Genomic DNA, 43,432 nt, shown 5'->3' on the forward strand with positions numbered 1-43,432 from the left:
AGCGCTTTTTCGTATCTTTTTTCGCTTTGGAAAAAAGGTACTCGCCGAAAGTGCCTGCGAAGCAGGCCGGGCGAAACCGCAGTTGACGTGTCGAGGCCCCCACAGCGCCCGGTGTCACCAACCTCACCCCAGCCCAGACACCCAAAGCCCCCCAAAACAACATCAAGCGTTCTTCGCAATCACCTTCAACGGCAGGATCTTCATCACCCACCCGATGGGCCGCCAGGGCCAGGGTGGTACGCAGGCGGTGGCCGGGGCGCGTTGGATGGCGCGGACCATGGCGCGGCTGCCAGTGGCCTCGTCGACCTCGAAGGGCATCTTGCCGGCGTCTTCGTTGAGTTCGGTGCGGATGAAACCCGGCAGCAGGGTGGTGACCTTGATCGGGGTGTTGATCAACTCGGCGCGGATGCCCTCGGCCAGGTGCGCCAGGCCGGCCTTGCTGGCGGCATAGGTGGTCATGTGGCCGGGCAGGCCGCGCACGGCGCTCATCGACGAGACCAGGACGAGGTGGCCGTGCTCCTGCTCGCGGAAGATCTCGACGGCGGCCTCGCACTGGGCCAGACCGGCGACCAGGTTGGTTTCGATGACCTTGCGGTTGTGCTCGAAGCGGCCGGTGCCGATGCGCCGGCCGTCGCCCACGCCGGCGTTGACGATGACGCGGTCGAGGCGGCCGAGGGTCTGGGCAAAGTCCTTGAAGACCTCGAAGACGCGGTCGTGGTCGTTGACGTCGAGGGCGCGCAGTTCGACGCGGATATCGTGTTTGCCGGTCAGCTCCTCGCGCAGTGCCTCGAGACGATCGCTGCGGCGCGCGCAAAGCGCCAGGTTGCAGCCGGCGGCGGCGAACTCGCGCGCCATGCCGCGTCCCAGCCCGGAGCTGGCGCCGGTAATCAGGATGTTGTCGCTCATGAAGTCATTATGAACCAGACTCGCGGGACAGGATCAGTTCGCCTCGTAGAGCACCCGGTCGCGGCCCGAGCGCTTGGCCCGCAACAGCATGGCGTCGGCCCGGTCGAAGGCGTGGGTAATCGACTCCCCGGGCTCGATCTCGACGATGCTGAAGGTGCCCGAAAGCCTCGCATCCAGCGCTGGAAGCCGGATGGCGTGCAGCGCCAGGCGCAGCGCTTCGGCGCGCTCGGCCGCGCGCTCGCCGGTGCACTCGCGCATCAGCACCATGAATTCATCGCCACCAAAACGGCCGAACAGGTCTTCGCGGCGCAATTGCCCACCGACCCGCTCGGCCACCCGTCGCAGGGCCTCGTCGCCGGCGAGGTGACCATGTTGATCGTTGATCTGCTTGAAGCGGTCGATGTCGAAGATCACCAGGGCGGCCGGGGCACCGCGACTGCGCAGGGTCTCGAGTTCCTCGCGTGAGCGCTCGAAGAAGTGGCGGCGGCTGGTCACGCCGGTCAGCTCATCGGCCTCGGTGATTTCACGCAGACGGCGATTCTGTTCGACCAGCGTGGGCACCGCCAGGCCGAACCAGGTGCTGGCGGCGATCACCGTGATGGCGAACTGGTAGACCATCGCCTGTCCATCGAGCCCCAGCAGGCCCACGCTCAAGGCAATCGCGGTGCTGAACAGGGCCAGGGAGACGGCCACGCGATAAGCCGACTCGGTGTAGGTGATCCACATCTGCGGGATGATCAGGAAGAACACGGCAAAAGCCAGCAGTTCATCGCGGCCGAACAGCGCGGTGAAGACCATGATCAGCGCGAGCAGGGAAAGCAGGGTTACCAGCTTGAGCAGCCACGGCCCGAGGGCGGACCGGGCCACCGGCAGGACAATGACCGGAAACCGACGCTGGCCGGCTTCGCGTCCGGCGCCCAGCACTCCGGCGAATAGTGGCGTGAGCGCGACGGCCGCCGCCATGTCGCCGATCCACCAAGGCAGCCAAAGGCCGATGCTGTCGGAACGCTCGAGCGAACCGCCCAGGATCAGGGCCTCGACCCCGAGCCCGGCCGCCAGGAGCGCCGCGGCCGACGCCACAAGGAGGAAAGCGATCACGAAAGCCGGCAGGGAAGGGCCCGGTCGGCGGCGTCCCAGCCATCTCAGAACAAGCGCACCTGCGCCGAAGGCAGCACCATGCGCGAGCCCGAACAGCAGGCCGCCGAGCAGGATCTCCGACGCGCCCTGGTTCAAGTCGTAAAGCGAGGCGGCCCAGAACGTCACGATCACGGCGGCGGGCAGCACGGCGAAGGCCGCGGGCAGGCCGAGCACCAGGAAGGCAGCCAGGGTCAGGCCGGCCGGGGGAAACCAGATGCTGGCGTGCGGGGCATACTCCATGACGGCCGAAACACGCCACAACAGGATCCACGCCAAGGTCAGGGCAAGCATTCGGGCGAATGAGATCAGCAGGGACTTTCCCGCCCGAGGCTGCTGCCGAAACATGGAACCCCCTTTTTCCCGTTTTCGGGCGATGGCCACCGCGCCCGACGAACTGACTGATCGTCCATGGCTAAGTCATGTTAACCCGGCTGATGACGCCTTGGCGGAATTGATTGCAACAGGGCGGGGGCTTTTCTATGCTGCCCCTACACGAAAGGAGGCTGCATGGAGATCGAAACGTACCTGCGAACGATGGTCAAGCACAACGCGTCGGACCTGTTCTTCAGTGCCGGAACGCCCGCGGGCATCAAGATCCAGGGCGAGACGCGCCGCCTGGGCCAGGAGAAACTGTCTTCCCAGGACGTTCGGAAGCTGGCCTATTCATTGCTCAACGACAAGCAGATCGCCACCTTCGAAGCCGAAATGGAGCTCAACCTGGCGATCGCGCTCGACTCGCTGGGCCGATTCCGGGTCAATCTCTTTCGCCAGCGCGGGTCGGTGGCGATGGTGATCCGCTACATCAAGAGCGAGATTCCATCCATCGAGGAGCTGAACCTGCCGCCGATTCTCAAGGACCTGATCATGGAGCCGCGCGGGCTGATCCTGGTCGTGGGCGCGACCGGATCGGGCAAGTCGACCACGCTGGCCTCGATGATCGATCATCGCAACGAGCACAAGGCCGGCCATATCCTCACCATCGAAGAACCGATCGAGTTCCTGCACCAGCACAAAAAGTCGATCGTCGACCAGCGCGAACTGGGCCTGGACACGCTCAGCTACACCAATGCGCTCAAGAACGCCATGCGCGAGGCGCCCGACGTGATCCTGATCGGCGAGATCCGCGACCGCGAGACGATGAAGCACGCCATCAGCTACGCCGAAACCGGGCATCTTTGCCTGTCGACCCTGCACGCCAATAACGCCAACCAGACCCTGGACCGCATCATCAACTTCTTTCCGGAATCGGCCCACCACCAGTTGTTCATCGACCTGTCAGAGCACCTGCGCGCGATCATCAGCCAGCGCCTCGTGCCCACGACCGACGGCGCACGGGTTCCGGCGGTGGAGGTGCTCATCCGCACACCCTACGTGGCCGACCTGATTCTCAAGAACGACATCGACAGCATCAAGGAAGCGATGAAGGAGGGCGGGCAAGCCGGCATGCAGACCTTCGACCAGGCACTCCTGCGGCTCTACAAGGACGGCCGGATCACGGAGGAACAAGCGCTCGAGCATGCCGACTCGCGCAACGATCTCGGGCTGGCCATTCGCACCTCGCGCAGCCGCAGCGCAGACGATGCGCCGGAAGGGCTGAGCATTGACCGATTCGACTGATCGAAACGGCGCGCCGGACAAGACGGAGCAGGTCGGCAGCGCGCGACTGATCGACGCCCATGCCGGCACCCGGCGAGCGCGCCGCAAGTTCCTGCGCTACGCGGAGTTCCGCTACCGCCAGTTCATCAACGACCCGCAGCAGAATCCGCACGGAGTGGCCTGCATCTATTTCAACAACTGGCGCGAGTGTCGCGACCATTTCGGCTTCGGCGGGCTGGAGACGGTCAACGGCCTGATCGAGAAACGCGCGCTGGAGACGCTGGCCGACCACGATATCTTCCTGCGCCTGGCCGACAGCAGCCTGGTCGGCGTCCTCTGGCCCGGCGAAGGCGAGCGCGACATCGAGCGCTGGGCCGCCGACATGCTCGAAAAGCTCAACGAATCGGAGTATCCCGTCGGGTCGCGCTGGCTCACCGCCTCGTTCAGTATCGGGATGTGCTGGTTCGACCGGCGCGTGCGCGGCGCCGAGGAGGCTCTGCTCGACGCCATGCACCTGGCCGAGCAGCTGGCCGAGCAGGGCAAGAACCAGTTCCGGCTGTTCCGGCCCGTGCAAGCGCCGCGCGAGGAACTGGGCAGCGAAGAACAGCTGGCCCGGCAGCTCGGGCGCTCGCTGCATTCCAACCGCCTGCGCATGGTATTCCAGCCGCTGCTGGCGGCCTCGCCGGAGGGCGGTCGCTACTACCAGGCCTGGGCACGCCTGATCAGCGATTCCGGCAAGCTGATTCCCGCCCGGCATTTCCTGGCGGTGGCCCGCCGCCACGAACTGATCGGCGCGCTGCAACGCTGGACCCTCAGGCGCAGCGTGCACTACCTGGCCACGACCCACGGCAACCCCTCGGCGGTGCGCCTGTTCGTCAACGTCTCGCCGGAGGCCTTCTCGGAACAGCTACTCGAGTGGCTGGTTCGGATCCGGCAACGCCATCCCGAAGTCGGGCCGCGCCTGATCGCCGAGTTCGAACTGTTCGACCTGGAGCACCGCTCCGGCGAAACGCACCAGTCGATGCGGCACCTGCGCAAGCTGGGCTTTCGCATCGGCATCAGCGGCATCGGGGAGAAACACCTGGGCCACCGGATTCTCGACGAGGCGCCGATCGACTACCTGCGCATGGCCCCGGACTTCGCCGACGGCCTGCACGAGCGCGCCGGACTGGCCGGCGAGTTCATGGCCTTCATCAGCCAGGCGCACCACAACGAACGCGCCGTGATCATGCCCGAGGTCGCGCGCGAGGACCAGGTCATCGAGTTCTGGCAGGCCGGCGTCGACTTCATCCAGGGCGACTACATCGAGCAGCCGCAGACGTCGCCCGAAGCTGCCGGGTGAAGGCGTGGATGACAAATACGGGGTAAAGTGGTGGAGCCGAGGGGAATCGAACCCCTGACCTCAGCAATGCGAATGCTGCGCTCTCCCAACTGAGCTACGGCCCCACGGAATCAAGCTGGGCGCGTATTTTACCCAACTTCGCGGCGAAAAGTCACGAAGCAACCAAATGGGCGACCGCGAGTCCAATTTGATGAAGCCCCAGCAACGGAATCATGACTTGACGCCCACGCCTTACCTGCACGCCTCGGACCTGCACGGCCTTGCCCGGCTGGCCATCGACGGCGTGGCCGGAACCAGCGAGCTGGTCGAGCAGCTGCACGGAACGATCGCCCGGGTCGCCATGCCCCTGGGGCCGCCGGTGGTCGCCGGCACGCGCGGCATCACCGGCCTGGTCTATCGTTCGCTGCGCGCGGTCAACGGCGCCGTCGGCACCTCGATCAACGCGGTGGCCGGCCCGCTCGTGGCGCGAATGCCGCCGCCGTCGATCTCCCCGGGGCGCGAACACTGGCTGGCGATCGTCAACGGGGTGCTCGGGGATCACCTCGCCGACACCGAGAATCCGCTGGCCATCCCCATGACGTTTCGATACGGCGGCGACGCGCTGGTCCTGGAACCGACGGCCCTGGCGGATCGTATCGCCTCACCCTCGGGCAAGCTGCTGATCGCCGCCCACGGCCTGTGCATGAACGATCTGCACTGGGGCGGGGCAGAAGGCATTCCCGAGCGGCTCGGCCGGGCGCTGGGCTATACACCGCTCTACCTGCACTACAACTCCGGGCGGGCCATCGCGGACAACGGCCTGGAACTGGCGCAGCGCATCGAAACCCTGGTCGAGCAGTGGCCGGTGCCGGTCACCGACATCGTGATCATCGGCCACAGCATGGGCGGGCTGGTGGCTCGCTGCGCGCTTGACACGGGCATTTCGACCCAGCAGGCGTGGGCGGCGTCGGTGTCGCGCATCGCCTACCTCGGTACGCCGCATCACGGCGCGCCGATGGAACGGGTGGGCCATCGCTTCGAATCCCTGCTGGGCATGAGCCCCTACAGCGCGCCGTTCACGCGCCTGGGCGGGATGCGCAGCGCGGGCATTATCGACCTGCGCCACGGCCGCCTGCCCGCGTCGGAGGCCGAGGTGGATGAATTCGCCATTGCCGCGACCGCGCGAACCCGGGCCGGCCGCCTGCTCGGCGGGATGCTCGGCGACGAACTGGTGCCGGTCGACAGCGCCCTGGGCCGGCATCCCGACCCGCAGCGCGCGCTGCCCTTTCCCGACGAGCGCTGCCTGGTCGTGGCCGACGCCGGACACCTCGGCCTGCTCCATCACCCAGAAGTCTATCGCTGCCTGCGACGCTGGTTACGCTGAGTCAGTTCCCGACCCGACGCCGGATCGGCGGCCGGGTCCTTTCCCGAGCGCGCCCAAGCGGCGCATCAGGTCCCGCAGAAGGTTTCGAGCACTCGCTCGCCGGGTTCCGGCGGCCGGGCGTATTCGGCGTTTTCGGGCTGGTCGTCGAACGGTCGCGACAGCACGTCCAATAGCTTGTGCATCGGCTCGAAATCGAGGCGTTCGACGGCCGCGTCGGCCGCGCGCTGGGCCAGGTGATTGCGCAGGATGAAAGCCGGGTTGATGCGCTGCATTGCGGCGCGGCGTTCGGCGTCTTCGCACCCCTGCGCGCGCAGTCGCTCGCGCCAGGTCACCGCCCAGGCGTCGAAGCGCTCGGGCGCGTCGAACAACGCGCGTACCGGTCCATCCTCGCGGTCGTGATCCACCGGCAGGTCGCCGAGGCGGCGAAAGGTCAGGGTCATGTCGGCCGAGGCGTCCTGCATCCGACCGAGCAGGTCGAAGGCCAGGTCGACGTCGCCCTCGCGCGCGTCCTCGATGCCGATCTTGGCGCAGAGATTGCGGTGAAAGCGCGACTCGAAGCGGTCCGGGAAGCGCTCGAGGGCGGCGTTGAGCTTTTGCAGTGCGGCCTCGGAACTTGCGTCGATCAGCGGCAGCAGGCATTCGCCCAGCCGCGCGAGGTTCCAGTGCGCGACCGCCGGCTGCTGATTCCAGGCGTAGCGGCCGCCGCGATCGATCGAGCTGTAGACGGTTTGCGCGTGAAAGGCGTCGATGAAGCCGAAGGGCCCGTAGTCGATGGTCTCGCCGACGATCGAGGTGTTGTCGGTGTTCATCACGCCGTGGATGAAGCCGACCGGCATCCAGTCGGCGACCAGGTCGGCCGTGCGATCGATGACGCGTTCGAACAGGGCCAGGTAGGGCGCGTCGTGTTCGGCCAGGTCGGGGTCGTGTCGTTCGATCACGTAGTCGGCCAGGATGCGCACGGCATCGGGGTCGCCGTTGCGCGCGAAATACTCGAAGGTGCCCACGCGGACATGGCTTTCGGCCACGCGGCAGAGAATCCCCCCGGGTTCGGGCCCACCCTGACGCAGCACCCGCTCGCCGGTGGCCACGGCCGCGAGCGCGCGGGTCGTGCGGATGCCGAGGGCGGCCATCGCCTCGCTTGCGAGATACTCTCGAACCACCGGACCGATCGAGGCGCGCCCGTCACCGCCGCGCGAAAAGCGGGTCGGACCCGAGCCCTTCAGCTGCAGGTCGCGACGCCGGCCGCGGCGGTCGATGATTTCTCCGAGCAGCAGCGCCCGGCCGTCGCCGAGCCGCGGCACCCAGTTGCCGAACTGATGCCCGGCGTAGGCCATGGCCACCGGCTCGGAACCGGGCGCGAGCCGGTTGCCGGCCAGCATCTCGACGCCGGCCGGCGAGGCCAGGGCGGCGGCATCCAGGCCGAGTTCCCCGGCCAGGGCTTCGTTGACGAGGATCAGCCCCGGATCTTCCACCGGGCGGGGCTCGATGCGCTCGCCGAAAGCCTCGGGCAGGCGGGCGTAGCTGTTGTCGAATTCGAGGCCCGCGAAGGGTGCGGCCGGCGACATCAGCGCACCGTGTGCCACTCGGTCTGCCGGCCGGCCAGGTAGATCACCCGCTCGCCGTCGAACACGGCGGTCTGCTCGAGCTTGATGTTGACGGGCTGGTCGTCCCACTCCGGCACCGGGGTCTTGATGCTGCCCTCGATGGCGTAGGCGGTGTTGGCGTGCAGCGGCCAGTCGCCCGTGTGCTCGACCTCGGCGGGCAGATCCCACATGCCGATGGTCGGCCCCGGCCCGTGGCCGAAGAAGCCGATCGGGTGGGTGTAGATATTGAACGACCAGGCTTCGTCGGCCATGGCGTCCTGGGCGGCGGCGAGAATCTCGTTGCCGCTGCGGCCGGTGACGAATTCGTCCGTCAGGCGATCCTGCCAGCGATTACCCTCGGCCAGGGCGTCGACCAGTCCCGCGGGCACGTCCGTCTCGCCGGCGCGCAGCACGTAGCCCATCTCCTGGGTGTCGGTGCAGAGCTTGAGGTAGCAGATGCCGACGTCGGTGTGCAGCACATCACCCGGCTGAATGGTGCCGGCCGTCCCGCAGAAGGGCGTGTCCTCGCCGCATTCCCCGCCGGGGCGCTGGATATTGACGTAGGGCATGAACCAGGGATCGAGCCCCAGGCTTTCGAATCGCTGCCGGATGAACCAGGCGACATCGTCGGTCGAGGTCACCCCGGGCGTGATGACCCGGCCGGAGAAGGCCTCGGCGATCACGCCGCGGGCGATCGACACCGCGTGCGCGTAGGCGGCCAGCTCGCGCTCGCTGCGCGTTTCCAGCCAGCGCACGACCAGTTCCTCGGCCGGCTCGAGCCGCTGCTCGAATTCCTCGGGCAGGGCGGCGGTCAACTTGCCATGCAGGCCGTGGGTCAGGCCGTCGGCTTCCGGCCAGGTGTCGGAAACGTTGATGCCGATGCGCTCGGGATCACGCTCGACGATCAGCTCGGCCAGCGCCGCCCACTGCGCGTCGAGCGAGCCGCCTTCCCAGGCGGATTCGTAGGGCTCGCCCAGCGGGTAGCGATTGACGGTGAGTCGATCCACGCTGCCGTCGTCCTGGCGATGGAAGACCAGCATGGTGGTGCGCCGCGCGGCAAAGCTGGGCTGCGGCACCAGGGTGAAATAGACCGGGTCCTCGGCGTATTCGCGGTTGAGCACCAGCCACATGTCGAGACCGGACTCTTCCATCAAGCGCGGCAGCAGGTTCTCGAGACGGTCGGTGAGCATGGCGTTTTCCGGCTCGATCCGCTCGCGCTCGGACAGCACCGCCCGGTCCGCGGACTCGATCACGCGGCCCTGTTCGGCCGCCGACGCCTCGGTGACGAGCAGCAGGTTCACGAGCAGAACGGCCGGCACCAGGGCCCGCAGGAGTATCGTCATACCTGTCATTGTTCCTCCTCTTCTTCGGTCGGGATGCCGGCCCGGCTCAGTCGTCCTTGCCGACCCAGTCGCCATCGTTGTTCTTTTCGTAAGACGCCTTGACCGCAGACCAGGCCACGCGGTGAGCCGTGGCTTCGCGATCGGGCTCGTCGCCGTACTCCGCCCAGGCCGAGTTGAAGGCCTTGCGATAGATTGTCTGCGCGGCCGCGGGAAGCGTTTCGGTGACCTGTGACGGCAGATCGGCGTTTCGGTCGTAGGGCACGCTTACTTGAAGTGCGACTTGAAGTAATTGAACGAGTTCTGCAGCGCATCCCAGGTGTGCTCGGCTTCGCGCTTGAGCTTGCTCCACTGCAGTTCGCTGGCGGCCCGGGCCTCGTCGAGCTTGTTGGCCAGGTCCTTGCGCCTGCCTTTCATTTCCGCCAGGCGCTCGCGATATTCCTCGCGTGCCTTGGAACCGACTTCCTCGGCGCGGTCGTCGAGTTCGTCGATCTTTGCGTCCAGCTCGTCCAGTCGGGACTTGAGTCGCTCGATGAATGCCTTTCTGTCTTCGCTGCTCATGATGAACCTCCTTTGATGCCGACCGAGTGGCCAGAGCCAGAGTGTACGCCAGGTGTCCGGGGCTTGGAACAATCGCCGGACCGGCGTCGGTCAGGCCAGCCAGGCAAACAGGCCCAGCAGTCCCCAGACGGCAATCAGGGCAAGCATTCGACGCGTGGTCAGGCGGGATTCGTTGTCGTGAATCAGCATGGTGGAAACCTCTTGCTCAATGTCGGGAATATAAGTTGCTTTTCGCAACTGAAAATAGCCTAGCGCTATTGGTTGCAAATTGCAACTCAAAACGGCAAACTGGATCCATGAGCAAAACCAACCCCTGCCACGGCAACTGCCCGATCGCCCGCGTGACCGCCCTGCTGGGTGACGGCTGGAGCCTGATGATCATCCGCGAGGCCTTTCTCGGCAGCCGCAAGTTCAACGAGTTCGAGCGCCGGCTGGGCATCGCGCGCAATATCCTCTCCGACCGCCTGCGCAAGCTGGTCGAGGCCGGGCTGCTGGCGCGAAAGGCCTCGCAGACCGACCGGCGCGTGGTCGAGTACCGGCTGACGAGCTCCGGGCGCGCGCTGTTTCCGGTGCTGATCGCGCTGACGCAGTGGTCCGAGCAGCACCTCGGCGATTGCGCCCACTCGGTCCGCTACGTCGAGCGCGCCACCGGCGAGGAAATCCAGTCGATCCGGGTGCTCAGCGCCGACGGGCGTGAACTCGACGCCAACGAACTGGCCATGCTGCCGGGTCCGGACGCCGATGCGGCCCTGAAAGCCCGGCTGGTCGCCGCCATCGAGCAGGCCGGAAGCGATGCGGCCCAAGCGGCGTCGTGAAACGCGTCGGCGTCGACCCGGACGGGCGGGCTGAGCTTGGCCTCGTCGCCCCGAAGGCGGGCCCGATGGCGTTGGGCAATCGCCCTGCTTTCCATCTCGGTCTTGCTGCTGGTGTTCTGGCCCCGGCTTCCTGAGCACCGCCACGCGGAGCCGTCGCGGGCCCTGCCCGCCGAGGCCGCGCGCGAGACGCGGCTGGGCCGTTCGCTGGCCGAGCAGATCGGCGACCATCCCAACGAAAGCGGCATCCACCCCCTGTACGACCCGCTCGACGCCTTTGCCGCACGCTACCTGCTCACGCAGGCGGCCGAGCGTGCACTGGACGTGCAGTACTACATCTGGGGCGACGACCTGACCGGCACCCTGATGCTGAACGCCCTGCTCGAGGCCGCCGATCGCGGCGTGCGGGTGCGACTGCTGCTCGACGACAACGGCATCGAAGGCCTGGACCAACGGCTCGTGGCCCTGGCCCGGCACACGCGCATCGACATCCGCCTGTTCAATCCCTTCGCGCAGCGCCGGCCGCGCTGGATCAACTACCTCACCGACTTCCGGCGCATCAACCGGCGCATGCACAACAAGTCCCTCACCGCCGACAACCGGGCCACCATCGTGGGCGGGCGCAACATCGCCGACGAGTACTTCGCGGCCGGCGACGGGCTGCTGTTCGCTGATGTCGACGTCCTCGCCGTCGGCCAGGTGGTGGGTGAAGTCTCGGAGGATTTCGACCGCTACTGGAACAGCGAATCGGCCTGGCCGATCGAAGCCCTGGTCGAGCCGAGCACCGGCGATGCGGTCGACGGGCTGCGCCGCGAAGCCGCGCGCGTCGAGGACGACGAGCGGGCGGTTGCCTACCTCGACAACTTCGAGCACTCGCGCTTTGTCGACCGATTTCTCGACGGCCGGCTCGGGATGATCTGGGGCCATGCGGAACTGCTCAGCGACGACCCGCACAAGATCCTCGACAAGCCCGGCCCGAAGGGCCTGCTCAGCGAACAGCTGCGCGAGACGATCGGCCTGCCCAAAGTACGCATGTACGTGGTCTCGCCCTACTTCGTGCCCACGCGCACCGGCGCAAAGCTGTTCACGGAACTGGCCGAAAGCGGTGTCGAAGTCGTGGTGCTGACCAACTCGCTGGAGGCCACCGACGTCGCCGCGGTGCATTCCGGCTATACCCGCTATCGAAAACGCCTGCTGAAAGCGGGCGTGAAACTGTACGAAATGCAGCGTTTCTCCGGCCAGGAAAGAATGCGCGGCAAGGGGCCCCTGGGCAGCTCGGGTTCGAGCCTGCACGCAAAGACCTTCGCCGTCGACGGCGAGCGGGTGTTCGTCGGTTCGTTCAATTTCGACCCGCGCTCGGCGCGGCTCAATACCGAGATGGGCCTGGTGATCGACAGCCCGGAACTGGCCGCCGAGCTGGAGGAAACCTTCGCCGTGGACGTGCCCGAGCGCGCCTACTCGGTGCACCTGGACGACCGCGGCGGGCTTTACTGGATCGAGCGCAGCGAGTCGGGCACGGTTCGCCACGAACACGAACCGCACACCAGCGTGTGGAAACGCGCGTGGGTGGCGATACTGGCCAGGCTGCCGATCACCTGGCTCCTCTGAGCGTTTTCCGGTTCTAGCCTTTTCTATGTAACTGGTAGGCGCCGAGGGTGAGGTCGGATTCACGGATGCCCAGGCGTTCGAGTCTTTCGGTGCTCAGAACCGGCGCCGACACGGGCGGCAGGTAGAGCGTCGAGACCTGGTTCAAGCGCGCTTCGTGCAGGCGCTCGAGCGGCACCCGCGCCATGCGGGGCTCGTCGAGCGGAAACACCGCCGCTTCGTAGATCGTGACCGGATGGTCGGCCGGGTAGTCGTCCGCCAGCACTTCGGCCAGCACCCGCAGCCAGTTCGGATCATGCTCGAAGGCGTCGCGGCCGAGGTCGCCGAGGGTGATCGGCTGCCAAAGGATCAGTGCGGCGGTGGGATCGAAGCGGCGGGCGTGGAGCAGGAAATCGGTGGCCTCGAAGCTCTGACAGCCGTGCAGCGCCGGGTCGAGCCCCAGGTCGGCAAACAGGCAGTCCTCGGCCGAGATGCCGGGGTACATGACGGCGCGGTGCCCGGCGGCGCGTGCGCGCCGGATCGCCTCGTGCGCGGGCCAGACGAAAACGCCGGGGTGGCCGTAGAAGGCGGCGCAGACATGCCGGCCGTCCTCGAGCGGCGCGAGGATACGCTGCACCATTTCGGCATAACTGTCGTCGCGCTGCCGGCCGACGGCGTAGCTGTCCTGCAAGGACTCGACGGACGAACTGATTTCGCGCAGGCGCTCGAGCGTCAAGCTATCGACGACCGTAAAAACACGGTCGGCGGCGGCGATGACGTGCTGCGTTTCGCGGGTGAGATGGCCGCCCGGGCGGATGCCGGTGCCGACAACGCTCAGGCGGCCGCCCCTGTTCGTCAAAGGATCACGAATTGCAGGGTGTTGTCGTCCACGCCGGTTTCCTCGGCGATCTTCTTCTTGTCGCCGCTGAGGATCAGTTCCTGGTGCGCCGCCGGGACGGCGAACTCATCCATGACGCCCTTCGGGTCGCTCTTGAACCGCTCTCTCGTTTCGGGGTTCTCGGCGAGCGTGGAAAGCAACTTGCGTGTGCTGTCGGACATGGTTTCATTCCCTGTGGTTGAAAAAACGAAATGGACCGGCGAGCAGGTCAGCTCGCCGGGTCTAGCCAATCGGGCGCGGCAAGACTGAAACAGCGCTGCAGCATGTCCTCGGCGGACTGCAACGCGCCTTCGCTCCAACCCTGCGCGGTGCTGTAGCTTTCGCCGCAGATGTGCAGGGAAACGCCGGGCACCGGTGCGCACATCGCGGCGGCCTGTTCCCAGCTCTTCCAGCCGGGCAGCCAGGCATGCCAGCCGCCGCCGTAGGGCCACGGGCTCCAGTCAATGAACCGTCCGCTCGTCGGCCTGGGCACGTCGACTCCGTGCATTTCCGAAAGCTCGCGGCGGATCTCGGTCAGTGCGACGTCGCCGAGATCGCTCTCGAGCTGGAAGCCCCGGCCGCTGTCGGGGGCCAGCGCGCGCCAGAAGCTGACCGCATCGGTATCGGCGTAGCTGGCCAGCATCAGCGCCTGGCCCGATCCCTTGTCGACGCCTATGTAATAGCACTGGCGCATGGGCAGGTCGGTGTGGGAGACGCCATAGGTCCCGTCGGCAATCTTTCCGGGCCCATCGGGCACGTCGCGCCACCAGGGCTTGTCGAAGGTCAGGAAAATCTTGCACGCCGGCACGCCCTCGACGGCCCTGGCCTGCAAAGCCAGCTCACCCCCGCGCAGCGCGGGACTGGCTTCGATCACCCGGGTGAGCGGCAGCCTGGGGATCGCCAGGATGACCCGACCGGACTCGAATTCCCGGTCGCGGCCGTCGGCATGCACGACCAGACGCAGCCGGTCGCCCGCGGTCTCGATACGGCGAAGCACATGGCGTCGATGGATCGCGGCACCGCTTTTCTCAACGGCTTCGGCCAGGGCTTCGGGCAGGCCCTGGTAGCCGTGGGTGAGCCGATACCACTTGCCGCTTTGCTCGACCACGATCGAGACCATGGCATCGAAGGCATTCCAGTTCGACAGCATTTCGTAGGTGCTGATCATGCCGCGCAGGGCCAGCCAGGCCTCGTGGCTGATCACCCGCGAGAGCAGGTTCCAGAAGCCCCAGCGCCACAGCGGCCGGCCGTCGAACTCATGCCGCTTGAGGTAGCCGAGCGTCTCCTCCCGCGAGCCGTCCGGGTTCTGCGGCCAGAGATTCTTGATCTCCGGCGCGATCCGGGTGCAGGCCAGGTCCAGCAGCTGGTAGTAGCTCAGGCCCTGCTCGTCGGGCGCCAGGTTGAAGGGCTGGATCTTCGGGTCGGCAAACTGCGCAACCTTGAATCGCGTAGCGCGCAGCCAGGCGAAATCGGGCCGGGGCTCGACGGTTTCCTTCGGCAGGTCCAGGACCCGGCTGCACAGGCCGTAGACCAAGGGCTGCTGGTCGTTGAAGAACATGCCGCCCAGCTCGGCTGGCAGCGTGCTGTCGGGCTGCATCTTCAGCGACCACAGTCGCCCGCCGATGCGGTCGGTGGCCTCGAGCACGGTCAGGCTGGCCGGATCGTGACCGGCCTCGATCAGCCGCCAGGCCGAATACAGACCGGAAATACCGGCGCCGATGATGGTGATTTTTTCGTTGGTCATGCCTCGTGCCTGAGCGGGGCGCGGGAGGGGCCGTGCCGAAACGGCGTGGCCTTGTCGGGATCGAAGGGCACGGCGCGATTGCGCCCGGCCTGCTTGGCCTGGTAGAGCGCCTGGTCGGCCATGCGCAGGATGTCACTGACCGCGCATTTGGGCGAAATGCTCGAGACCACGCCGATGCTGGTGGTCACGTGCATGTCCGCGCCTTCGAACAGGAAGGGACGTTCGGACACCGTCTCGATGATCCGGCGAGCGACCTGCAGGCCGGACCGCTCATTCTGATCGGAAAGCACGATGACGAACTCGTCGCCGCCGAGACGGCAGATCACGTCGCCCTCGCGCAGGACGAGCTGGCAACGCCGCACCAGTTCGCGCAGCACCATGTCGCCGGCGGCGTGACCGTACTCGTCGTTGGTTTCCTTGAAGTTGTCGAGATCCAGAATCAGAACCGCCCGGTCGAAGGAATCGCCCGAAGCGCCCGGCATCACGTTGTCGAGATAGGTCTGCAGGAAGCGTCGATTGTAGGCGTCGGTGAGCGGATCGAGGTTGGCCAGCCTGGCGGCCTTGTGTTGCTCCTCGATCGCACGGGCGTGACGTCGGTAGAGCTGGCGAACGCGCCAGGTCAGGCCCAGCGCCAGGATACTGCCTTCGACCACTGCGCCGAAGTAGATCAGGTACTCGAGAACGTCGGTCCTGGGCACGACATCCAGTGACATGAAAACGCGCGAGAAGCCGCTGATGATAAAAACAGCCCAGGCGGCGAGGAAGATATAGCCCTCGGTCGCGCCGCGACGGCCGGCGACGAAGGCGCCCCACAGCAGCAGGATCTGGGTGAGCAGTTGAAGCGGCTGCAGCGCGGTAAGGCCGGCCAGGAGATAGGGTTCCGGAACCAGCGTCAGCGCAAGGAACACCGCACAGAGCAGGCCCAGCACGACCTGGATCACCCGCGTCAGACGCGGCGCGTGGCGCTGCGGGTTGACGAAAGCCAGGAAGAACAGGCCGATCGTGATCAGGGTCGCGGTCGAAAACAGGATGTGCAGGCGCGTGACGTGCTGCAGCAGGGCATCGGGCAACAGGTAGGTCTGGATCAGTCCGGAATCGATACCCAGCAGCAGCAGCAGGCTGATCATCGCCATTACGTAGAACAGGTGGCCGCGCTGGCGCAGGTTCAGGTAGAGGACGAAGTTGTGGAATACCAGGGCGATCAAAGCGCCGAAGAGCAGGCCGAAGACAAGGAAGTTCGTCTGTTTCGAGACGACGAAGGATCCGCGGTCCTCGATCCATAGCTCCAGGGGCTGGAGACTGCCCTGGAAGGTTTCAACGCGCACAAGCAGCGTCTGGGTCTGTCCCGGCGGCACCTGAAAGTCGACAGCGAACTGGCGGCCAACGGTTTGCGCCGTCACCGCCCGGTCGAAGGCCGCCGCGTGCTGCGCCAGTTCACCGCCGTGGCCGGGCACGAAGACATCGAGGTCCTCGAAGAATCTTCGGGCGATGCGAAACACGAACTGCCCCTCGGAATCACGGGGGGCAGCCACGCGCAGCTTGAGCCACAGCGGCGGCGCGTTGCGCTCGAGTTCGTCCGAATAGGGTTCGAAGCCGGCGTCGCTGCGAATCAGCGCCTCCGGATCCAGGGTCCGCTCGGGGTCGGGGCGCACGCTGGCCGAGGACTTGATGTCGGCAACCATCCCCTCAACCGGCAACTGGATCAGCTCGGCACGATGCTGCGCGAACAACGGCCCGGAGGCGATGAGCAACAGCAGTGCCCACGCGAGACAGCGGCGACCAACGTGATTGGTCACTGGCAATGCTCCGGGAGATGGCGGCAGGCGCCAAAGATCATGACGGATATTTCCCTCGAACCCTTTGGCGCAAAGAGTAAACGCGACGGCCCGACAAGTCCACTTGATCACAGGATGCGGCGGCAAGCATGAAGTCTATCGGCGGCCTCATTCGCCGAGGCGGTCAATACGCAATCGCTCACGATGGTCGAACAGGCGCCGGCTGCCGAGCGAGACCGCCACCATGGTGCCGAAGCCGGTGCCGGCGGCGATGGTGAACATGATCAGGATCTGGTACTTGACCGCCAGCGCGGGCGGGCTGCCGGCCAGGATCTGGCCGGTCATCATGCCCGGCAGGCTGACGATGCCGGCCGCGGCCATGGCGTTGATGATGGGGATCATGCCCGAGCGCATGGCGTTGCGGCGGATCTCGGAAATCGCCTCGACCCAAGTCTGGCCCATCAACAGACGATGCTCGATCAGCGCGCGCTCGCGCCAGGCCGACTCGGTCAGGCGGTCCAGGCTCAGGGCCACGCCGGTCATGGTATTGCCCAGCAGCATGCCCAGAAGCGGGATGGCGTACTGCGGCGAGTACCAGGGTTCCGGGCCGATCACCAGCACCAGGGTGAGCACCGTGACGCTGAAGGCCGACACGAACATCGACACGGTGCCGATGCCGAAGGCCCAGCCGCCGGTGAAGCGGTACTTCTGCCGCGCCATCACCTCGCGCCCGGCCAGCAGCAGCATGGCCAGGGCCATCAGCGCGATCCAGCCCAGGGCGCCGACGGCGAACAGCGCCTCGAGCACCAGGCCGACCAGCGCCAGCTGCACCACGGTCCGTCCCGCGGCGACCAGCAGCGAACCGCCCAGGCCCAGGCGGGTAAACCACATGCTCGCGGCCAGGGCCAGCACCAGCACCGCCGCCAGGGCCAGCTGCCACCAGCTCAGGTCGATCACGCCGCTCACGCCGCCACCTCGAGCTTCGAGCCGTCGATGCGCAGATGCCGATCGGCGACGCGTTCGATCTGGGCCATGCTGTGCGCCACCCACAAGGTCGGCATGCCGCGCTCGCGAATCAGCCGCGTCAGCCAGGCCTCGACCTGTTCGGCATTCTCATCGTCGAGATTGGCGGTGGGCTCGTCGAGCAGCAGGGCACGCGGCCGGGTCGAGAGCGCGCGCACCAGCGCCAGGCGCTGCTTCTCGCCCGAGGACAATCGCATCACCGGCCAGTCCTCGACGCCGGCTTCGAATCCCAGCTCGGCCAGTGTTTCCGGCATGGGCCGGGCAAAGTGTTCGCCGACGCGCTCGTGCCACCACTGGCTTTCGGCCGGCACCAGCATGACCGCACGGCGCCATTCATGGGCCGGTATCTCGGCCTGCCCGGTATCGCCCAGCCGAATGCGGCCTTCGTGAGTCTCGAGGTCGGCGACCGCACGCAGCAGGCGCGTCTTGCCCGAGCCCGACGGCCCGGACAGGCACACGATCTCTCCCCGCGCGACGACGAGGTCCACTTCGGCCAGGGCGCCAACGGCCACCGATTCGAGTTGCAGCGCACCCGTCTCCATCGAACGATGCTCGTGCAAAGCCAATCAGCAGTCTAAGCCAAGTCTTCAGGCTGAATCACCGGCTGGCACCGCCGTTCAGCAACACGAGGCTGCGACGATCTCGGCCCAGATCTGCAATGCGGTGACATCCGCACCGGTGCCCGCCCCCTGGCGCCGACGACGACTTGGTCGCCATCGACGCCTCCGGCCTGTTCCCACGCCTGACCACCTGGATCGGCTTCGACGACGACCTGCCCCTCAAACCGTCGCACCGTGCCTTCATTCAGCTACTGGCGCCGCATCTGAGTGACCGACAAATTGATGGCCGAACCAGCCCGGCAGCAGGCGACCTTGATAGCCCGGACTTGCCGCTGCGTGGTGGACCTGTGGCGCCACTGGAAATGCGAGGGTGCTAGCGCCCGGCTCACGCGCCGGTTTGGAGCCGCGAAGCGGCAGAAATCAGGTCGCGGTGCAGCCGATTGTTAGATTTCATTCGCGAGGCTCTACCGGAACAAACAGAAAGCTCAAACCTGTCTCGACAGTTCGCCATGTGAAATCATAGCTACCTTTCAATGAAATGGGCGGCCCGTATGGATTCTGAGTCCGATAGACTAGTTCCGTACCAGCGTAGTATCTTCGGCCCTCCCGGAAATCAAAATCCTTAGTGTCCGGTGAAAATTCGTGGTGATTAATGTAGTGAGGGTGGTCGGTGGCCACCAATAGGAAACCAGCATCTACAAAGTCGCCATAGCGCTCGAGATTATTGAGATCCTTGAAGACATCATATCGATTGTTTGGCTCACGATGATTCTCTTTCTTGAAATACTTGAGCTCGATCGCGCAAGAATGTTTCTCCCCGCTTCTAACATTCTCCAAAGAGAACCATATATCGATCTTCGCTTTCTCAGTCTTACTCTTGACAAATATTCCGCCACTCAGCGTGACATTTTTCTCAAGTTCGATACTGAATCTCTCATCTGGCGTTTCCTCGTAGAGCTCGCCAAGTGTTTTCAAGATCGCCGCAAGCTGCAACTGCAAGGAAGCTTCGTTAGTGACTTCAATACGCTGCCCTGTGATTTTTCCACACAGGCGATCGTAGGCTATTTCGACGATCTGCTTGATTCTCGTCTCATGATTCATGCGATTTGGTTTCGGTGAAATCTAACGCCTGAGTTCAGGGGCGTTTGCGAAGCAGGCAAAGCCTGCGTTGCAAAGACCCCACTCCACGAAGTGTTGGGCCTCGACCGCTTCACTCCGTGCGCTCCTGGCCTTTGGATGCGCCATTTGCCCAGCGCGCGAATTCGATTTCGCAATCCGATAGCAGCATGTCACCTAACTGCCTGGGATGACTTTGAAGATATTCGTAGGCTTTAGCTGCACTTCTATTTAGATGCTTGGCCGGGATGAACGGCGCACCATGAAATAGTTTATCTCGGATTCGACCAGCGACTTCAACACGGTCGTATTCCAGAGTGTCGTCGCCGGAACCAATTCTAACTGAGACCCCATTACCAAGGCCCAAAAGCTTTCGCACGCGACTCCGGGAGCCCTTTCCGTCATTGATTCGATACGCGAGGGCCTCAAGGCAGGAAAACATTCTTGCTGCCTTGAATTCTGGATTTGTCTCGCGTAGTGCATCTCGAAACATGGAGAGCGCGAATTCGAATCGTTCGTCCGTTTCTGCCAATTTAAGGATTCGGAAAAGCTGGTCACTTATGTCAGCGCCAACGTTCCCAAAACCGAGCCGCTGACGCCTACGACTCTGGTAGGGAAGGAGCCGGAAATACGTTTTCTCTTTAGTAGCGGTTATCATAGCAAACGGCTCGGGTAATTCGCCCGACAGCCAAGACAGAAGCGTACGAATTCGTTCAAGGTGGGGTTGAGCAGTACGCTCCAAGTCTTCCGCAGAGGCATTGATCCGATGCCGGTGGATGATGGCGACAACTGGAATCGACTCCCTTCCTTGCTTTTTCAGAGACTCGAATCCGTTGCTATGGACCTCGGCGCCTAGAATTTCATGTGCGTATCGGGCTGCGAATACCGCCTGAGAATCTACGCTCAGTGATTTCAAGGGAGCAACGCTCACGTGTTCACCGATTCGAAGCGTTGTCTGGATAAACGCACCGGCACACAACTGATGAACGGACGGCCTAGTCTGAAGCTCGCGAGGAATACTCATTGGTTTACAAAGTGGCCGAACGCCCGCGTAATAGGTGCGAGCTTGCGCGCGTCCCAATTAACGCGGTTGTTATCTGATACACAGGCCAATTCCATCCACATCGATATATGTTAGGAAATCATCGCCGTCATAGTTAGAGAGAAATTCATTTAGCTCATCCCATAGACCTTCCACTATCGATTTATGTAGTAATAGATACAACGAGCCCTGCGGAGGAAGAATGGGTATGCGGTAGGCGACAAAGTCTTGCGGTAGGCTATCAATCTGATTTGATGGCTGCATACCCAGCTGTTCAACAGAGTCTAGAATTGAACGATAGTAAATCGCTATTAACTTTCTATTGATATCCTCAGAGTATTCAATGTCCCCACCTACCGGATCGTGAAATTTAACAGCTGGGGACTCATACAAGTTGTAGGCAACGCTTGCCACTGAAAAATGGACTGGTATCGGCCCTTGTCTTGACTGCGATTTATGATCAAGCATCTTGTTGGCTGATACCGATGAAACTTTATAGCCCTTGACTTCAATGGAAAATTGTCTTGACCGCGTGTCACAGTATAGATCTGGCCTTTTACCCTTAATGGGGTGCCCATGTTGAACCATGGCATCCTCATAATTGTGAGTATACTTAGCCCCGCAGATTCTTTTTGCTAAAACATCTGCCAGCCCTTTGCCGATCCTATTGGATATCTGGCCAAGTTCAGTTGGGTCATGAAAAATGACGTCCGGCACTGAAAAATAATCAGCGTCATACCTCCAGTACTGGACGAACTCAAGCATAAACCCTGAGAACCTAAATAAATTGTATAGAGATCGATTAACCCCCATACCTGCAAAGGCTAAGTGCTTCGTAAACTGAAGATATGACAAGTCAAATTCTAGATCTCTGAAGTTTCCTTTGTCATCTAGATGCTCAACCTTTAGCTTCACTAAACTCCTTTTAGATAACGCGTGAGCTAAGCGGCGCAGTTTTGCTGTGTCCGGTGGAGGGCCGGTAGGCCCGTAACGTACTTGAGCGACTTGTTATGCATTATTCGGCTCAGCAGATGCTCCGGCTTCTGTCAGAGCGGCTACGCGTTGCCCTGTAAGCGTGGCACAGAGAGTCACAATTCCAAACCTCAACCGTTCAGGCGTATGCCTCCGGAAAGGCAATTCTTTCACATCGCTATCTTCAATACTTTCTAGGAACCGGATCACTTTCTTTTCAATCTTCTCTGAACTCAGGTTGTGGGCGAGCTCATTCCTTAACGAATTGAGCTTTTCCGTCGCATCGAGCTTAAGAGAGGAAACCCGGCTCGGCGGAACCAATGCTCTTACGAGCGCTATGCGCTGAGCAAAGGTAAGACGAGCTCTTTCCAAGGGCTTTTCATCTATGACGTTGTCACCGATGAGGCCGTTGATTTGCTCCTCTACGAGCAGGTGCCCCTTGAGTACGATCAGAGTCAAATCATCACCCCTAGGGAGATGGCGCTTTATCTGTACTAGAGCGTCCGCAATGATTTTCGAGTCATCAATCATTTGTTGCGCCTAAAGCTGGAAATGCATAACGAACAACTATCTGGCGAAAGCGCTGGTCATTCAGCAGAGAACCAAGGTTCCCACATATCACGAAATGAGTTCCGCACGACGGCAGAACCGGCTGATCTCGTGCTTGCCTTTGACCACCCTGCCTGTGGACTATGCTGCTGTTTGGCTACATAGTGCGCCGCCTTCACCGTGCTTTAGCTCCGATATTGCCTGTTCAGGCGGGCCGGATCAAGCGCCCCGTAGGGCAGTGCCGCGCGTAGTGGCACCGAGCGGCGAGTTTCAAGAGACTAGCCGGACAGGTCGTGCAGCCCACATTCCCGCATCAATCTGAAGAAGCGGGCCTCGTCTTCGCTGCCCACCTCCTTGAGCGAGCGGGTAGTGTGCCAGTCACCGATGCTGACGTAGCCTTGTTCGCGTAGCGGGTGGTAGGGGAGATCGTGGGCCTGGAGATAGGCGTGGACGTCGCGTTCGGTCCAGTCGGCGATGGGGTGGACCTTGAGTTGGCCTACTGGATAGTCGCGCTCGGGCGAACCGGACGTCTTCGGCAACCTGCGCGTGCTGCCGCTGTATTAATAGGACCGGGTCATCCTGGTCCCCCGCGACCACGAACTGGCCGGCCTGGTCAAGCGACCCGCCCTAGAAGCACTGGCCGAATAGCCGCTGGTGACCTGCCTGTTCAGCGATCGCCCGGAATCGTCCCTGATGAGTGCCTTCACCGCCCGCGACCTGACCCCACGCATCGCCTTCACCGCCCGCGACGCCGACGTCATCAAAACCTACGTCCGCATGGGCCTGGGTGTCGGGGTACTGCCAGCATGGCCGTGGAAGCCGGCGCCGACGATGACCTGATTGCCATCGACGCCTCCGGCTTGTTCCCCCGCCTGACCACCTGGATCGGCTTCGACGACGACCTCCCCCTCAAGCCGTCGCACCGTGCCTTCATCCAGCTACTGGCGCCGCATTTGAGCGACCAACAGATCGATTGACGGCCCCATTCGACCAAAGTCGATCCTGGTGGCGAGGACTTGCCACTGCGCTGTGGGCCCGTGGCACCGCTCGAAATGCGAGGCTGCTAGATGACTTTGTTGATCAGCGAGGCGCTTGGAAGAGCGATGAGACGGCGTATTTGTGGAGGCCCATCAGGACCGGACCGTACTTGACCGACTTGTCACGTGGAGGCCTTACTTACTGAAGCATTTGGACAAGTTCGCCTACAGAGTTCTTTAACAAGACTCTTGTCTTGATTGCTCATTCTAGAACCGAGAATTATTTCTTTGATTTCAACCCCTATAAAAAATCGATTTTTCACAAATGCTCGCACCTCCTCTTCATATTCCCAAGCAGAGAGTTTTCGACTAAGTACTTCGAGAGGCGCGTTAGGATTGAAGTTATGCCGCCCAATCTTTAGGGGTCCTTCATAGACAATTTCACGAACAACACAGTCGGACTCGCAGATTTCCACTCCAAGGACAAGACCTCTATGACCCTCCGCATAGTGAGCCCACATAAGCTGATTATCGGGGGTTTGCGAGAACGAGCAAATACGAAACATGTCTGTCTGAGAGTTGAGCATGCTCTGCATATCTTCATCTATGCTTCCGGAAGGAGAAAGCAGGTATTGACCTTCCATTGGATCGTTTAGATCACAATAGGGTGCCGCGTAAAGACGGCTTTTCAGAAGAATATCAACAAGAAACTTAAAGGACTGGAGCCCTCTATATTTGTAGAGCGTCATCCCTACTCCTAAGGCAAGTAACCCCTGACTTCAGCAGCGTTTGCTTTGGCGGGAGCAAAAGCGGCTGGCGGGTCAGACGTCCGTTGCAATGATTTGTTAAGCGCGATTGGCACTACTGAGCCTTGAGATTATGTTCTCTGCTTCCAACTGTCCGGTTGGCGAAATGATGCAGCGCCCATCGGGCTGTAACTCGATTAGCCTTGACGTGTGCAAGCGAGCCAGGATTTTTCGAAAATTCGTCGTATTTTTGTACTCAACTAGCGCCTGAAGTTCTGAAGCAGATCGGGGGCTTTCGTCAAAGAGAAAAACTAATACTTGGTCTCTCGCGGAACATGAGGGGTTCAAGATGCGAACGACGTCTTCGTATTTCCACAGAGTTCCGATTTTCCGCTCGACAATGCCAGAAATTTGTGACTGCACCACTCCTGCATCTTGGCCCGACGACAGCCTCAAGAGCTCTGCCAGCACCCATTTAACCGAATAGAGAATATACGTTGCGTCCATTTCATTCGGGGAGACGTTCCCCAAATGGCCCACTCCACGTTTATTCCTGAGGTTGTAGATTGATTTGAGTATTCTTGGAATTAAGATTCTGTACGACTCGTCACCGGAGCCCTGCTCGTACTTTTTTAACTCATGATCACTGAAGCCGGGCAAAGGCTTTCCGATGGCGGTGTACTTACCAAACAACACATACTCAAGGATCCGTCTAGCGGCTTCGACGAAGTGCCCCGAATCCAACTCACTAGCCTTCCATTTGCCTAGCGCAAAAGCTTGTTCGATCTCAGAATAGGCGTCGACGAGAGCATCAACAAGCTCATTGGGAAATGCTGAGCTTAACTCCGCACGAATATCCATTAACTAATTCAGCTGGTTGGCCAATTCCTCAGCCTTCTTTCTTCCTGGAACTGTCAATTTGAACGACTGACCAGAGCCTGATCCACTAATTAAGAACCACTCCTTCTGACTCTTCATCGTGGCTGCAAAGTTTCCGCTATCCAAGCATGCATGCGCCTTGCAGAGGTCTCGAACGTCGCTGAACGCAGTCGAGTCGTTGCCCATAAGGTGATTACCAAATGCAAGCAACAACGCTGCATTCACGGTCTTTTGAGCTTTATTTCCGCCGGGTAGCGTTTTGAGTATTTGTATCTTCCCGTCGGCTTCTGCTAGGAGATTCTCGTAGGCCTCAAACCCCTTGTGAGCTTTATCCCCACTTGATGGCGTACTGGAGCTACTGCCGGGAAATTCGGTGGGCGACACCGGTATATTCTGAGGCGGCGCTTGTTTGAATGCGTTCTCGATAAGCGGCTGTAAGACCGAGAGCTGCTGGCTCACGAACCCCTCGCTTCCCTCTAGTTCCAGAACGCCGTCTCTCAAAGAAATTTGTACTTTTGCTTGCTTGTCCATGATGTTTCTGCCTTTATGTGATAACAGCTTCCGATTGATTTTTCTCCACGATGAAAAGCGCCCTCCCCAAAACTTGGCGTCGAGAGTGTCGCCCAATGACTAAGAGGCTAACCTCACCACATATCCAGATGATGAGTTCCGCAAGAAGACGGAACCATCTGATCTTGCTCTTGTTTTGGCCATCTCACTTGAAAGCCATGCTGCTACTTTGCCACATAGCGCGCCGCCTCCGCCGTTCCCTTACTCCGATATTGCCCGTTCAGGTTGGCGGGATCAAGGGGTCGGGGATTGCGGTAGTTCGCGAGAGCGCCCCGCGATGCGGATCTGAGGAAATTAGCCAGTCACGTCGTGCAATCCGCATTCGCGCATCAATCCGAAGAAGCGTGCCTCGTCTTCGTTGTCTACTTCCTTGAGCGAACGCGTGGTGTGCCAATCCCCAATGCTCACGTAGCCGTGGTCGCGTAGCGGGCGGTAGGGAAGATCGTTGGTCTGGAGATAGACGTGGACGTCGCGGTCGCTCCAGTCGGCGATGAGGTGGACCTTGATGCGGCCCCACTAGGCGGTCGCGAAGGGGACGTCGGCGCGGGTTTTGACTGGCTGCGGCGCAGGCCGGAGAACCAGGTGCAGCATCACCGCGGCCTGGATGGATTTCTACATGGTGGTCGGCCAGCTGGACAACATCCAGCGCCGGCTGTTGGGCCACGGCCGCTCACCGGATACGCCGGTGGCCCTGGTGGAAAACGGCACGCGGCCGAACCAGCGCGTGGCCGTCGGCCGGCTGGACGGTCTCGAGGCGCTGGCCGCCGCTCACGTCATCGAGGCGCCCGCCATGTTATTCATCGGCGAAGTAGCGGCGCTGGCCTCAACGCTGGGCTGGTTCGGAAACGAGGTCCTGTCCGAACTGTCCAATTTACCATTGCAGGCCGCGTTTGCCTGATACTGACCGTAGAACCCGAACCGCAAAGCTCATTTGCAAAGTGAAGACGCCATGATTTACGACAACATTCTCCAGACCATCGGCCGCACGCCGGTGGTGCGCATCAACCGCCTGGCCCCGAAGCACGTCGACTTCTGCGTCAAGGCCGAGTTCTTCAATCCGCTCTCCTCGGTCAAGGACCGGCTGGCGATCGGCATCATCGAGGATGCCGAGCGCCGCGGCGATTTGAAACCGGGTCAGACCGTGGTCGAGGCGACGTCCGGCAATACCGGCATCGCCCTGGCCATGGTGTGCGCGGCCAAGGGTTATCCCTTCGTGGCGGTGATGGTCGAGACCTTCTCGATCGAGCGGCGCAAGCTGATGCGCGCGATGGGCGCGAAGCTGATTCTTACGCCCAAGGAAGAGAAGGGCACCGGCATGGTGAAGAAGGCGAAGGAGCTGGCCGACAAGCACGGCTGGTTCCTGGCCCGGCAGTTCGAGAACGAGGCCAACCCCGAATACCACCGCAACACGACGGGGCCGGAGATCCTGCGCGACTTCGCCGGACGGCGTCTGGACTATTTCGTGTCGGGATGGGGCACGGGCGGCACAATCACGGGCGCCGGCGAAATGCTCAAACTGGCCCGGCCCAACATCAAGATCATCGCCACCGAACCCGAGACGGCGCAGCTGATGGCCGGCAAGGAATGGCAGGCGCACAAGATTCAGGGCTGGACACCGGATTTCATTCCCAAGGTGCTCAAGGTGGATATCGCCAACGAGATCGTTCCGGTGACCGACGAGGAGTCACGCGACACCGCCTTGGCGCTGGCCAGCCGGGAAGGCATCTTCACCGGCATCTCCGGCGGCGGCACGGTGGCCGCCGCGCTGAAGGTGGCCGAAAAGGCGCCGGAGGGATCGAGCATCCTGGCCATGCTGCCGGATACCGGCGAGCGCTACCTGTCGACCTTCCTGTTCGAGGACATCCACGAAGGCTCGGACGACGACTGGCTGGCCGAGCAGGGTTAGTCCCTAGTCGAAAGCTTCCGATCCTGAATCCGCCCGGTCGCGCCAGGCGCGGCCCGGGACCGGGATCAGTTGCGGCACCTGCTGCTGGTAACGCCGGTAGTTCTCACCCAGGTGTCGGGCGAGGTCGCGCTCCTCGAAACGGACGCCGATGAGGATGTAGACGCTCATTCCGGCGGCAAAGGTCAGGTGCGACACCGTCATCAGCGGCGCGGACCAGAAAGCCAGCAGAAAGCCGAAGTACAGCGGATGGCGAATGATGCGATAGAACAGGGGCGTGACGAACTTTGGTGGCCGCGCCTCCCGTCCCCGGAACTGGCTCCACACCTGCTGGAGGCCGAAGAGGTCGAAGTGGTCGATCAGGAAGGTGGCGACGAAGACCAGTCCGAAACCGGCCGCAAAAACCGTCCATAGAACGGCCTGCCCGGCGGCCGACTCCACCGACCAGATCGTCGCAGGCACAGCGCGCCACTGCCAGAACAGCAAAATCAGCACCAGGCTCGAGATCAGCACATAGACACTGCGCTCGGCCGACCCCGGCAGGCTGCGCTTGAGCCAGTCCTTGAAACCCGATCGGGCCATGATGCTGTGCTGGGCGCCAAACAGGGCGATCAGCGCCAGGTTGATGATCACGGCCAGCGCCGGCGAGCCCGCCTCGCGCCCGAAACTGATCGACTGCGGCACGAGCCAGGCCAAGGCCGGAATGGTATCGGCCAGCGCCGTTGTCTGCAGGTTGCCGACGAAGGCGATGAGGTAGAGGAACGTAGGCAGGAAAACGAGATAGGCGACGATTCCAAACAGCAGGATCAGTAATCTTTGCATGGCCGGTTACTCCCGGGTTCAAGTGTCCACCTAGGGAAACGGTCAAGCGTTCCGGGGCCCGCCAAAAAAGTTCTCGTTACTCGGCCATGCGATCCCCCGAACCCCCTATTTCGACCGGCACATCGCGCTGTTTCGGCAACCCGTCACGGATCCGCAGCACCGCCTCCTGGTAATGCACGTGCACCCCTGGCTGGAAATCCAGGTCCGGCAACAGGGCGGCATAGACATCCACCAGGCCCAGCTCGGGGTGACGGGTTAGTACGTGGCCGCCGCATTGCCTGCACCACTGCCGAATGCTGGCCGGAGTCTTGCTGTATTCGGCCAGCTGACCGGCGCCGCGAACTACCTCGACCGATTCGTGCGGCCATAGCGTGAAGGCGTTGACCGGCCCGGCCGACCAGTGGCGGCAGGACTGACAGTGACAGTAGCCCATGGCCGCCGGCTCGCCGCGCACGACCACTTCGACGGCGCCGCAGAAGCACTGAGCGCGATATTCGGGCCCGGCACTCACCGCTCACCGGCGGGCATGGCGTCGATCGGCTCGACGAATGCGATGAACAAGACGCAGTCGCCCGCGTCGAGGCACCTGGCCGAGTGCGGGTGCTCCGGCGGCCCCCAGGCATAGCTGCCCGGCTCGAGAACGACCGGATCCTGGCCTTCGTAGTCGACCTCCATGCGGCCGGAAACCAGCACCATGCGCTCGGCCGAGGTGTGGGTGTGATTCGGCACGGCCGTGTCGGGCGGCAGCTTGAAGAAGATGTCGGTGTTGGGCTCGGCCGGGTCGCCGTGCAGCACGCCGATCCGGCACGAGCCCGGAAAGAACTCCGGGCAGGGGCCCCACTCGATGGCCGAATCATCCGAGGTGCGCGTCAACGCCTGCTCTCCCGCCGTTGCAGGCCACGACAGGCACGCGAGAAGGCCGGCTGCAAACAGGAGAACGGAAACCTGAAGGGGGTGATGACGAAGCATGTCGATATCCTTGGTTTTATGAGTCTCGACATGCAAAGCGGATGGAAGCGAGCAAAACCGCCAGGCAATCGAGCTACCGGAGCCGTTCGGAATGGCTTTCAATTCGCTCGACCACAGGATGATCGCCCAGCCCGTGCGCCTCGAAGGCCTGGTGAGCCTCTTGGAGGTAGGCGATCGCTTCGTCGTGGCGATCAAGCCGGGCAAGGAGGCCGGCGGCGAGCAGGCGGCGATCGGCCGCATCGACCAGTTTGCCGGGCGGAATGGGCGAGACCAGCAGGGGCTCGAGTTCAGACCAGGCCCGCTGGTGCTCGCCGGCACGCACGAGACAAGTGGCACGGGCCTCCCGGCGCTGCATCCCCGCGCGCGGATGACCGAAGTGAGCCTGGTCGAGCCGTTCGAGCGAGGCGATCGCATCGGACCCGGCCTGGCCCGCCCGGCACTGCGCCCAGATTCGCAGCATCTCGACCATCGCCAGCAGCCGTTGGTCGAAATCATCGCCTTGCTCGCGCATCAACTCATGGGCCCGCTCGAGATCGGCCACCGCCTGGTCGAAATCGCCCAGACGGACGTGGAATCGCCCGCGGACGCTGTAGTGCAGGGGCCACTGGCCCGGCTCGAGTCCGCGGAACTCGGCGTACTCGGCGCTCGAGCGCTCCAGCTCCCCGAAGGCCTCCTCGACACGGCCGCGCAGGAACAGCAGCTGGGCCAGGCCCCGGCGCAGCGCTGCACGGTAGTCCACCGGCTCGTCATAGATGCGGTCATAGAGCTCGAGCGCACGCCGGGCACGACGCTCCGCGGTTTCGAAATGGCCGAGTTGCCGTTCCAGGCCGACGCTGTTGGCCAGGCTCACGACATGGCCCTGGCCGGTCTCGCCCTGGTGCTCGCGAAAGGCTTCGGTGGCCATTGCCCGGAAACGAGCGGACTGCCGGAGCCGACCGTTGGCGCCGTGGAGACCGGCGAGCGCATCCAGGACCCGCGCGTGAAGCCCGGGATCGACGCCCTCGGGAGGCATCAGCCACCATACCGGCCGAACCAGGACCAGCGCCCGATCATGGCGGCCGCGGTGGCGCTCGACCCAGCTGCGCGTGATGCGGATGCGCGCCAGGGTCGCCCAGTCGAGCGGCTCGCGGGCGAGTACGGCCTCGGCTTCGATCAGCATGGCTTCGGCCGCTTCGAGCGAATCGCCGTTGGCGATCATCAGGCCCGCTTTCTCCTCGAGCGCCCGCGCACGATCCCGGGACGAGAAGGAAGCATGCTCCTCGGTCAGCGCCAGCGCCTCCTCGACCAGCGGCTCGGCCTCGTTGTAGCGCGAACGCGCGGAGTAAACCTGAGCGATGGCCGACAGCATCTCGAAACGCGCTCCCGGAGCGGCCAGGCTGGCGTCCATGGCCCGCTCGGCACCGCGTTCGAGAATCTCGGCGGTGGTGGGCAATTCCTCGCGCGGGCGAGTCGGCCGGGTGGCCTGGAAGAGCTCGACCAGGAATCCGCTCAGGGCCCGGGCGCGGGCCAGGGCGGCCTCGGTTTCGGCCAGGGCGGCCTCGGCCCGGTGCGCCTGATCGCGCGCGTGATCTCTTTCCTGCGCCAGTTGCCAGGTCATCCACGCGCCGCCGACCACGATGATCGCCGCGGCCAGTCCGGCCACCGTGGAGACCAGGAGATTGCGCTGCACCAGGCGTTGCAGCCGGTAGGCCGCGCCGCCTTCGTAGGCGGCAACCGGACGGCGCGCCAGCCAGTTGGCGATATCGGCGCCCAGCGCTTCGGCCGAGGCATAGCGCTCCTCGGGCGCGCGGGCCGTGGCCCGGGCGATCACGGCAGCAAGATCGGCCGGCGCCTGCTCGTCGCCGACCAGGTCCTGAAGCAGCCGACCGAGCTGCCAGATATCCGAAGCGGTGGTCAGTTCTTCGCCCGATCGCTGCTCGGGACTGGCATAGTCCGGCGTCAGGCCGTAGCTGCTGCCCGGCCCGCTACCGCTGAGGCGGGAAATGCCGAAGTCGACCAGGCGCGGGCGCCCGCCACCGTCCACGAGCACGTTGGTCGGCTTGATGTCGCCGTGGATCAGGCCGCGGCGATGGGCGTGGTGGACGGCCCGGCACAGGGTCCGGACGAGCTCGAGCCGTTCGGCCAGGTTCATCTTGTCAGCAACGACATCGACGGTGGCGCCGTCGACATGGTCCATGGCGAACCAGAGCATGCCGTCTTCGGTTTCGCCGCCGTCGATGACGCGGGCAATGTTGGGATGGTCGAGGCTCGCCAGCAGCTGGCGCTCGCGCGCGAGCACGCCGTGCCCCCCGGGAACCGGGCGGTCGCCGCGCAACCACTTCAAGGCGACCTGCTGGGTGTAGGCGCCGTCGTCGCGTTCGGCCAGGTAGACCACCCCGCTGCCGCCGCGGCCGATCTCGCGCACGATGCGCCAGGCGCCGATTCGCTCGCCGGACTCGGGTTCGCGGACCTCGCTCAAGTGCCGCAGAAAGCGGCGGAACAGCCGTCCTTCCAGGGCGCCGCCGGGCTTCAGCGGGTCGTCGCTCATGACGTCAGCTTCCTGCTGAGCCAGTCGCGGGCCCGTTGCCACTCGCGCTGTACCGAGCGCAGGGAACGCCCGGTGGCTTCGGCGGTTTCCTGTTCGGTCAGGCCGGCGAAGAATCGGCACTCCACGACCCGGGCCTGGTCCGGATCCCTTTCGGCCAGGCGCTCGAGGGCCTGGTCGACCGCCAGGAAGTGCTCGGCCTCGGCCCGCACGCTGGCGTCGTCTTCACGCAGCTCGAAGTGCTGGGCGCCGCCGCCACGCTTGTCGGCCAGGCGCTCGCGCGCGTAGTCGCACAGCAGCTGGCGCATGACGCGGGCGGCCAGGTTGAAGAAATGGGCGCGATCGTTGACGGCCAGGTCGCCGCTGTTGAGGAAGCGCAGGTAGCATTCGTGGACCAGCGACGTGGTATCGACCGCCTCCGATCCCCGGCGGCAGCGGTGGGCGAGCTGCTTGAGATCGACGTAGAGCAGGGCCACCAGCCGGTTCAGGGCCGGCTGGTCTCCGTCACTGGCAGCATGCAGAAGTTGCGTTAGCTCGCCGGGCATGGTCGCCACCACGGTCGGTACCGCGATTCAGCGTATCACCCCGGCGGTTCGGGCTCCAGCGAGCTCGATGCGATGAAGAAGGCTGCGGCTAACGCCGGCCGCCGCGCTTGCCGCGGGGACGTTCCTCGCGCACCTGCAGGGCCTGGCCGTTGAACATCGAGCCGTCGAGCTCGGCCTGGGCGGCGCGTGCCTCGTGGCCTTCCATGTCGATCATGGCGATGCCCTTGCAGCGGCGGGTAAAGATGTCCATGGGCAGCTTCATGCCGCGCACGGTGCCGTGCTGGGAGAACAGTTCGCGCAGGTCTTTCTCGCGCGTTTCGGGATGGATATTTCGAACGAATAGGGTTTTCATATCGTGGGCGGCCTCCGGGCCGGTGGTGAGTAGAACAGCGCATGCCCACCGCCGGCCTGTCGCCGGAACGGGTTGGATGGAAGGGACGGTGCTGTCGATCAGGGCAGGTTAATGACCGGACGTCCATCCATCCGGCCATTTCCAATGGTGGGTGCCCGAAGGGGCAGATGCAAGAGCCGCGCGAAATTCTCGTGATAGTTGTGGCTATTGTTGAAGATTGCGCGTATAGTGCAAGACGCTGCGGAACACAGCAGTGGTCGAATCTGAAAGTATTCCTTCCGTTTACCCCTCATTTTCCACCATCTGAACTCTACAGCATCACCGGGTCCGGCCGTGTGGCCGCGTCCCGTACATCATCATTTTGAAAAAGGTAGAAAGACATCATGTCCAGCACAACCGGAACAGTGAAGTGGTTCAATGACGCGAAGGGATTCGGTTTCATTTCGCAAGACGACGGCGGCGCCGATGTATTCGTGCATTTCAGCGCCCTGACCGGCTCGGGCTTCAAGTCCCTCGCCGAAGGCGCCAAGGTCAGCTTTGACGTCACCAGCGGCCCGAAGGGCCCGCAGGCTGCGAACGTCGTTACCCTGTAAGGGTTTCCGACAAGTTGCTTTGCCGAAAAGCCCCGCCTATGGCGGGGTTTTTCTTTTTGGGGGCAGGGTTGGGGACGCACTAGCCCTGGTTCCTTTGGGCGTTGGGTGGGTTGGTGCCACCGGTCGCCTTGGTGGCCTCGACACGTCAAAGGCGTTTCGCCCGCCTGCTTCGCAGGCTGATGGCGAGTACCTTTTTTCCAAAGCGAAAAAAGGCACCAAAAATCGCTTTTCAACTTCAAAGTCCCACGATCCGGGGATTCAGGACTCGAGCCGGGAGGTGGCTGGCCCCTTCGGTAGGCGGGCTTCGCGAAGGCTCGGTCGGAGGATCCGGTGGCGCTAGCGGGAATGGGACGAAGCCCGCACGAGGACGGCTCGGCTTCGAAGGTGGCGCGCTGCGCGCGCCGGGGGCTTGATCCAGGCGCGTAGGATGCGTGGAGGCCCGTAGGGCCATAACGCATCGGCCGATGCGTTGCGCTTCGCTCCACGCATCCTACGCTTCTCCGCAACAGCGCAGATGGCGCGCGCTCAGCGCGCGGGGGTCAATCCGGAGCGCAAGCCCGGGATCCCGCCCATGGCCACTTTCGGAAACGATCCAGGGCACCACGCGACCAGCCGGGCTATCGCGAAGCCCGCTCACCGAAGGGGCCAGCCCCCACAGTAGCCAAGCTCCTGAGACAACAGAGCGTTGGACTTTGAAGTTAGAGAGCGCTTTTGCTTACTTTTGTCGCGAATGACAAAAGTGAGTCGCCGCAAGACCCCGCGAAGCGGGCCCGGGCGAAACAGATTTTGACGTGTCGAGGCCCGCACCGCCCCCGGTGCCGCCAAACCATCCGGTGCCACCAATCCAAGGCAAAAGGATGCCCTCCCTGACCCCTGAAGCCTGATTCCCGCACCCGCCCGTACGAGACACCCCCATGACACCGTTGCGTTAAGCTGATTCCATGATCAACGCCCTGGAGTGCCCATGCGAATCGCTGCCTTCCTGCCGGCGCTTTTGCTCGCAGCCCTGATGACGCCCGCCGGCGCGAGTAACGGCACCGGCGACGCCCTGGACGCCGAAACGGCCGGGCGCTTTGCGGCGCTGGCGCTCGATTGCGTTGACCGGGAATATCCCAACCTGGTGCATCACGTGATGCGAGGCGACGACGACGTCGGGCCCCCGCGTGATCTGACTCCGGCCTTCTACGGCTGCTTCGACTGGCATTCGGCCGTGCACGGCCACTGGCTGCTGGTGCGCTTGACTCGACGCTTTCCCGAGGCGGAGTTTGCCGAGCAGGCGCGTGACAAGCTTGCCGCCAACCTGACCGAGGCGAACCTGCTGGCCGAGGCGGCCTACATGGCGCCGCCCGAGCGGGACGGCTTCGAGCGGCCCTACGGCCTGGCATGGCTGCTGCAGCTGGCAACCGAGCTGGATCAGTGGGACGACGAGCAGGCCGAGCGCTGGCGCGAGTGGCTGGAGCCGGTCGAAGCGATCGCCGTTCGCCGCCTGATGGACTGGATTCCCAAGTTGCACTATCCCATCCGTATCGGCGAGCACGACCAGACGGCCTTTGCTTTCGGCCTGGCGCTGGACTACGCCCGGCAGGTCGGCAACGACTCGCTGGCTTCGGTGATCACCGACGCGGCCCGGGATTTCTACACCGACGACCGGAACTGTCCGCTGGCCTACGAGCCCTCCGGCCACGACTTCCTCTCGCCCTGCCTGGCCGAAGCGGACCTGATGCGCCGGATTCTTGCGCCGGACGAGTTCGCCGCCTGGCTGGACGGCTTCCTGCCGACGATCGGTGAAGCGCAATGGCTGCCGGTGGCCGTGGTGACCGACCGCTCCGACGGCAAGCTGTCGCATATCGACGGGCTCAACCTCGCGCGCGCCTGGATGCTCGAGGGCATCGCCGCCGGCCTGCCGCCGGGCGACTCACGGCGCGAACCGCTGCTGGCCGCGGCGTCGGAACACGCCGATGCGGGCCTTTCCGGCGTAAGCGACGCGCACTATGCCGGTGGGCACTGGCTGGCCAGCTTCGCCGTCTACCTGCTGACCGAGCGGGGTATTTCGCCATGAACTGGCTGGGCGCCTTCTTGCTTGCCGCCAATCTCTCGGCGGTCTCGGTGCCGCCGCCGTCGCCGGAGACCGTGCTGGCCGTTCCGGAGGATCTGGCGACGCGAACCCACGAGGCGGTGATCTCCGGGACGCCGAACAAGGCCGAGCGGCTCGACCGCCTGGTGGAGTTCCTGCACAGCGCACGCGGCCTGAATTTCAGCTACAGCACGGAACCGACGCGCGCGGTGGCCGGAACCTACGCGGCCGGCGAAGGCAACTGCCTGGCGTTCACCCTGACGTTCATCGCCCTGGCGCGCCAGGCCGGCCTGAGGGCCTACCCGCGCGAAGTCAACGTGCGCGCCCAGTGGCGTCGGGAGGGCTCGGCGGTGCTGAGCATCGGTCACGTCAACGTGGGCGTGGACACGCCGCATCGCAATGCCATCGTCGACTTCGAACCCGACCTGATGGAAGCACAGCGGCTGGCGCACCCGTTCCGCGGCCGACGCATCAGCGACGAGCGGGCCCTGGCACACTTCTATAACAACCGCGCGGCCGAACTGATGGTGGCCGGCGATCTCGCCTCCGCCGAAGCCTGGGTCGACCAGGCGCTCGCCCTGGACGAGACCTTCGCGCCGGCCTGGATCACCCGCGGCGTCGTCTCCCGGCGCGGCGGGGAAGTCGAGCGGGCAGAGCGCGCCTTCCTCACGGCACTGGATCACGACGAGCGGTCGGTCAACGCGCTGGTCAACCTGGTCAGCCTCAAGCGCACGACCGGCGAACGCTCGGCGATGATCGACTACGGCCGTCGCCTCGAAGACCTGGCACCGGACGACCCCTACTTCCTGTGGGAGCTGGGGCGTTTCCATCGCGACCTGGGGGAACTGGGCCTGGCGCGCCGCGCCCTCGAACGCGCGGTGCGGCTGACCGAGGGCGAGGACCCGACCCTGCTGGCCAGCCTGGCCGAAGTGCTGCTCGAGTTGGGCGAACGCGAAGACGCGCGCCGATACATTGCCCGCTCGATGACGCTCGTGCCCGCCGACGAACCTGCCGGCGACACGCTCGAGCGCCTGATTCGGCTCAAGAAGCAGCTGTAGCTGCGCCGAACGGGCTTCCCGAACAGTCTGGCGCTTCCTTCGAGGCCCGGGCCTGAAGATTGCCTGGCAGAGTCCGCGGCCCGATTGCGTAAGGTGGAGAGTTTTTCACCAGCTCCCCATTCGACATGCAACAGACCCTGCGCAAACCCGGCTTCGGCGAGCGGCTCAAGCAGCTTGCCTACCTGCTCAAGCACACCTTCACCATCGTCGGCCGCGATCCGGGCATCATCCGCCCCTGGATCCGGATGACGATCTACGGGCTGGTGCTGACCTGCCTGTTCTTCGGCGCGATCACGGCCTTCATCGTCGGCGCCGGCGGTACCGGCACGCTGCTGCTGATCGTCTCGATCCTGCTGTTCGTCTACCGCTATTTCTTCGACACGCGCCAGGAGCTGCGCCAGGCCTGGCTGGTGAGCGAAGCGCTCAAGGGCGAGAAGCGTTCGGCGTCGGAAGCCGGTTCACGCATCAAGGAGCTGGCCTGGACGGCGCGCAAGATCGCGCTGATCGACATGCTGGTGGCCTGGCTGATGTCGATGTCGAGGTCTTCCGGCAAGGCCGGGGCGCTGGTGCGGCTGTTCATGAAGGGCCTCGAGGAGGTCTGGGACCTGCTCAACAACTACCTGCTGCCCTCGGCCGCGGTCGACGGCTACGGCATCCGGGAGTCGGTCTCGCGCATGGGCACGCTCAAGGACAACGTGCCCGAAACCCTGGCCGGCGTGTTCGGCATCGACATCGCCGCGCGGGCGGTGGGCAGCATCATGGCGCCGGTCTACTTCTTGCTGTTCGTCGGCGCGTTGGCGCTGGGCCTGTGGGTCGGCGACGCGGTGCCGGCCTTCTACGCGGGCGATGCGCGCGAGCTGCTCAACAACGTCGAGGCCGGCTTCCTGCCCGAGGAGATGCATTTCTCCTGGCTGCCGCTGCTGATCGCCATCTGGCTGGGCAAGCTCGGCGGCGTGGTCCTCGACCGGCTGACCAACTCGGTGAAGGTCATCTATTTCTCGATCTTCTACATGCGCATCACCCACGCCGAGGCCATCATCCCCGAGATCCGCGGCGAACTGGACGCCTACCTGCGCATGGAGGCCGAGGACCCCGAGCCGGTGGCCGATCCCTCGGGCGCCTGAAGCTCCAGGCGCGCCGGGATCACAGCGGCCACAGGTCCCATGCCAGGCCGAAGATCGAAAGGCTGATCGTCGCCAGCGCCACCAGCATCAGGCCGATGCGGCTGGCCGGCACGATGTTGCCGCGGTAGCGCCAGGCCTGGACCAGGCCGGCGAGGCCCAGCAACAGGGTCAGCGGGCCGAGCCAGGCCACCAGCCCCGCCCAGGACACCAGGCCGAAGAGCAGCATGGCTTCGCTGATCTCGACCGAGGCTTTCGAGGCCATGCCCAGCCCGCCGGCGTAGAGCGCCGCCGAGACCGTGGCCAGCCAGACCACCAGGCGGGTGCTACCCGCGGCTTCCAGGCGCTGCCCGTTGATGCGCCGCGCCAGCCAGGCCAGAAAGAGCACGGCCAAGCCGAGCAGGCTCACAAGAGCGGAAACGCCGCCCCAGGCCATGTGAACCCGGAAGCGATTTTCGTGTGCTTCGTTGAGGACGATGCCCTCGACGACCGCGCGGGTGGCGAAATACGGCGCGATGTACTCGGCCGCCTGTTCGCCGTCGTTGACGCATTCCATGTCGAGTTCGGCCGAGGGGTCGTCGAAAAAGCCGTTGAGGAAATCGCCGGCGCAGTCGAGCGAACGCGTCGGGCCGTGCCCGGCGTGCGGAAAGACCACCAGCCGGCCGTTGCTGAAGCCCGGCATGATCGCCTCGGCCAGCGGCACCGGCGTGATCGGATCCCAGGCGCCGTTGGCGACCAGCACCGGCAGGTCGGTCTCGACCAGCTCGAACTGGCCGGGATCGCGCGGCGCCAGTCCGACGTCCCGGCACAGGGCGGGAGCGTCCCGGATCACTTCCAGGGCCCCGAAGGCGCGGGCGATGGTCGGGTAATCGCGGAAGTCGTCCGGGGCGGATTCCGCCCAGCGATCGACGTAGCCGTCGAGGCAGCGTACCGCCACCGACATGCCCATGCTCACGCCCGGTCCATCGCCGAATTCGGCCAGCGCCAGCGCCCGGAAGAAGGTCCGGTCTTCGTCCTCGACCGCCCGCGTCAGACCTTCGATGATCGCCGGGATGGCCGGATGGTTCGATTGCTCGTAGAGCAGGCTGAAGGGCAGGCCGGCGATGACATCGGCGAAGAACCAGGTCTCGCCGTCCGGATAGCGCTCACCTTCGGGCACCTCGACGCGGACCGGGTCTTCGTTCATGTTGGCGATCGCGGCCCGGTAGCGCCGCTCGAGGCCCTCGAAGGTCTCCGCGCAGTCCAGCTGCTCGCTACAGGCGGCGAAGAGCCGCTCGAGATTCTGCTCGTGCCAGTGCGGGATGCGCATCAGGTCTTCGAGGTCGAGCGGCACGATCGCGTCGATGACCGCCGCGCGGATGCCTTCGGGGTCGACCTTCATGTAGGCCTGGCCGAGCACCGAACCGTAGGAGATACCCCACACGTTCCAGTCCCCGAGCCCCAGCGCCATGCGCAGCGCCTTGATGTCGCGGGCGTTTTCGAAAGTGTGGTAGCCGGTCACATCGACGCCGCGCGCCTTCGCGCCCTCGATGCAGGCCCGGGCCTGCTCGAACATCGCGCGCTGGCTGTCGACGAAGTTGTCGGCCTGGAAGTCGGCCCGGTTGCGGTCGGCGAAGAAGGGGCAGAAATCGCCCGAGTAGCCGATGCCGCGCTGTTCGAGAATGTAGAGATCGCGACCGTCGGCCAGCGCGTGATCCTTGAGCCGCTCGGCGTAGACCTCGACCTCGACGCCGGGACCGCCGGTCAGGTAGATCACGGGGTCTTCGCGAACCTCGACCTCGTTGCCGTCCTCATCCTCGCCGCGCGCGGCGATGCGCACGAAGTGCAGCTCGATGGTCCGGCTGCCCTCGACCTCGCGATTTTCGGGGACCTGGATCAGCCCGCACTCGATCTCGCCGGGCTCGTAGTCGACCCGGCCGCGGAAGGGACAGACCACGCTGTCGTAGCCGGTCTGGCGCAGCCATTCGAACGGCTCCGTCGGCGGGGTCTCGACGACCGCATCGGCCTGGCTTTCGATGGCTTCGTCGAAATCGAACGGCACCGGCTCGTCCTGGAAGGCGAGGACGGGCGTGACGGACAGGCACGCGAGCACGAACAGCAGACGCGACATGGGATTCCCTCTGGATGATTCGCAAGCCACAGATTAGCGCAATCGCGGCCTTGCTGGCAGTGTGGCTGATCACGGCCTATAATGCACGTTGTCAAGAATGATTGTCGTTTGAACGCAATGACTGGAGATTCACCCGTGAAGACCTCGCTTGCCTTTTGCCTGGCATTCGGGCTGGCCCTGGCCACCGGGCCCGCCCAAGCCGAAGACGAACCCGACATGATCGGCACCATGGGCAGCATGCAGCTGTTTCTGCACAAGCTCAGCCTGTCGGTGGCCGCCGGCAACCGCGAGCTGATCGATTTCTACGCCCACGAGCTCGAGGAAACGATCGAGGCGGCCGAGTCGATCGAGGAATACCACGACATTCCCGTCGGCCAGTTGACCGAGGCGATGCTGGTGCCCGCTTTCGAGGCCTTCGAAGAAGCCGTCGACGAAGACGCCGCGGAAGACCCCGCGAAACTGGACCGGAAGCTCGGCGAACTCATCCAGGCATGCAACGCCTGCCACCAGGCGACCGGCTACGAATTCATCCACATCGAGCGCAACGAGTCCAACCCGTACATGCAGCGCTTCGAGCCGCGCGACTGAGCGCGACCGGGCGATCGACGCTCGATCGCTTCGGCTGCCGTGACCAATGGGCTATTGGCTGGCCGCCGCGCGTGGTTTAGGCTGCCGGACGAGGCTGGGCCAGTACGCGTCCTGTCGCGATTCCGCCGCACGCCGGCGATGCGACATGGCGCACCACTGACGTTTCGCCCGATCCGGTTTGCCGCTTCAATGGCGCCGCAATCCAAATTTCAGGAGCACACGATATGAAATCGAGAACCTCCCTACTGCTTGCCGGCGCAGCTGCTGCCGTTTGCAGCATGGCGGCGGTGGCCGCCGACAAGGCCGCGCCACTGTCGTACACCGACCAGCTGCCTCCGTTGCTCGATCGCCAGCTGTTCTTCGGTGATCCCGAGATTTCCGGCGCGCAGATTTCGCCCGACGGCGAGCACATGACCTTCATGCGCCCCTTTGACGATGTGCGCAACATCTGGATCAAGGGCATCGACGAGCCCTTCGACGCCGCCCGCCCCCTGACCGACGACGACCGGCCCGTGCCCGGCTACTTCTGGAGCCAGGACAGCGAGTACGTGCTCTACGTCCAGGACAAGGGCGGCGACGAGAACTATCACGTCTGGGCGGTCGATGCCGACGCCGAGCCGGGCGATGGCGAGTCCGTGCCCGAGGCGCGCAACCTGACCGACATCGACGGCGTTCGCGCGCAGATCTACAGCGTGCCCGAATCGACCCCGGATGAGATCATCGTCGGCCTCAACGACCGCGATCCCGCGCTGCACGATGTCTACCGCGTGAACATCGAATCCGGCGAGCGCGAGCTGCTGATCGAGAACGAGCGCAACATCGCCAGCTGGACCGTGGACCTCGAGGGCGAGGTGCGCCTGGCCGTTCGGCAGACCGAAGACGGCGGTACCGAAACCCTGCGCGTGAGCGACGGCGAAGTGGGTGAATCGCTCTACACCTGCTCCTGGCAGGAGTCCTGCAACCCCAGCCGCTTTCACGCCGACAACGAGCGCGTCTGGTTCCAGTCCAACAAGGGCGAGGACAACGACCTGATCGGCCTGTACCTGATGGACGTCGACTCCGGCGAGCTGGAGTTCGTCGAGCGCGACCCCGAGGGCGAGGTCGACTTCGGCGGCGCCGTCTACTCCAACGCCACCGACGAACTGCTGGCCACCGTCTACACCGGCGACCAGCAACGCATCTACCCCAAGACCGACAAGGCCGAGCGGGCCCTGGATTTCCTGCGCGAGCAGCTGCCCGAAGGCGAGCTCGGCTTCCGGCCGCAGACATCCGACGATGCCCTGGTGCTCGTCAGCCTCTCGCGCGATGTCGACCCCGGCACCATCTACCTGTTCAACTGGGACGAGATGGAAGTCAGCGAGGTCTATCGCTCCCGCCCGGACCTTCCGGTCGAGCACATGGCCGAGATGCAGCCGATCCGTTACGAGGCTCGCGACGGGCTCGAAATTCCCGCCTACCTGACCACCCCGAAGGGCGTCGAGGGCGAGAAGCTGGCCCTGGTCACGCTGATCCACGGTGGCCCCTGGGCCCGCGACAGCTGGGGCTACGACGCGCTGGCCCAGTTCCTGGCCAATCGCGGCTACGCCGTGCTGCAACCCAACTTCCGCGGTTCGACGGGCTACGGCAAGGCCTTCCTCAACGCCGGCAACAACGAGTGGGGCGACGCCATGCAGGACGACATCACCGACGGCGTCGAACACCTGGTCGAGCAGGGCCTGGTCGATTCCGAGCGGGTCTGCATCATGGGCGGCTCCTACGGCGGCTACGCCACGCTGGCCGGCATGACCTTCACGCCGGACCTCTACGCCTGCGGCGTCGACATCGTCGGCCCGTCCAACCTGATCACGCTGCTCAACTCGATTCCGCCCTACTGGGGTCCGATCCGCAAGATGTTTACCCTGCGCATGGGCGACCCGAGCAACGAGGAAGGCCGCGAACAGCTCGAGCGTCAGTCTCCGCTCAACCACGTCGGCAAGATCGCCGCCCCGCTGCTGGTCATCCAGGGCGCCAACGACCCGCGCGTCAAGCAGGCCGAGTCCGACCAGATCGTTGTGGCCATGCGCGAAGCCGGCCTGCCGGTGGAGTACATCGTCGCCCCTGACGAGGGCCACGGCTTCCGCGGCCGCGACAACCGCCTCGCCATGTTCGCCCACACCGAGGCATTCCTGGCGACACACCTCGGCGGCCGCCACCAGGAAGACATGGAAGACGAGGTGGCCGAGCGGCTCGAGGAAATCACCGTCGACGTCGATACGGTCGAAGTCGAGGAGCTGGCCGACGAACTCGCCGCGGCCAAAACCCTGCCGCTGCCCAACAGCGACGCCGGCAAGATCGCAACCGGCCGTTTCGGCTACGTCACCGAGATGAAAATGCAGGGCAACGAGATGGAAATGCAGGTCGAGCGCCGTATCGCGCTGGAAGCGGGCGACGACGGCGAGACCATGGTCGTCACCTCCGACATGTCCTCCAACATGGGTGCGGCCAGCGATCAATTCGTGCTCGATGGCGACACGCTGCGGCCGATCAGTCGCAAGCTGGCCCAGGGTCCGGCGACCATCGACGTCGAATACAACTCGCGCGCGGTCACCGGCACGATCCAGGCCGGGCAGGAGATTCCGGTCGACATTGAGCTCGACGCCCCGGTCTACGGCGGCGACGCCGCGCTGGAAGCCGTGATCCTCGGCCTGCCGCTGGATGAAGGCTACAGCACGCCCGTTCGCATCGCCGAAGTCGGCATGCAGCAACGCGTGCGCTACTTCAGCATCGACGTGGAAGGCCGCGAGTCGATTGAAGTTCCGGCCGGAACGTTCGACGCCTGGCAGGTGAGCCTGGAAGCGCTGGACGGCGAGGGCGGCGACCTGACGATGTGGGTCTCGGTCGAGCCCCCGCGCATGGTGCTGCGCGCCGAAGGCAAGCTGCCGGCGCAGATGGGCGGCGGCGAGTACAGCACGGAGCTGACCCGCGTCGGCGAGTGACGCGCGTCATCGTCCACGTTGTCTGAGAGAGGCCCGGCACCGCCGGGTCTTTTTCTTTGAGGGCGTTGGGTGGGGTTGGCGGCACCGGGCGCTTTGGTGGCCTCGACAAGTCAAAATCTGTTTCGCCCGGGCCCGCTTCGCGGGGTCTTGCGGCGACTCACTTTTGTCATTCGCGACAAAAGTAAGCAAAAGCGCTTTTCAAATTCAAAATCCAACGCTCGGTTGTCTCAGGAGATTGGTGACCGTGGGGGCTGGCCCCTTCGGTGAGCGGGCTTCGCGAAGACTCGGTCGGAGGATCCGGTGGCGCTAGCAGGATTGGGGCGAAGCCCGCACGAGGACGGCCCGGCTTCGAAGGTGGCGCGCTGCGCGCGCGGGGGCTCGATTCAGGTGTGTAGGATGCGTGGAGGCCCGTAGGGCCGTAACGCATCGGCTGATGCGTTGCGCTTTGCTCCACGCATCCTACGTTTCTCCGCTACCGCGCAGATGGCGCGCGCAATGCGCGCGGGGGTCAATCCGGAGCGCAAGCCCGGGATTCCTCCCATGGCCACTTTCGGAAACGATCCAGGGCACCACGCGACCAGCCGGGCCATCGCGAAACCCGCTCACCGAAGGGGCCAGCCCCCACAGTCGCCAAGCTCCTGGGGAGCGTAGGATGCGTGGAGGCCCGTAGGGCCGTAACGCATCGGCCGATGCGTTGCGCTTCGCTCCACGCATCCTACGCTTCTCCGCAACCGCGCAGATGGC

44 protein-coding genes and 1 other RNA gene are annotated in these 43,432 nt (G+C 64.1%); 16 read left to right on the forward strand and 29 right to left on the reverse strand.

The genetic code is table 11. The features are described from left to right. Nucleotides 1–162 precede the first annotated feature (162 nt). Complete coding sequence (locus tag ACDC67_RS15095; protein WP_376694463.1) at nt 163–906, reverse strand: SDR family oxidoreductase; 744 nt, start codon at nt 904–906, stop codon at nt 163–165. A 33-nt stretch (nt 907–939) separates the two neighbouring features. Further along, nucleotides 940–2,334, reverse strand: coding sequence for a GGDEF domain-containing protein (locus ACDC67_RS15100; RefSeq protein WP_376694464.1), 1,395 nt, complete (start codon nt 2,332–2,334; stop codon nt 940–942). Nucleotides 2,335–2,550: 216 nt separating this feature from the next. On the opposite strand from ACDC67_RS15100, the gene ACDC67_RS15105 reads away from it, so the two are divergent. Both ACDC67_RS15105 and ACDC67_RS15110 read left to right on the forward strand, forming a co-directional pair. Beyond that, nucleotides 2,551–3,660 (forward strand): PilT/PilU family type 4a pilus ATPase, encoded by a 1,110-nt coding sequence (locus ACDC67_RS15105; RefSeq protein WP_376694465.1) that lies wholly within the window; start codon nt 2,551–2,553, stop codon nt 3,658–3,660. Further along, nucleotides 3,644–4,981: an EAL domain-containing protein gene (locus ACDC67_RS15110; RefSeq protein WP_376694466.1), complete on the forward strand. Its 1,338-nt coding sequence runs from the start codon at nt 3,644–3,646 to the stop codon at nt 4,979–4,981. The genes ACDC67_RS15105 and ACDC67_RS15110 overlap by 17 nt, the downstream gene beginning before the upstream one ends. 28 nt (nt 4,982–5,009) lie before the next feature. On the opposite strand, the gene ssrA is transcribed toward ACDC67_RS15110, so the two are convergent. Then, nucleotides 5,010–5,085: a transfer-messenger RNA gene (gene ssrA / locus ACDC67_RS15115) on the reverse strand. Nucleotides 5,086–5,198: 113 nt separating this feature from the next. Between ssrA and ACDC67_RS15120 the strand changes: the two genes are divergently transcribed. Next, nucleotides 5,199–6,344: an alpha/beta hydrolase gene (locus ACDC67_RS15120; RefSeq protein ID WP_376694467.1), complete on the forward strand. Its 1,146-nt coding sequence runs from the start codon at nt 5,199–5,201 to the stop codon at nt 6,342–6,344. A 65-nt stretch (nt 6,345–6,409) separates the two neighbouring features. On the opposite strand, the gene ACDC67_RS15125 is transcribed toward ACDC67_RS15120, so the two are convergent. From ACDC67_RS15125 to ACDC67_RS15140, 4 genes are read right to left on the reverse strand one after another with little or no spacing between them, the layout of a single operon-like run. Continuing rightward, entirely contained in the window at nt 6,410–7,909 is a 1,500-nt protein-coding gene (locus tag ACDC67_RS15125; protein ID WP_376694468.1) for a protein adenylyltransferase SelO, read from the reverse strand. Further along, on the reverse strand, nt 7,909–9,270 hold the full coding sequence (locus ACDC67_RS15130; protein WP_376694469.1) for a M24 family metallopeptidase: 1,362 nt from the start codon (nt 9,268–9,270) through the stop codon (nt 7,909–7,911). The genes ACDC67_RS15125 and ACDC67_RS15130 overlap by 1 nt, the downstream gene beginning before the upstream one ends. 46 nt (nt 9,271–9,316) lie before the next feature. After that, nucleotides 9,317–9,532, reverse strand: coding sequence for a ChaB family protein (locus ACDC67_RS15135; RefSeq protein WP_376694470.1), 216 nt, complete (start codon nt 9,530–9,532; stop codon nt 9,317–9,319). A 2-nt stretch (nt 9,533–9,534) separates the two neighbouring features. Next, nucleotides 9,535–9,828 (reverse strand): sll1863 family stress response protein, encoded by a 294-nt coding sequence (locus ACDC67_RS15140; protein ID WP_376694471.1) that lies wholly within the window; start codon nt 9,826–9,828, stop codon nt 9,535–9,537. 296 nt (nt 9,829–10,124) lie between these two features. Between ACDC67_RS15140 and ACDC67_RS15145 the strand changes: the two genes are divergently transcribed. Both ACDC67_RS15145 and ACDC67_RS15150 read left to right on the forward strand, forming a co-directional pair. Next, the gene (locus tag ACDC67_RS15145; RefSeq protein ID WP_376694472.1) at nt 10,125–10,643 is read left to right on the forward strand and encodes a winged helix-turn-helix transcriptional regulator; all 519 of its coding nucleotides are present in this window, start codon (nt 10,125–10,127) and stop codon (nt 10,641–10,643) included. A 36-nt stretch (nt 10,644–10,679) separates the two neighbouring features. After that, nucleotides 10,680–12,248 carry a phospholipase D family protein gene (locus ACDC67_RS15150; protein WP_376694473.1) on the forward strand — a complete coding sequence of 523 codons (1,569 nt, stop codon included), beginning with the start codon at nt 10,680–10,682 and terminating at the stop codon, nt 12,246–12,248. Nucleotides 12,249–12,261: 13 nt separating this feature from the next. Here ACDC67_RS15150 and ACDC67_RS15155 read toward each other — a convergent pair whose 3' ends face one another. The 6 genes from ACDC67_RS15155 to ACDC67_RS15180 all read right to left on the reverse strand — a co-directional run bounded on the left by ACDC67_RS15155 (nt 12,262) and on the right by ACDC67_RS15180 (nt 18,185). Further along, nucleotides 12,262–13,083, reverse strand: coding sequence for an SAM-dependent methyltransferase (locus ACDC67_RS15155; RefSeq protein ID WP_376694474.1), 822 nt, complete (start codon nt 13,081–13,083; stop codon nt 12,262–12,264). Further along, a complete protein-coding gene (locus ACDC67_RS15160; RefSeq protein ID WP_376694475.1) occupies nt 13,080–13,283 on the reverse strand; it encodes a hypothetical protein in 204 nt (67 codons plus the stop codon). The genes ACDC67_RS15155 and ACDC67_RS15160 overlap by 4 nt, the downstream gene beginning before the upstream one ends. A 47-nt stretch (nt 13,284–13,330) precedes the next feature. Continuing rightward, a complete protein-coding gene (locus ACDC67_RS15165; RefSeq protein ID WP_376694476.1) occupies nt 13,331–14,845 on the reverse strand; it encodes a flavin monoamine oxidase family protein in 1,515 nt (504 codons plus the stop codon). Beyond that, nucleotides 14,842–16,641 (reverse strand): diguanylate cyclase, encoded by a 1,800-nt coding sequence (locus ACDC67_RS15170; RefSeq protein WP_376694477.1) that lies wholly within the window; start codon nt 16,639–16,641, stop codon nt 14,842–14,844. Before ACDC67_RS15170 ends, ACDC67_RS15165 begins: the two co-directional genes overlap by 4 nt. A 147-nt stretch (nt 16,642–16,788) precedes the next feature. Continuing rightward, complete coding sequence (locus ACDC67_RS15175; protein ID WP_376694478.1) at nt 16,789–17,586, reverse strand: ABC transporter permease; 798 nt, start codon at nt 17,584–17,586, stop codon at nt 16,789–16,791. Next, nucleotides 17,583–18,185 (reverse strand): ABC transporter ATP-binding protein, encoded by a 603-nt coding sequence (locus tag ACDC67_RS15180; RefSeq protein WP_376694479.1) that lies wholly within the window; start codon nt 18,183–18,185, stop codon nt 17,583–17,585. The genes ACDC67_RS15175 and ACDC67_RS15180 overlap by 4 nt, the downstream gene beginning before the upstream one ends. A 164-nt stretch (nt 18,186–18,349) precedes the next feature. Between ACDC67_RS15180 and ACDC67_RS15185 the strand changes: the two genes are divergently transcribed. Then, nucleotides 18,350–18,580, forward strand: a complete 231-nt coding sequence (locus ACDC67_RS15185) for a hypothetical protein (RefSeq protein ID WP_376694480.1) — start codon at nt 18,350–18,352, stop codon at nt 18,578–18,580. A gap of 73 nt (nt 18,581–18,653) precedes the next feature. Here ACDC67_RS15185 and ACDC67_RS15190 read toward each other — a convergent pair whose 3' ends face one another. The 5 genes from ACDC67_RS15190 to ACDC67_RS15210 form a co-directional block, all read right to left on the reverse strand. Further along, complete coding sequence (locus tag ACDC67_RS15190; RefSeq protein WP_376694481.1) at nt 18,654–19,304, reverse strand: hypothetical protein; 651 nt, start codon at nt 19,302–19,304, stop codon at nt 18,654–18,656. A gap of 109 nt (nt 19,305–19,413) precedes the next feature. Beyond that, nucleotides 19,414–20,235, reverse strand: a complete 822-nt coding sequence (locus ACDC67_RS15195; RefSeq protein WP_376694482.1) for a hypothetical protein — start codon at nt 20,233–20,235, stop codon at nt 19,414–19,416. Nucleotides 20,236–20,412: 177 nt separating this feature from the next. Then, nucleotides 20,413–21,276, reverse strand: a complete 864-nt coding sequence (locus ACDC67_RS15200) for a hypothetical protein (protein ID WP_376694483.1) — start codon at nt 21,274–21,276, stop codon at nt 20,413–20,415. A 93-nt stretch (nt 21,277–21,369) separates the two neighbouring features. Next, a complete protein-coding gene (locus ACDC67_RS15205; RefSeq protein ID WP_376694484.1) occupies nt 21,370–21,864 on the reverse strand; it encodes a hypothetical protein in 495 nt (164 codons plus the stop codon). 296 nt (nt 21,865–22,160) lie between these two features. Next, on the reverse strand, nt 22,161–22,421 hold the full coding sequence (locus tag ACDC67_RS15210; RefSeq protein WP_376694485.1) for a phosphoadenosine phosphosulfate reductase domain-containing protein: 261 nt from the start codon (nt 22,419–22,421) through the stop codon (nt 22,161–22,163). A gap of 154 nt (nt 22,422–22,575) precedes the next feature. Between ACDC67_RS15210 and ACDC67_RS15215 the strand changes: the two genes are divergently transcribed. Together ACDC67_RS15215 and ACDC67_RS15220 are read left to right on the forward strand one after the other, a co-directional pair. Next, a complete protein-coding gene (locus tag ACDC67_RS15215; RefSeq protein WP_376694486.1) occupies nt 22,576–22,722 on the forward strand; it encodes a hypothetical protein in 147 nt (48 codons plus the stop codon). Then, nucleotides 22,689–22,859 carry a hypothetical protein gene (locus tag ACDC67_RS15220; protein WP_376694487.1) on the forward strand — a complete coding sequence of 57 codons (171 nt, stop codon included), beginning with the start codon at nt 22,689–22,691 and terminating at the stop codon, nt 22,857–22,859. Before ACDC67_RS15215 ends, ACDC67_RS15220 begins: the two co-directional genes overlap by 34 nt. A gap of 182 nt (nt 22,860–23,041) precedes the next feature. Here the strand turns inward: ACDC67_RS15220 and ACDC67_RS15225 are convergent, their stop codons facing one another. The 4 genes from ACDC67_RS15225 to ACDC67_RS15240 all read right to left on the reverse strand — a co-directional run bounded on the left by ACDC67_RS15225 (nt 23,042) and on the right by ACDC67_RS15240 (nt 25,561). Next, on the reverse strand, nt 23,042–23,608 hold the full coding sequence (locus tag ACDC67_RS15225) for a hypothetical protein (protein ID WP_376694488.1): 567 nt from the start codon (nt 23,606–23,608) through the stop codon (nt 23,042–23,044). Between the two features lie 96 nt (nt 23,609–23,704). Next, nucleotides 23,705–24,466: a hypothetical protein gene (locus tag ACDC67_RS15230; protein ID WP_376694489.1), complete on the reverse strand. Its 762-nt coding sequence runs from the start codon at nt 24,464–24,466 to the stop codon at nt 23,705–23,707. A 3-nt stretch (nt 24,467–24,469) separates the two neighbouring features. Then, nucleotides 24,470–25,015, reverse strand: a complete 546-nt coding sequence (locus ACDC67_RS15235) for a hypothetical protein (RefSeq protein WP_376694490.1) — start codon at nt 25,013–25,015, stop codon at nt 24,470–24,472. A gap of 333 nt (nt 25,016–25,348) precedes the next feature. Beyond that, complete coding sequence (locus tag ACDC67_RS15240; RefSeq protein WP_376694506.1) at nt 25,349–25,561, reverse strand: phosphoadenosine phosphosulfate reductase domain-containing protein; 213 nt, start codon at nt 25,559–25,561, stop codon at nt 25,349–25,351. A gap of 97 nt (nt 25,562–25,658) precedes the next feature. Here ACDC67_RS15240 and ACDC67_RS15245 point away from each other — a divergent pair, with 97 nt between their 5' ends. Next, on the forward strand, nt 25,659–25,952 hold the full coding sequence (locus ACDC67_RS15245) for a hypothetical protein (protein ID WP_376694491.1): 294 nt from the start codon (nt 25,659–25,661) through the stop codon (nt 25,950–25,952). Between the two features lie 51 nt (nt 25,953–26,003). Next, complete coding sequence (gene cysK / locus ACDC67_RS15250; RefSeq protein WP_376694492.1) at nt 26,004–26,960, forward strand: cysteine synthase A; 957 nt, start codon at nt 26,004–26,006, stop codon at nt 26,958–26,960. A 3-nt stretch (nt 26,961–26,963) separates the two neighbouring features. Here cysK and mddA read toward each other — a convergent pair whose 3' ends face one another. From mddA to ACDC67_RS15280, 6 genes are all read right to left on the reverse strand, one after another. Beyond that, the gene (gene mddA, locus ACDC67_RS15255; RefSeq protein WP_376694493.1) at nt 26,964–27,779 is read right to left on the reverse strand and encodes a methanethiol S-methyltransferase; all 816 of its coding nucleotides are present in this window, start codon (nt 27,777–27,779) and stop codon (nt 26,964–26,966) included. Nucleotides 27,780–27,855: 76 nt separating this feature from the next. Continuing rightward, nucleotides 27,856–28,290 carry a GFA family protein gene (locus tag ACDC67_RS15260; RefSeq protein ID WP_376694494.1) on the reverse strand — a complete coding sequence of 145 codons (435 nt, stop codon included), beginning with the start codon at nt 28,288–28,290 and terminating at the stop codon, nt 27,856–27,858. Next, complete coding sequence (locus ACDC67_RS15265) at nt 28,287–28,748, reverse strand: cupin domain-containing protein (RefSeq protein ID WP_376694495.1); 462 nt, start codon at nt 28,746–28,748, stop codon at nt 28,287–28,289. Before ACDC67_RS15265 ends, ACDC67_RS15260 begins: the two co-directional genes overlap by 4 nt. Nucleotides 28,749–28,821: 73 nt before the next feature. After that, a complete protein-coding gene (locus tag ACDC67_RS15270; protein ID WP_376694496.1) occupies nt 28,822–31,275 on the reverse strand; it encodes a protein kinase domain-containing protein in 2,454 nt (817 codons plus the stop codon). Further along, nucleotides 31,272–31,817: an ECF-type sigma factor gene (locus tag ACDC67_RS15275; RefSeq protein WP_376694497.1), complete on the reverse strand. Its 546-nt coding sequence runs from the start codon at nt 31,815–31,817 to the stop codon at nt 31,272–31,274. The genes ACDC67_RS15270 and ACDC67_RS15275 overlap by 4 nt, the downstream gene beginning before the upstream one ends. Nucleotides 31,818–31,905: 88 nt before the next feature. Then, on the reverse strand, nt 31,906–32,169 hold the full coding sequence (locus tag ACDC67_RS15280) for an RNA recognition motif domain-containing protein (RefSeq protein ID WP_376694498.1): 264 nt from the start codon (nt 32,167–32,169) through the stop codon (nt 31,906–31,908). Nucleotides 32,170–32,552: 383 nt separating this feature from the next. On the opposite strand from ACDC67_RS15280, the gene cspE reads away from it, so the two are divergent. The 4 genes from cspE (at nt 32,553) to ACDC67_RS15300 (ending at nt 37,018) form a co-directional block, all read left to right on the forward strand. Continuing rightward, nucleotides 32,553–32,762 (forward strand): transcription antiterminator/RNA stability regulator CspE, encoded by a 210-nt coding sequence (gene cspE / locus ACDC67_RS15285; protein ID WP_376694499.1) that lies wholly within the window; start codon nt 32,553–32,555, stop codon nt 32,760–32,762. Between the two features lie 964 nt (nt 32,763–33,726). Beyond that, nucleotides 33,727–34,821, forward strand: a complete 1,095-nt coding sequence (locus ACDC67_RS15290) for a DUF2891 domain-containing protein (protein ID WP_376694500.1) — start codon at nt 33,727–33,729, stop codon at nt 34,819–34,821. Then, on the forward strand, nt 34,818–35,894 hold the full coding sequence (locus ACDC67_RS15295) for a hypothetical protein (protein WP_376694501.1): 1,077 nt from the start codon (nt 34,818–34,820) through the stop codon (nt 35,892–35,894). Before ACDC67_RS15290 ends, ACDC67_RS15295 begins: the two co-directional genes overlap by 4 nt. A gap of 125 nt (nt 35,895–36,019) precedes the next feature. Beyond that, nucleotides 36,020–37,018: a hypothetical protein gene (locus tag ACDC67_RS15300; protein ID WP_376694502.1), complete on the forward strand. Its 999-nt coding sequence runs from the start codon at nt 36,020–36,022 to the stop codon at nt 37,016–37,018. Between the two features lie 19 nt (nt 37,019–37,037). On the opposite strand, the gene ACDC67_RS15305 is transcribed toward ACDC67_RS15300, so the two are convergent. Next, the gene (locus ACDC67_RS15305; RefSeq protein WP_376694503.1) at nt 37,038–39,125 is read right to left on the reverse strand and encodes an alpha/beta hydrolase; all 2,088 of its coding nucleotides are present in this window, start codon (nt 39,123–39,125) and stop codon (nt 37,038–37,040) included. Nucleotides 39,126–39,260: 135 nt separating this feature from the next. On the opposite strand from ACDC67_RS15305, the gene ACDC67_RS15310 reads away from it, so the two are divergent. Next, entirely contained in the window at nt 39,261–39,713 is a 453-nt protein-coding gene (locus ACDC67_RS15310) for a hypothetical protein (RefSeq protein WP_376694504.1), read from the forward strand. A 224-nt stretch (nt 39,714–39,937) separates the two neighbouring features. Further along, the gene (locus tag ACDC67_RS15315; RefSeq protein ID WP_376694505.1) at nt 39,938–42,688 is read left to right on the forward strand and encodes a S9 family peptidase; all 2,751 of its coding nucleotides are present in this window, start codon (nt 39,938–39,940) and stop codon (nt 42,686–42,688) included. The last annotated feature ends 744 nt before the right edge of the window (nt 42,689–43,432 follow it).

It is taken from the genome of Wenzhouxiangella indolica (genome assembly GCF_042310355.1).
GTDB lineage: Bacteria > Pseudomonadota > Gammaproteobacteria > Xanthomonadales > Wenzhouxiangellaceae > Wenzhouxiangella.

What these genes read in the sequence shown, in the direction of transcription:
- ACDC67_RS15215 (WP_376694486.1), top strand. Translation starts at nt 22,576, where the DNA reads ATGAGTGCCTTCACCGCCCGCGACCTGACCCCACGCATCGCCTTCACC.
- ACDC67_RS15295 (WP_376694501.1), top strand. Translation starts at nt 34,818, where the DNA reads ATGAACTGGCTGGGCGCCTTCTTGCTTGCCGCCAATCTCTCGGCGGTC.
- ACDC67_RS15165 (WP_376694476.1), bottom strand. Translation starts at nt 14,845, where the DNA reads ATGACCAACGAAAAAATCACCATCATCGGCGCCGGTATTTCCGGTCTG.
- ACDC67_RS15095 (WP_376694463.1), bottom strand. Translation starts at nt 906, where the DNA reads ATGAGCGACAACATCCTGATTACCGGCGCCAGCTCCGGGCTGGGACGC.
- ACDC67_RS15300 (WP_376694502.1), top strand. Translation starts at nt 36,020, where the DNA reads ATGCAACAGACCCTGCGCAAACCCGGCTTCGGCGAGCGGCTCAAGCAG.
- ACDC67_RS15280 (WP_376694498.1), bottom strand. Translation starts at nt 32,169, where the DNA reads ATGAAAACCCTATTCGTTCGAAATATCCATCCCGAAACGCGCGAGAAA.
- ACDC67_RS15305 (WP_376694503.1), bottom strand. Translation starts at nt 39,125, where the DNA reads ATGTCGCGTCTGCTGTTCGTGCTCGCGTGCCTGTCCGTCACGCCCGTC.
- ACDC67_RS15125 (WP_376694468.1), bottom strand. Translation starts at nt 7,909, where the DNA reads ATGTCGCCGGCCGCACCCTTCGCGGGCCTCGAATTCGACAACAGCTAC.
- ACDC67_RS15245 (WP_376694491.1), top strand. Translation starts at nt 25,659, where the DNA reads ATGGATTTCTACATGGTGGTCGGCCAGCTGGACAACATCCAGCGCCGG.
- ACDC67_RS15100 (WP_376694464.1), bottom strand. Translation starts at nt 2,334, where the DNA reads ATGCTTGCCCTGACCTTGGCGTGGATCCTGTTGTGGCGTGTTTCGGCC.
- ACDC67_RS15105 (WP_376694465.1), top strand. Translation starts at nt 2,551, where the DNA reads ATGGAGATCGAAACGTACCTGCGAACGATGGTCAAGCACAACGCGTCG.
- ACDC67_RS15315 (WP_376694505.1), top strand. Translation starts at nt 39,938, where the DNA reads ATGAAATCGAGAACCTCCCTACTGCTTGCCGGCGCAGCTGCTGCCGTT.
- ACDC67_RS15180 (WP_376694479.1), bottom strand. Translation starts at nt 18,185, where the DNA reads ATGGAGACGGGTGCGCTGCAACTCGAATCGGTGGCCGTTGGCGCCCTG.
- ACDC67_RS15145 (WP_376694472.1), top strand. Translation starts at nt 10,125, where the DNA reads ATGAGCAAAACCAACCCCTGCCACGGCAACTGCCCGATCGCCCGCGTG.
- ACDC67_RS15290 (WP_376694500.1), top strand. Translation starts at nt 33,727, where the DNA reads ATGCGAATCGCTGCCTTCCTGCCGGCGCTTTTGCTCGCAGCCCTGATG.
- ACDC67_RS15205 (WP_376694484.1), bottom strand. Translation starts at nt 21,864, where the DNA reads ATGATTGATGACTCGAAAATCATTGCGGACGCTCTAGTACAGATAAAG.
- mddA (WP_376694493.1), bottom strand. Translation starts at nt 27,779, where the DNA reads ATGCAAAGATTACTGATCCTGCTGTTTGGAATCGTCGCCTATCTCGTT.
- ACDC67_RS15190 (WP_376694481.1), bottom strand. Translation starts at nt 19,304, where the DNA reads ATGAATCATGAGACGAGAATCAAGCAGATCGTCGAAATAGCCTACGAT.
- ACDC67_RS15160 (WP_376694475.1), bottom strand. Translation starts at nt 13,283, where the DNA reads ATGTCCGACAGCACACGCAAGTTGCTTTCCACGCTCGCCGAGAACCCC.
- ACDC67_RS15225 (WP_376694488.1), bottom strand. Translation starts at nt 23,608, where the DNA reads ATGACGCTCTACAAATATAGAGGGCTCCAGTCCTTTAAGTTTCTTGTT.
- ACDC67_RS15220 (WP_376694487.1), top strand. Translation starts at nt 22,689, where the DNA reads ATGGCCGTGGAAGCCGGCGCCGACGATGACCTGATTGCCATCGACGCC.
- ACDC67_RS15265 (WP_376694495.1), bottom strand. Translation starts at nt 28,748, where the DNA reads ATGCTTCGTCATCACCCCCTTCAGGTTTCCGTTCTCCTGTTTGCAGCC.
- cspE (WP_376694499.1), top strand. Translation starts at nt 32,553, where the DNA reads ATGTCCAGCACAACCGGAACAGTGAAGTGGTTCAATGACGCGAAGGGA.
- ACDC67_RS15230 (WP_376694489.1), bottom strand. Translation starts at nt 24,466, where the DNA reads ATGGATATTCGTGCGGAGTTAAGCTCAGCATTTCCCAATGAGCTTGTT.
- ACDC67_RS15130 (WP_376694469.1), bottom strand. Translation starts at nt 9,270, where the DNA reads ATGACGATACTCCTGCGGGCCCTGGTGCCGGCCGTTCTGCTCGTGAAC.
- ACDC67_RS15235 (WP_376694490.1), bottom strand. Translation starts at nt 25,015, where the DNA reads ATGGACAAGCAAGCAAAAGTACAAATTTCTTTGAGAGACGGCGTTCTG.
- ACDC67_RS15275 (WP_376694497.1), bottom strand. Translation starts at nt 31,817, where the DNA reads ATGCCCGGCGAGCTAACGCAACTTCTGCATGCTGCCAGTGACGGAGAC.
- cysK (WP_376694492.1), top strand. Translation starts at nt 26,004, where the DNA reads ATGATTTACGACAACATTCTCCAGACCATCGGCCGCACGCCGGTGGTG.
- ACDC67_RS15140 (WP_376694471.1), bottom strand. Translation starts at nt 9,828, where the DNA reads ATGAGCAGCGAAGACAGAAAGGCATTCATCGAGCGACTCAAGTCCCGA.
- ACDC67_RS15270 (WP_376694496.1), bottom strand. Translation starts at nt 31,275, where the DNA reads ATGAGCGACGACCCGCTGAAGCCCGGCGGCGCCCTGGAAGGACGGCTG.